This window comes from Curvibacter sp. CHRR-16, from assembly GCF_018474005.1.
Classification (GTDB): Bacteria; Pseudomonadota; Gammaproteobacteria; order Burkholderiales; family Burkholderiaceae_C; genus Allorhodoferax.
The window spans coordinates 230,686-287,101 of the sequence record NZ_JAHCSH010000005.1 but is presented as its reverse complement, the minus strand read 5'-3'; the positions used below and the strand labels follow the sequence as shown (position 1 = coordinate 287,101).

General features: G+C 56.1%; 59 protein-coding genes and 1 tRNA gene (1 of these 60 cut by a window edge). 40 read left to right on the top strand and 20 right to left on the bottom strand.

The annotated features are described in order from the left end of the window. From KIK84_RS13120 to KIK84_RS13110, 3 genes are all read left to right on the top strand, one after another. A protein-coding gene (locus KIK84_RS13120) for a L,D-transpeptidase family protein (RefSeq protein WP_349815930.1) crosses the window boundary here: on the top strand, positions 1-82 show its final stretch. The gene continues 1,139 nt to the left of window position 1, outside the view; 82 of the gene's 1,221 nt are visible here — the last part of the coding sequence; its start codon lies beyond the left edge, outside the window; its stop codon occupies positions 80-82. Between the two features lie 88 nt (positions 83-170). Next, positions 171-551, top strand: coding sequence for a DUF3703 domain-containing protein (locus KIK84_RS13115; protein WP_214123544.1), 381 nt, complete (start codon positions 171-173; stop codon positions 549-551). A 38-nt stretch (positions 552-589) separates the two neighbouring features. Next, complete coding sequence (locus tag KIK84_RS13110; protein ID WP_214123543.1) at positions 590-1,030, top strand: copper chaperone PCu(A)C; 441 nt, start codon at positions 590-592, stop codon at positions 1,028-1,030. A gap of 266 nt (positions 1,031-1,296) precedes the next feature. On the opposite strand, the gene motA is transcribed toward KIK84_RS13110, so the two are convergent. Then, positions 1,297-2,154, bottom strand: a complete 858-nt coding sequence (gene motA / locus KIK84_RS13105; protein ID WP_214123542.1) for a flagellar motor stator protein MotA — start codon at positions 2,152-2,154, stop codon at positions 1,297-1,299. A gap of 277 nt (positions 2,155-2,431) precedes the next feature. On the opposite strand from motA, the gene KIK84_RS13100 reads away from it, so the two are divergent. Further along, positions 2,432-2,686 (top strand): hypothetical protein, encoded by a 255-nt coding sequence (locus KIK84_RS13100; RefSeq protein WP_214123541.1) that lies wholly within the window; start codon positions 2,432-2,434, stop codon positions 2,684-2,686. A gap of 91 nt (positions 2,687-2,777) precedes the next feature. On the opposite strand, the gene KIK84_RS16635 is transcribed toward KIK84_RS13100, so the two are convergent. The 3 genes from KIK84_RS16635 to KIK84_RS13090 form a co-directional block, all read right to left on the bottom strand. Beyond that, complete coding sequence (locus tag KIK84_RS16635) at positions 2,778-2,909, bottom strand: double zinc ribbon domain-containing protein (protein WP_250207973.1); 132 nt, start codon at positions 2,907-2,909, stop codon at positions 2,778-2,780. Further along, complete coding sequence (locus KIK84_RS16630) at positions 2,906-3,046, bottom strand: hypothetical protein (protein WP_250207980.1); 141 nt, start codon at positions 3,044-3,046, stop codon at positions 2,906-2,908. The genes KIK84_RS16635 and KIK84_RS16630 overlap by 4 nt, the downstream gene beginning before the upstream one ends. An 85-nt stretch (positions 3,047-3,131) precedes the next feature. After that, the gene (locus KIK84_RS13090) at positions 3,132-5,444 is read right to left on the bottom strand and encodes a heavy metal translocating P-type ATPase (RefSeq protein ID WP_214123539.1); all 2,313 of its coding nucleotides are present in this window, start codon (positions 5,442-5,444) and stop codon (positions 3,132-3,134) included. A gap of 76 nt (positions 5,445-5,520) precedes the next feature. On the opposite strand from KIK84_RS13090, the gene cadR reads away from it, so the two are divergent. The 5 genes from cadR (at position 5,521) to KIK84_RS13065 (ending at position 9,611) form a co-directional block, all read left to right on the top strand. Next, positions 5,521-5,952: a Cd(II)/Pb(II)-responsive transcriptional regulator gene (gene cadR / locus KIK84_RS13085; RefSeq protein WP_214123538.1), complete on the top strand. Its 432-nt coding sequence runs from the start codon at positions 5,521-5,523 to the stop codon at positions 5,950-5,952. Between the two features lie 46 nt (positions 5,953-5,998). Beyond that, positions 5,999-7,051 carry a DMT family transporter gene (locus KIK84_RS13080; RefSeq protein WP_214123601.1) on the top strand — a complete coding sequence of 351 codons (1,053 nt, stop codon included), beginning with the start codon at positions 5,999-6,001 and terminating at the stop codon, positions 7,049-7,051. A gap of 2 nt (positions 7,052-7,053) precedes the next feature. After that, entirely contained in the window at positions 7,054-7,629 is a 576-nt protein-coding gene (locus tag KIK84_RS13075) for a hypothetical protein (RefSeq protein WP_214123537.1), read from the top strand. Positions 7,630-7,738: 109 nt separating this feature from the next. Continuing rightward, a complete protein-coding gene (locus KIK84_RS13070; protein ID WP_214123536.1) occupies positions 7,739-8,455 on the top strand; it encodes a hypothetical protein in 717 nt (238 codons plus the stop codon). Positions 8,456-8,576: 121 nt separating this feature from the next. Beyond that, a complete protein-coding gene (locus KIK84_RS13065; RefSeq protein WP_214123535.1) occupies positions 8,577-9,611 on the top strand; it encodes a DNA-binding protein in 1,035 nt (344 codons plus the stop codon). Between the two features lie 70 nt (positions 9,612-9,681). Here the strand turns inward: KIK84_RS13065 and KIK84_RS13060 are convergent, their stop codons facing one another. Next, a complete protein-coding gene (locus KIK84_RS13060; protein WP_214123534.1) occupies positions 9,682-9,858 on the bottom strand; it encodes a DUF3606 domain-containing protein in 177 nt (58 codons plus the stop codon). On the opposite strand from KIK84_RS13060, the gene KIK84_RS16930 reads away from it, so the two are divergent. The 7 genes from KIK84_RS16930 (at position 9,781) to KIK84_RS13025 (ending at position 14,120) form a co-directional block, all read left to right on the top strand. Further along, the gene (locus KIK84_RS16930) at positions 9,781-9,987 is read left to right on the top strand and encodes a YHYH domain-containing protein (RefSeq protein ID WP_349815929.1); all 207 of its coding nucleotides are present in this window, start codon (positions 9,781-9,783) and stop codon (positions 9,985-9,987) included. The genes KIK84_RS13060 and KIK84_RS16930 overlap by 78 nt on opposite strands. A gap of 187 nt (positions 9,988-10,174) precedes the next feature. Next, positions 10,175-10,423, top strand: coding sequence for a hypothetical protein (locus tag KIK84_RS13050; RefSeq protein ID WP_214123532.1), 249 nt, complete (start codon positions 10,175-10,177; stop codon positions 10,421-10,423). A gap of 18 nt (positions 10,424-10,441) precedes the next feature. After that, a complete protein-coding gene (locus tag KIK84_RS13045) occupies positions 10,442-11,335 on the top strand; it encodes a hypothetical protein (protein ID WP_214123531.1) in 894 nt (297 codons plus the stop codon). Positions 11,336-11,423: 88 nt separating this feature from the next. Continuing rightward, on the top strand, positions 11,424-12,761 hold the full coding sequence (locus KIK84_RS13040; RefSeq protein WP_214123530.1) for a hypothetical protein: 1,338 nt from the start codon (positions 11,424-11,426) through the stop codon (positions 12,759-12,761). After that, positions 12,758-13,084 (top strand): hypothetical protein, encoded by a 327-nt coding sequence (locus KIK84_RS13035; RefSeq protein ID WP_214123529.1) that lies wholly within the window; start codon positions 12,758-12,760, stop codon positions 13,082-13,084. The genes KIK84_RS13040 and KIK84_RS13035 overlap by 4 nt, the downstream gene beginning before the upstream one ends. A gap of 9 nt (positions 13,085-13,093) precedes the next feature. Further along, positions 13,094-13,801, top strand: coding sequence for a DUF3227 domain-containing protein (locus KIK84_RS13030; RefSeq protein ID WP_214123528.1), 708 nt, complete (start codon positions 13,094-13,096; stop codon positions 13,799-13,801). After that, positions 13,785-14,120 carry a KfrB domain-containing protein gene (locus tag KIK84_RS13025; protein ID WP_214123527.1) on the top strand — a complete coding sequence of 112 codons (336 nt, stop codon included), beginning with the start codon at positions 13,785-13,787 and terminating at the stop codon, positions 14,118-14,120. The genes KIK84_RS13030 and KIK84_RS13025 overlap by 17 nt, the downstream gene beginning before the upstream one ends. Positions 14,121-14,231: 111 nt before the next feature. Here the strand turns inward: KIK84_RS13025 and KIK84_RS13020 are convergent, their stop codons facing one another. Continuing rightward, positions 14,232-14,996 carry a hypothetical protein gene (locus KIK84_RS13020; RefSeq protein ID WP_214123526.1) on the bottom strand — a complete coding sequence of 255 codons (765 nt, stop codon included), beginning with the start codon at positions 14,994-14,996 and terminating at the stop codon, positions 14,232-14,234. A 207-nt stretch (positions 14,997-15,203) separates the two neighbouring features. Then, the gene (locus tag KIK84_RS13015) at positions 15,204-18,155 is read right to left on the bottom strand and encodes a Tn3 family transposase (RefSeq protein WP_214123525.1); all 2,952 of its coding nucleotides are present in this window, start codon (positions 18,153-18,155) and stop codon (positions 15,204-15,206) included. Between the two features lie 158 nt (positions 18,156-18,313). Here KIK84_RS13015 and KIK84_RS13010 point away from each other — a divergent pair, with 158 nt between their 5' ends. Next, positions 18,314-18,760 (top strand): Lrp/AsnC family transcriptional regulator, encoded by a 447-nt coding sequence (locus KIK84_RS13010; RefSeq protein WP_214123600.1) that lies wholly within the window; start codon positions 18,314-18,316, stop codon positions 18,758-18,760. Positions 18,761-18,815: 55 nt separating this feature from the next. Here KIK84_RS13010 and KIK84_RS13005 read toward each other — a convergent pair whose 3' ends face one another. From KIK84_RS13005 to ygfZ, 7 genes are all read right to left on the bottom strand, one after another. Next, the gene (locus KIK84_RS13005; RefSeq protein WP_214123524.1) at positions 18,816-19,592 is read right to left on the bottom strand and encodes an ABC transporter ATP-binding protein; all 777 of its coding nucleotides are present in this window, start codon (positions 19,590-19,592) and stop codon (positions 18,816-18,818) included. A 22-nt stretch (positions 19,593-19,614) separates the two neighbouring features. Beyond that, on the bottom strand, positions 19,615-20,739 hold the full coding sequence (locus KIK84_RS13000; protein ID WP_214123523.1) for a succinylglutamate desuccinylase/aspartoacylase family protein: 1,125 nt from the start codon (positions 20,737-20,739) through the stop codon (positions 19,615-19,617). A 46-nt stretch (positions 20,740-20,785) separates the two neighbouring features. Then, entirely contained in the window at positions 20,786-21,499 is a 714-nt protein-coding gene (locus tag KIK84_RS12995; RefSeq protein ID WP_214123522.1) for an ABC transporter permease, read from the bottom strand. Continuing rightward, positions 21,496-22,182, bottom strand: coding sequence for an ABC transporter permease (locus tag KIK84_RS12990; protein ID WP_214123521.1), 687 nt, complete (start codon positions 22,180-22,182; stop codon positions 21,496-21,498). Before KIK84_RS12990 ends, KIK84_RS12995 begins: the two co-directional genes overlap by 4 nt. 67 nt (positions 22,183-22,249) lie before the next feature. Then, positions 22,250-23,077 (bottom strand): transporter substrate-binding domain-containing protein, encoded by an 828-nt coding sequence (locus KIK84_RS12985; RefSeq protein ID WP_214123520.1) that lies wholly within the window; start codon positions 23,075-23,077, stop codon positions 22,250-22,252. Between the two features lie 148 nt (positions 23,078-23,225). After that, positions 23,226-23,876, bottom strand: a complete 651-nt coding sequence (locus KIK84_RS12980; RefSeq protein WP_214123519.1) for a protein phosphatase CheZ — start codon at positions 23,874-23,876, stop codon at positions 23,226-23,228. Positions 23,877-23,964: 88 nt separating this feature from the next. Further along, positions 23,965-24,867, bottom strand: coding sequence for a CAF17-like 4Fe-4S cluster assembly/insertion protein YgfZ (gene ygfZ / locus KIK84_RS12975; RefSeq protein ID WP_214123518.1), 903 nt, complete (start codon positions 24,865-24,867; stop codon positions 23,965-23,967). A 47-nt stretch (positions 24,868-24,914) separates the two neighbouring features. Here ygfZ and mltG point away from each other — a divergent pair, with 47 nt between their 5' ends. From mltG to KIK84_RS12945, 6 genes are read left to right on the top strand one after another with little or no spacing between them, the layout of a single operon-like run. After that, a complete protein-coding gene (mltG, locus tag KIK84_RS12970) occupies positions 24,915-25,919 on the top strand; it encodes an endolytic transglycosylase MltG (RefSeq protein ID WP_214123517.1) in 1,005 nt (334 codons plus the stop codon). Next, entirely contained in the window at positions 25,916-26,548 is a 633-nt protein-coding gene (gene tmk / locus KIK84_RS12965) for a dTMP kinase (RefSeq protein WP_214123516.1), read from the top strand. The genes mltG and tmk overlap by 4 nt, the downstream gene beginning before the upstream one ends. Beyond that, entirely contained in the window at positions 26,536-27,561 is a 1,026-nt protein-coding gene (gene holB, locus KIK84_RS12960) for a DNA polymerase III subunit delta' (protein ID WP_214123515.1), read from the top strand. Before tmk ends, holB begins: the two co-directional genes overlap by 13 nt. Continuing rightward, positions 27,558-27,920 (top strand): PilZ domain-containing protein, encoded by a 363-nt coding sequence (locus tag KIK84_RS12955; RefSeq protein WP_214123514.1) that lies wholly within the window; start codon positions 27,558-27,560, stop codon positions 27,918-27,920. Before holB ends, KIK84_RS12955 begins: the two co-directional genes overlap by 4 nt. A gap of 37 nt (positions 27,921-27,957) precedes the next feature. Continuing rightward, a complete protein-coding gene (locus KIK84_RS12950; RefSeq protein WP_214123513.1) occupies positions 27,958-28,746 on the top strand; it encodes a TatD family hydrolase in 789 nt (262 codons plus the stop codon). A gap of 11 nt (positions 28,747-28,757) precedes the next feature. Then, positions 28,758-29,411 (top strand): ankyrin repeat domain-containing protein, encoded by a 654-nt coding sequence (locus KIK84_RS12945; RefSeq protein WP_214123512.1) that lies wholly within the window; start codon positions 28,758-28,760, stop codon positions 29,409-29,411. A 1-nt stretch (position 29,412) separates the two neighbouring features. On the opposite strand, the gene KIK84_RS12940 is transcribed toward KIK84_RS12945, so the two are convergent. The 4 genes from KIK84_RS12940 to lptF are packed head-to-tail and all read right to left on the bottom strand — an operon-like array spanning position 29,413 to position 32,983. Continuing rightward, a complete protein-coding gene (locus KIK84_RS12940) occupies positions 29,413-30,378 on the bottom strand; it encodes a CysB family HTH-type transcriptional regulator (protein ID WP_214123511.1) in 966 nt (321 codons plus the stop codon). A gap of 7 nt (positions 30,379-30,385) precedes the next feature. Beyond that, positions 30,386-30,769 (bottom strand): sirohydrochlorin chelatase, encoded by a 384-nt coding sequence (locus KIK84_RS12935; protein ID WP_214123510.1) that lies wholly within the window; start codon positions 30,767-30,769, stop codon positions 30,386-30,388. A gap of 4 nt (positions 30,770-30,773) precedes the next feature. Then, positions 30,774-31,877: an LPS export ABC transporter permease LptG gene (lptG, locus tag KIK84_RS12930; protein WP_214123509.1), complete on the bottom strand. Its 1,104-nt coding sequence runs from the start codon at positions 31,875-31,877 to the stop codon at positions 30,774-30,776. After that, positions 31,874-32,983 carry an LPS export ABC transporter permease LptF gene (gene lptF / locus KIK84_RS12925; RefSeq protein WP_214123508.1) on the bottom strand — a complete coding sequence of 370 codons (1,110 nt, stop codon included), beginning with the start codon at positions 32,981-32,983 and terminating at the stop codon, positions 31,874-31,876. Before lptF ends, lptG begins: the two co-directional genes overlap by 4 nt. A 22-nt stretch (positions 32,984-33,005) precedes the next feature. Here lptF and KIK84_RS12920 point away from each other — a divergent pair, with 22 nt between their 5' ends. Together KIK84_RS12920 and KIK84_RS12915 are read left to right on the top strand one after the other, a co-directional pair. After that, entirely contained in the window at positions 33,006-34,451 is a 1,446-nt protein-coding gene (locus KIK84_RS12920) for a leucyl aminopeptidase (protein ID WP_214123507.1), read from the top strand. After that, positions 34,448-34,879, top strand: coding sequence for a DNA polymerase III subunit chi (locus KIK84_RS12915; RefSeq protein WP_214123506.1), 432 nt, complete (start codon positions 34,448-34,450; stop codon positions 34,877-34,879). The genes KIK84_RS12920 and KIK84_RS12915 overlap by 4 nt, the downstream gene beginning before the upstream one ends. A gap of 58 nt (positions 34,880-34,937) precedes the next feature. Here the strand turns inward: KIK84_RS12915 and KIK84_RS12910 are convergent. Next, positions 34,938-35,027: transfer RNA gene (locus tag KIK84_RS12910), tRNA-Ser, on the bottom strand. 125 nt (positions 35,028-35,152) lie between these two features. Here KIK84_RS12910 and KIK84_RS12905 point away from each other — a divergent pair. The 4 genes from KIK84_RS12905 (at position 35,153) to KIK84_RS12890 (ending at position 40,601) form a co-directional block, all read left to right on the top strand. Further along, complete coding sequence (locus KIK84_RS12905; protein WP_214123505.1) at positions 35,153-35,848, top strand: DUF4197 domain-containing protein; 696 nt, start codon at positions 35,153-35,155, stop codon at positions 35,846-35,848. A gap of 99 nt (positions 35,849-35,947) precedes the next feature. After that, complete coding sequence (locus KIK84_RS12900; RefSeq protein ID WP_214123504.1) at positions 35,948-38,218, top strand: arginine/lysine/ornithine decarboxylase; 2,271 nt, start codon at positions 35,948-35,950, stop codon at positions 38,216-38,218. A 37-nt stretch (positions 38,219-38,255) separates the two neighbouring features. Continuing rightward, a complete protein-coding gene (locus KIK84_RS12895; protein ID WP_214123503.1) occupies positions 38,256-38,843 on the top strand; it encodes a chalcone isomerase family protein in 588 nt (195 codons plus the stop codon). 66 nt (positions 38,844-38,909) lie between these two features. Further along, the gene (locus KIK84_RS12890) at positions 38,910-40,601 is read left to right on the top strand and encodes a cation:proton antiporter domain-containing protein (RefSeq protein ID WP_214123502.1); all 1,692 of its coding nucleotides are present in this window, start codon (positions 38,910-38,912) and stop codon (positions 40,599-40,601) included. Positions 40,602-40,612: 11 nt separating this feature from the next. On the opposite strand, the gene fabI is transcribed toward KIK84_RS12890, so the two are convergent. Continuing rightward, a complete protein-coding gene (fabI, locus tag KIK84_RS12885; RefSeq protein ID WP_214123501.1) occupies positions 40,613-41,410 on the bottom strand; it encodes an enoyl-ACP reductase FabI in 798 nt (265 codons plus the stop codon). Between the two features lie 43 nt (positions 41,411-41,453). On the opposite strand from fabI, the gene KIK84_RS12880 reads away from it, so the two are divergent. From KIK84_RS12880 to KIK84_RS12830, 11 genes are all read left to right on the top strand, one after another. After that, on the top strand, positions 41,454-43,289 hold the full coding sequence (locus KIK84_RS12880; protein WP_214123500.1) for an extracellular solute-binding protein: 1,836 nt from the start codon (positions 41,454-41,456) through the stop codon (positions 43,287-43,289). Between the two features lie 9 nt (positions 43,290-43,298). Next, positions 43,299-44,330, top strand: coding sequence for an ABC transporter permease subunit (locus tag KIK84_RS12875; RefSeq protein ID WP_214123499.1), 1,032 nt, complete (start codon positions 43,299-43,301; stop codon positions 44,328-44,330). A gap of 48 nt (positions 44,331-44,378) precedes the next feature. Beyond that, the gene (locus KIK84_RS12870; protein ID WP_250207969.1) at positions 44,379-45,440 is read left to right on the top strand and encodes an ABC transporter permease; all 1,062 of its coding nucleotides are present in this window, start codon (positions 44,379-44,381) and stop codon (positions 45,438-45,440) included. Further along, positions 45,440-47,065, top strand: coding sequence for an ATP-binding cassette domain-containing protein (locus KIK84_RS12865; RefSeq protein WP_214123497.1), 1,626 nt, complete (start codon positions 45,440-45,442; stop codon positions 47,063-47,065). The genes KIK84_RS12870 and KIK84_RS12865 overlap by 1 nt, the downstream gene beginning before the upstream one ends. A 112-nt stretch (positions 47,066-47,177) precedes the next feature. After that, a complete protein-coding gene (gene rimP / locus KIK84_RS12860) occupies positions 47,178-47,756 on the top strand; it encodes a ribosome maturation factor RimP (RefSeq protein ID WP_214123496.1) in 579 nt (192 codons plus the stop codon). Between the two features lie 36 nt (positions 47,757-47,792). Beyond that, entirely contained in the window at positions 47,793-49,289 is a 1,497-nt protein-coding gene (nusA, locus tag KIK84_RS12855; protein ID WP_214123495.1) for a transcription termination factor NusA, read from the top strand. A 24-nt stretch (positions 49,290-49,313) separates the two neighbouring features. Beyond that, entirely contained in the window at positions 49,314-52,223 is a 2,910-nt protein-coding gene (infB, locus tag KIK84_RS12850) for a translation initiation factor IF-2 (protein ID WP_214123494.1), read from the top strand. 15 nt (positions 52,224-52,238) lie between these two features. Beyond that, entirely contained in the window at positions 52,239-52,613 is a 375-nt protein-coding gene (gene rbfA / locus KIK84_RS12845) for a 30S ribosome-binding factor RbfA (protein WP_214123493.1), read from the top strand. Position 52,614: 1 nt separating this feature from the next. Continuing rightward, a complete protein-coding gene (gene truB, locus KIK84_RS12840; RefSeq protein ID WP_214123492.1) occupies positions 52,615-53,613 on the top strand; it encodes a tRNA pseudouridine(55) synthase TruB in 999 nt (332 codons plus the stop codon). Further along, on the top strand, positions 53,610-55,442 hold the full coding sequence (typA, locus tag KIK84_RS12835) for a translational GTPase TypA (RefSeq protein ID WP_214123491.1): 1,833 nt from the start codon (positions 53,610-53,612) through the stop codon (positions 55,440-55,442). The genes truB and typA overlap by 4 nt, the downstream gene beginning before the upstream one ends. Before the next feature lie 6 nt (positions 55,443-55,448). Then, complete coding sequence (locus KIK84_RS12830) at positions 55,449-56,348, top strand: DMT family transporter (protein ID WP_250207957.1); 900 nt, start codon at positions 55,449-55,451, stop codon at positions 56,346-56,348. Positions 56,349-56,416 lie beyond the last annotated feature (68 nt).

The window sequence follows — 56,416 nt, the reverse complement described above, 5'->3', positions numbered from 1 at the left end:
AAAGACCGGCCGTACCGTGCGCCAGTATTGGCAATGGCGAAGCAATGCCTGGAAGATCATCTATGAAGGCGTGATCGGATAGCCCCAGTGGAAAACCAATTGACTCTGTAGCTACTACAGGTTGAACAATCTATGCCGATGATTTCATCAAGACTCGGAACTATCCAGCCATGCCAATACCAGCCAATAGCAACTTCTACAGTACAGATACTTACCAGCGCCTGATTGAGCACTACCGAAGTGCCGCCCATGAGCCGGATGGGCAGCGTTGGTTGTTGCTGGAAGCCGCCCATATCGTGGGGCAGACACGCTTCTTTCCGCACTTGCAAGTCCATTGTTTGATGCTCTCGCTGGCCTGGGAAAGACGCATGCCGAAGGAGGTACTGGGGCAGCTTTTTAGAATCGCACTGGTTCCCTTGGGGCATCTGTTCAGGCGCCTGCCAATTGGCAACTCTGGCCGCGCGGAGATCAGTGCGTTCCGGGCGATGGCGCCTTCGATCGAAGTACTCCAAGTGATTGCTGCTGCACGGGCTGCAAATTTTTCCCGCTGATGGGCCTGCATGACCTATTTCAGGGTGGGCATTGATCGATGAAACTGCTTCGAAAAATTGCGCTATTGGTTCTTGTCGAACTGTGCTTTGTGACGGCTCGGGCCCAAGTCGTCGCCACCGAAGCCTGGGCGCGTCCCAGTGATCCCGGTGAAAGATCAGCGCCGGTCTATATGCAGCTTTTGTCACCCAAAGACACGAAGCTCATCTCAGCCCGATCGTCGTCCGCAGAAGCTGTAGAAGTGCATGGGGCGGCTCAGGACAAAGGCGGCAAGACGATGCACCCCGTGGTCGATCTTCAATTGCACGCCGACAAAACTCTGGAGTTCAAACCGGAGGGCTACCATTTGATGCTCGTGGACGTTAAAAAACCGATCCGCGCAGGGTTTGAGGTACAGATCACGCTGATCTTTCAGAGTGCGGATGGTGCGCGCGAAGTCGTTTACGTGCATGCGCCTGTGTCACTGACCAAGCCGAAGTAATCGTGCCCGTCGGAGTGGCAAACACGCGTTGTCTGCCTCACTGTCTTCCACGCAGTTTTTTGGGACTCTTGGTCTTTCGTGTCCCTAACACGATGAGTACCAGCAGAAAAACTCCGTGAAGCACCGTGTCCGCAGGCGAATCGGATTGAACAATCGCAACCAGTTGCAGTACGCCGATTAAGACCAACAGGAGACGGCCGCCCATTTGGATGGCCGCATCCCGCCTCGTGGGCTTCACCCCTGATGCCAGGTCGTCCCCACCCGTTTTACTTCTTCTTGACATGTGCCTCCAGCTCCGAAAACGTGGGGCGCTCGGTGGAGAACAGAATCTGGCGGCCGAACTCTACCGCTGTGGACGGGTTGTAGCCTTGCATGCTGGCAAGCAGAATGGTCTTGATGCATTGCAATTCTTTGCCGCCTTCCTCAACCTTCTGCTCCAACAGGCCTGCCAAAGGCTCGGCGAAGGCATAGGCCAGCAAAATCCCCAGGAATGTTCCCACCAGGGCAGAGCCGATCATCCCCCCCAGTACTGCCGGCGGCTGACCCACTGAACCCATGGTGTTCACAACCCCCAACACCGCAGCCACAATCCCGAATGCAGGCAGTCCGCCCGCAATACGCTGGATGGCAGCGACGGCTGCATGGGCCTCCACATGGTGCGCTTCAATGGCGCCATCCATGATGTTTTCGATCTCGTGGGCATTCAGGTTGCCCGACACCATCATGCGCAAGTAGTCGGTGACGAACTCCACGACGTGGTGGTCAGAGCCCACATTGGGATGTTTCTTGAAAATCTCTGACTGCTCGGGTTCTTCAACGTCTTTTTCGATGGCCATCAGGCCTTCCTTGCGAGCCTTTTGAAGGAGGTCGAACAGGAGTGCCATCAGCTCCATGTAGCGGTCCTTGGTGTACTTGCTTCCTTTGAAGCAAGACCCCAGGCCCTTGATGGTGGCCTTGATGACCTTCATCTGGTTGTTGGCGACAAAGGCTCCCACCGTGGCACCGCCAATCGTTATCAGCTCAAACGGCAATGCCTTGAGCACAACGCTGATGTTGCCACCGTGAATAATGAACACGCCAAACACGCAGGCGATGCAGATAAGCCATCCGACGATTACAAACATTTCAAATTCCTAGTCTGGAGCAAGTGGTGGCAGCGGGGCCGGAGTGCGGACTCTGTCCGTGGAGAGAGGCGCGAAACGCGCCGCATGGGCAATGCAGAAATGCACAGTGGCCCTCGTTGCAGGGCAATCCATCTGTGACATTAGGGAGACACGGAAACAGGCGATCTGCGCCGTGTCTAAGGGGATGAATCAAGGTCCAAAGCCACTCAGGTGGCGATGGAGCTTGATGTCAGGAGAGGGCTCGTGGAGGTCGGAGAAGCCCAGCCAAAACCGGCGTTTGCCTCGCGACCGCAAGCGCACCAACTGCGTACTGAGGGCGAAACACGGGCAGTTTTACGGGTTCATCGCCGATGACCGCGGCGATATCGGCAACAGCGCCGACATGGGCATGAGAAGCGGTATCCGCCTCACCTGTTTTGTGAGCCGTTTGATCAAGGTGGTGCTGATAAAACGCATGTGCCTCACCAGGTGTCTGAAGGGAGTCTTCCCGCGCGTGCTGCACCAAACTCAAGGAGCTAAGGACTGCCAGTGACTGCCAAAAAATGACAGCCAATAGGAAAAGAGCGCGGTATTTCCCAGACATCGAAGAAATTCTAGCTTCAATTCCCCAATCCCCCGAACTATCAGCCGGCTGGTTTCCCACATTGCCCGCAGAACCTGGTCCCCACCATCAGCGTGGCCGCACACTGGGTGCACCGGGCAGGCTGCGTGGACTTCCCGCAGGATTGGCAGAACTTGGCATCTGCTGCATTCAGGGTGTTGCAGGCTGCGCAAGCGACTCCACCAAGGTTCGGAGGCCGACTCCCGTAGCTGTCGCCATGGCCACCGTGACGTGGCGCGTGGTGCTCCTCTCGATGATGGCCATGGTGGTTGCCACCGTGACCGCCGCCATGGCCGCCGAATAGTCTGTCGAAAAAGCTCATTGCACTGGTTCCGTTCTCTTACCTAGGGATTGTCTGAATCAGGCCATACAAACTTCACTTGCGAAGCAAGCGCAGTCCGTTGCCAACCACCAGCAAGCTCGCACCCACGTCCGCAAAAACGGCCATCCACATCGTGCCTGCGCCCGTGAGGGTCAGAACCAGGAACACGGCCTTGATGCCGAGTGCCAGAACAATGTTCTGTACCAACAGCGCATGGGTGCTGCGGGAGAGACGTACAAAACGGGGCAATTTGCGCAGGTCGTCGTCCATCAAGGCCACGTCGGCAGTCTCAATGGCGGTGCCGGTGCCGGCAGCACCCATGGCAAAGCCAATATCTGCCCGGGCCAGCGCAGGAGCATCGTTAATGCCATCCCCCACCATACCGACGGCGCCACCTTGACCGAGCATGCCTTCGATCACCTTGAGCTTGTCTTCCGGCAGCAGATCGCCCCTGGCTTCGTCGATTCCAACTTGATCGGCAATGGCTTTGGCGGTATGGGCGTTGTCGCCGGTCAGCATGACCGTCTTGATACCCAAGTCGTGGAGTTCAGCGATGGCCTGGCGGCTGCTGTCCTTGACGGTGTCAGCCACGGCAAACATGCCATGCACCTCCTGGTCGTCGGCCAGCAGAATGACGGTCTTGCCTTGCTCTTCCAGCACAGACAGGCGAGCTTCCAATGCTTCGGAGCAACGGCCTTGTTCGTGGATGAGGCGGTGGTTGCCCAAATAGAAGAGCTTTCCATCTATGGAACCCTTGGTTCCTCGACCCGGCAATGCCTCAAACCCGTCCACATTGCGCAGCACAACGTTGTCACGCTTGGCCGCCTCGGTGATGGCTTTGGACACGGGGTGGTCTGAACGGCCGGCCAAGCTTGCAGCGAGACTGCGCAGTTCGGCCTCATTCATTGCGCTGAGCGTCACAAAGTCAGTTTGCGCAGGTTTGCCGTGGGTAATGGTGCCGGTTTTGTCGAGGGCAATGCTTTTGAGCTTGCGGCCATCTTCCAGATAGACACCGCCTTTGACCAGGATGCCCTGGCGAGCTGCAGCGGCCAGGCCGCTGACGATGGTGACAGGGGTAGAGATCACCAAAGCGCAGGGGCAAGCAATCACCAGCAACACCAGTGCCTTGTAGATCCACGCAAACCACACCCCGCCCAGCAGAAGTGGCGGCAGGATGGCCACCGCCAGGGCAATAGCGAACACCACAGGGGTGTAGACGCGGGCAAATTGGTCCACAAAGCGCTGGGTGGGTGCACGCGCGCCTTGTGCTTCTTCCACTGCGTGGATGATGCGCGCCAGGGTGCTGTCGTTGGCAGCGGCAGTCACCAGGTACTCAAACGAACCAGACTCATTGATAGTGCCGGCAAACACCTGGTCGCCCTCGGTTTTTTCCACGGGGAGGCTTTCCCCGGTGATGGGCGCCTGGTTGATGGTCGAACGGCCGGTGACGATTTTTCCGTCCAGGGCGATGCGTTCGCCCGGCTTGATACGGACACGAGCATCCACCGCAACCGATTTGGCGGCCATGTCTTTCCAAGAGCCATCGGCTTGCAACACCGTTGCAGTTTCCGGCGTCAGTTGCATCAAGCCGCGAATGGCATTGCGGGCCCGGTCGAGCGACTTGGCCTCGATCAACTCAGCAATGGTGAACAACACCATCACCATGGCGGCCTCTGGCCACTGTCCCAGGAAGAGCGCCCCCGTGACGGCAATGCTCATCAGTGCATTGATGTTGAGATTTCCATTGCTGATGGCAATCCAGCCCTTTTTGTAGGTCGTGATCCCGCATGCGAAGACTGCAACCAATGCCAGCACAGCAGCCATCCAGGTGGGTAACCCGGCCCATTCAACCGCTTCCGAGGCTATCGCGGCCACGCCGGCCAACGCCAAGGGCCACCAAGGTTTGGCAGGTTCCGGTGTCGGCTCTTCCAAAGCGGCGTTTTCAGTGGCGACTTCTGGGGTGAAGCCGAGGGAGCGCACGGCGGCCAGAATGGGTTCCAAGTCTTTCGGTGCGTGGGTGACCGTCAAGACCCGCTGCATTAGGTTGAACTCCAGTCCGCTTACGCCGGCCATGCCGCCCAGCTTCTTGCGCAGGAGCCCCTCTTCGGTGGGGCAGTCCATCTGCATGATGCGAATCGGCGTCTGAACGCCCCCATCACTGCGGGCGGGCTTTGCCAGTGGCACCAATGGCTGAGTAGCCGACGCCTCACTGCTGCAGCAGTCGGTCGCACAAGAGCTGGCCTTGCCCGGTTCTTCCAGTTTGACGGATGGGGCAGCGCAACAAGCATCATCATGGGAATGGGCGTGCCCATGGCCATGATCTTGGTGATCGTGATCGTGCGAATCGTGTTTATGGGAGGCGGACATAAGGACTTTCCATTGAATATGTCCAAATTACACAACCTGTAGTTACTATAGAGTCAAGACATTTCTGGAGGCCTTCATGAAAATCGGCGAATTGGCCCAAGTGGCGCAGTGCACCGTGGAGACGGTTCGGTATTACGAAAAGGCGGGCCTGCTCCCTGAGCCCGCGCGTACACAGGGGAACTTTCGGATTTACGGTCCTGAACACCTTGAGCGCCTGCGGTTCATACGCAATTGCCGGGCGCTCGATATGAGCCAGCAGGAAATCCACACGCTATTGGAACTGGCGGATCAGCCTGCGGACGGTTGTGGCGCCATCAACGATGTCTTTGACCAGCACATTGCTCATGTGAATGAGCGAATTCAGGAGCTCACACATCTCAAGAAGCAGCTTCGGGAGCTACGCGAACGCTGCGCGTCAGAACAGGCGGTCGATTCCTGTGGAATTTTGCAAGGCCTTGCGTCCATGGAGACGGAGGCCAAGATCGAACGCCACACTCATCTGGGTTGAACTCGCCGTTTCAGCCGCACCGAACACACCCATCGCGCATATTCAAATGATATTTTCAAATCGGGCTGCACTTTTTGCTTTGGGGGCCGCCATCTTGTTTGGTGCCAGTACACCGTTTGCCAAATTGCTGGTTGGTGACATGTCGCCCATCCTTCTTGCAGGTTTGCTGTACTTGGGCAGTGGAATCGGGTTAGGTCTAATTCGCTTGATTCGTGATCGTGGGTGGCGAGCATCTGAACTGCCGCCAGGGGAGTGGCCTTGGCTGCTCGGAGCCATCCTGTTTGGCGGTGTATTCGGGCCCTTGGCCTTGATGTTTGGTCTCACAAGCACCAGTGGATCAAGCGCATCCCTCTTGCTGAATCTCGAAGCTGTTTTGACTGCCACCATAGCCTGGCTGGTTTTCAAGGAGAGCGCTGACAAACGTTTGGTATGGGGCATGGTGGCCATCGTGGCTGGCGGTGTTGTGCTGTCGTGGCCAGGCCAGACTTCCAATTCCTTAGACTGGGCCGGGCCGGTGTTGGTTGGGGTCGCCTGCTTGTGCTGGGCTATCGACAACAACCTGACCCGGAAGGTCTCTGCGTCGGACGCGCTCTTCATTGCCAGCAGCAAAGGAGTGGTCGCAGGCTTGGTGAACACTGCGATGGCTGCGATGTTGGATGTTCCTATGCCTGGCTTTGCAACCATTGGCGGGACGATGACCGTGGGCCTACTAGGTTACGGATTCAGTTTGGCAATGTTTGTTTTAGCCCTGCGTGGACTGGGTACTGCGCGCACAGGCGCATATTTTTCGACCGCTCCATTTATTGGAGCCGCTGTGGCACTACTGATGTTGGGAGAGCCCACCGGACTTGCATTCTGGGCGGCAGCTGCGCTTATGGGGATAGGTGTATGGCTGCATTTGACGGAAATCCATGACCACATGCATGCCCATGAGCCCATGCAGCATACGCACTCGCATTCACACGATGCGCACCACCAGCACACACATGACTTTGAGTGGAGTGGCGACAAGGCCCATGTGCACCCCCACACGCATGACATCTTGCACCATCATCACAGGCATTTCCCTGATATCCACCATCGACACGGTCATTCTTGAGTATGGGACTCAAAGCAGATTTTGACGAGGTTACGCAGCACTGGGATCGTTCACCATGGAGAGTGAAGGTGTTCCTTAGTGTCGCGTTGTTTCTGGCGACCAGTTCGCTGGCGTCCTTGTCAGAGGTCGTTTTTAAGTGGAAAGGCTTCGTACTCGACGCACTGGTGTTCTACCGCAGCAATCTTTCTCAGCCGGTTGCCGAGCTGCTCACAAAGGTTTTCGCGCACACATTCCCGGAGAACTTCGTTGATTGCGCTGTGCTTTTGGGGTTATTTCACGGAGCGCTTATTCGTGCATTGCTTCTAAGACGCGGAAAACCTTTGACCCGAATCTCCGATTTGGGTTACTTGGTGTTCTCATACCTAGGAATGCTTTATCTGACGGCGAAACCAACCGTCCCTGCAACCTCATCGATTCCCACGAAGGAGTCTTCCGTATGGATTCTTTATCCCGCGTTTGTGGTCCTGCTGTATCTTTTGACGAAAGGGGCTGAGCGGATCCTGGCCATGTCGTACATGCTCATCCCTGTTGTTGGCGTCGGGATCATCGCCGCTGTTTCCGCAGGTTTGGCGCGATGAATCCGTGTATCAACTGTCGGTACTGACCAGTGATCATTGGTAGCACAGATCTATTTGAAACTCATTAAGTAGCTACTTAGCGGTTAGTAGCTACTTTGGCACCTTAAGCATGACACAGAGTCCAAACCCCAATGCAAGGCTGGTTGCCATACTGCAGGTCGAAAAAGAAGCCCGAGTTCAGTGCCAAGAACCGGGCTGTGCCCATGGGGTATACCGAGCCATACATGTTATCGATGAAAACGGCAAGTTGACGGTGCTGGGCTCGACATGCTTTGCCAAGCGATTTGGTGGGGCCAATGCACTTGGCAAGGCCAAGTTTGGCGGCGGGAGTGGACGCCTTTTGACGCCATCAGAGCGTGAACTTCTGCGGGGCAACACTGCGGCTCTTCTGGACCTGCTGGAGAAAGAGCAGCAGATGCACGCCCAGATCATGCAAGAGAAGGTGCGAGCACTGCATGCTGCTTTTCATAACCGCAAGCCTTTGGTGGAACCAAGCGCCAGGCCCTATCGAGATGATGCACAACGCTTCGGAATCCCTTGGACCTGGGCCAAACCCTTGTCTTCCATTGCCTATTTCCCAATGCGGGACGGTACCGCTTGGGTGCGGGTTCAACACCGAGGCGGTGAACACCTGCTGATGCCCTGGCCTGCGTTCGAGGGATGGGATGAGGCGCTTCCAAGCAGCGTCGGAGTGGCCGATCCAGAACTGGGAGGCTTGCGAGTGCATGATTTGGCCGAATCGATCAAATATTTGAAAGCCAAAGCCAGATTTATGAGGGTTGGGATTTGGCGCGAAGTCATTGGGCCGTCCAAAACAGAAAAATGACCCATCACATTTGATAATCCACCATTATCAAATCTCAATATTTCTGAATTTTCAATCTTGCATTCGATAGTTTTGGTATGTATTATCGTGGTATGTAATTAGTATCAAATAAAGGTGGGTCATGGCCAGGTCAGGAATTTACAAATCTGAGGTTGTACGGGCACGCAGCAAGCTGCTGGCCACTGGAATCAACCCGTCCATCGACGCCATACGTGCGGAATTGGGTACCGGATCCAAGACCACCATCCACCGGTATTTGAAGGAAATTGAAGAGGAAGAAGGTGGAACAACCGGCACCAAAGTGGCCGTCAGCGAGGCCATCCAGGACCTGGTAGGCCGCTTGGCCGCACGGCTGAATGAAGAGGCTGACGCGCGTTCCACCGAGGCTTTGGCCGTCAGCGCAGCCAGTCTCGCCTGGGCGCAAAAAGAAAGTACCGCGTTAAAGGCAGAGGGGCAGACGATCCGCACCCAACTGGAGCAGACACAGCGCAACCTCGCTACCGAAAAGGCAGATCACACCAAGACCCAGGAGGCAATGGCCAGCAAGACCCTGGAGGTCACGCAGCTCACACAGCGAGTCCTGGGCCTGCAGGAGCGGCTGGAGGCCGAAGAACGGCACCGGCAATCGCTGGAGGAAAAGCACCAGCATGCCCGCGAAGCGCTGGAGCACTTCCGCACCTCCGCCAAAGAACAGCGGGAGCAGGAGCAGCGCCAACATGACCAGCAAGTGCAGTATTTGCAGTCCGAACTGCGCAAGGTGACCGATACCCTGACCGGCAAGCAGCAGGAACTCATGCGGGCCCAGCAAGAAGGTGTCCGACTGATTGGAGATCTGACGCGGGTACAAGCCGAGTTGCATCAGGCCCAAGAAGAGCTCAGAAAGCTACGGCCGTTGAAAGATGCGCTGGCGTTCGAACAGCGGCGAACCGAAGAGTTGGGCCAAAAGCTGGTGGTGGAAGCTGCTGCCAATCAAACGCTGACGACCAACGTCGGCGAAATACAGGCCAAATTCACAGCGCTACAGGGGGTGAATCAGGGTCTGGAGTTGGATCTGGCTGTAGCAAAGGCTGCTGTATTGGCTCAAGAAGGCGTTGTGGCCAGCATGCTGCAGCGCCTCAGCGCGACAACACCTGCACCAGAAGCCGGCACTCTATAATTTGCTCAACATAGCCGCCACGCCTCTTAACAATGCGCAACCTTGGCGGCTTTTTCTTGCCTGGGTGGGGCTATTTGGAAAGATGGCGCCGGACGTCTGCGACCATGACGCCCACAGCCTTTACTGCAGCGCGCAACTGGGTTTCCGTGCATTTGAACTCTGTGCACCAATGCTTGACTTCCCAGGGTTCGTTTACGTTCACACGGGAACGGTCTTGCGGACCGCGCTTGCTCAAATCGTCAGCCATAGCATCATGAAGAAAATCGTTTTGTTCGCGCTCTTGCTGGTATCCAGCCTCGTTTTTGCGCACTCTGGCGGGACCGACAAAGACGGCTGTCACAACGATCGGAAAGCGGGAACACGACACTGTCATTGAACCATCCCGCCGTGTTGGGAGGGGCGGCTCCATAAAACCCACTGCCATCGAAGGCGGGTACATGGATGCGTCGGCGCTTCAACTACAGAAATGGTGTTTGGACACCATAGGTAGTGTCTTGCCTTGCATCAGAACACCATATACAGTGGTGTTGCGCTTTCTCTCCAAATAGAAACGGGGTCTTTATATGGCAACCAATTCAAAACAAACATCACCTTCTGTGGCTTCGCTTGCAGGAAAGACACTCCAAAGCGGCAATGCTTCACTGGTGCAGAAGCAACTTGCTGCCTCTGCCTTGGCTCAGGCACGTACCGGGAAGCAAACTGGCGCAGCGATCGAAGCTACGGCGTCAAAGGCCTTGCGCAGCAACTCCGCCAGTGCCACAACCCAGAAACTGGCCGGCTCGGTGGTTTCGCAGTCCAACCGCAAGCGCTGAAAAAGGGAACGCCATCCTGTGTCATTCAGCTACAACGGCTACTCCGTAGCAGACATTGAAGTTACGGGTGTTTTTGGCCGTGCAGGGGTTGGTGCTTCGCTGCTGTGTTTGTCCATTGCCTTTCATGTCCCCGAAACTGCATTGGCGGGGGTCAGGCTGCGCAATTTCCAGTTGCGGATCAATGTAGAAGGCGATGCCGGTAAGGCTCCGTCGTTTCTGGGCTTTGCAGAACCTGAAGTTCCCCTGGAACTGGCCACCAAGAGCGGCCAAAACCCAAGGCGCCTGATATTTGAACTCCCACTCGCGGAAGGCCAGTTGTTTGCGCTGGAAAAAATGCGCGGTGGAGATGACCTCAATCTGAAATTGCGATTCACTGCCTTGGCAGATGGTCCGACTGGAGTCTGGCCACAGCAAGATGAGATCAGTTTTAGGCTGAACCTCAGCGACTGGGCAAAGGTCTTGAAGGAGCTACAAGGACCTGAATACATGGTCATTGGCATTCCCCTGCCAAAGTGTGCACAGGACCATGTCCTAACGGAAGCCGTTGGTCGGATTCGACGGGCTCATGCCCACCTGGTAGACGGGCGGTTCGACGCCGTTGTTTCAGAATGCCGCCTAGCCGTCGAAAGCGCCGCACTGGCGGCTGGTGAAAAGCCGGCGATTGACGCCACAGCACAGAAATTGAAGTCTGCCAAACGCGACATGACGAAGCTCGAACGAGAGTTTTCTTTGATGGAAGCCGTTCGGCATTACACGCAGCTTGCCCATCACGTGGATGACCGTGGTACCGCGGAATACTACAGCCGAGACGACGCCAACATGCTTCTTGCAACTGCTGCGGCACTCGTCTCGTCTTCCCTCGCGCGCCTCCAATCATCGGAAATTCTTGGGGTACGCGCGTCGAAGACTTGAATGGACGAATTGGGATGCAGAATGCTTTCCGGGGAGGACGTCATGGCAAAGGCTTGCGCGTCCAGGCTAAAAAACATCCAAAACGCCAATGAAGCATTTAGCGAAAATCGACGTACCGCTGTACTTGCGCAACAAGAACCAGGCCAAGCTCGGTAGGCGCGCCAACCGCATTTGGCGCGACAAGCGCCGCAAGGAATCCCACCACGAAATCATCGGAAAGCACTTTGGAACGCGCTCCCGAATCATTGAGATGGTTGCAGGCAATACCGTTGCCAAAGAGATTCTCAAAGGCAAGGTGACATTCAAGGCACCCGCGGTTTTTTCCTTGATTGAGAATCCCGAAGGGACTTTGCATGCGCTGATCCCGTTGGCCCGCCAGCTCCTGGTGCGCCGTTTCAGGCGTATCGCGATCAATTTGAGCGAGGCAAAGAGCTACGACCTTGGTGCTAACGCCATTCTGGATGTACTGGTGGACGAGCTGCGGGTGCAAGCCCGTCGAACCGGGCGCCGCTTGCATTGGAGCGGAAGTTATCCATCCGACCCGGGGCTACGCCGGTTTGTGCGGGCTATGGGAGTCATCAAGAAGTTGGAGGTCAAACATGAGTACCCCCTTCCCGAAGAGGCTGCGGGCCTGGAGGTCTTCGATTGGCGATGCAAACACTACATCCGCGCCGTTCGCCCCAATGAGTCGGATCTGAAATCACGAGTCACCCAAAAATTCGCTGATCACATTAACGGTTGCCTCAAGCGTGTCTCCAAGACGTTGACTCCGCCAGCTCGACACCGACTTTGCCAGTACATCGGAGAGGTCATTGACAATGCAGAAGAACATGCGGGCATGCTGGACTGGTCCATCCAGGGGTATTTGGATACGCATTTGGCTGTTCCGCTCTGTGAAATCGTGATTTTTAGCTTTGGAAGGACAATTGCCCAGACTTTTGAGGCACTACCTGCCGGCCACTACACACGCGATCAGGTTCAGAGTTACATTGATTTACACCAACAGGGGGGCTTGTTTACCGCTGGTTGGCGCCCAGATGACCTGTACACACTGATTGCGTTGCAGGGACATGTCAGCACCAAAAACAACAGCACTACAGACACCAGAGGCAACGGCAGTGTGGACCTGATTGAGTTTTTTCAGAAGGTGCACGCGGAATGCACCAAAGAGTTCCCCGATTCCAAAGCCCGTATGGCCTTGGTCTCAGGATCCACCCATGTACAGTTCGATGGAACTTACAAAATGGAGCCGAATCAGAACGGTGTAAGGATCATCGCCTTCAATAAGGCTAATGATCTGCACCAAAGACCCGATAGTAGGTTTGTCCACGAGTTGAAGGGGGTTTACTTCCCTGGGACTATACTGAGCATCAAATTTCCACTTTCGACTGCCAAACTCAGCACTAGTGAGGGGGAAGGCAAATGAATGAAAAAGTCATCACTGTGATTGATCTCGCAAAGTACAACGGCCCCGTCTATACAGGCCGCCAACGTGGCGAACTGCTACGGGAGACTCTGCATCTGGATGCCATGGATGCCGAAGGCGCTACCGTGAGCGTCGTGGTTCCCACGGAAACCTACACTGTCAGCAGTTCCTTCTTCCTGGGACTGTTTGGCCCTAGCGTTGTCAAAGCAGGAAGCAAGGAAGCGTTTTATAAGCGCTACAACTTCCAGGCACCAGCCTTCCTCCAGGAGGTGATGGACGGCTACGTTGCACGTGCGTTGCAGACAAGAAACCTGTTTGCATAGGCTTGGTTGGTGACATCGCCCCAGGCCGGCGCTCCTAAGCAAGCCGCTTCTGCGACGGCCAAGGCGCCATCGACTGCCAGTTCCGCTCCCAAATCCGTTGAACAAACCAAGTCCACCACGTTAGTGGTGGGGATGCCTTGCGAAGTGGCTAATGGGCCAACGTCCGCTGTCGTGCTGATGTGCAAGCCAGATGAGGCTTGGTGGGAAAAAGGGTTACTGACGCTCCCGTCGCTTATCACGAGCATTGCGGCATTGATATTGAGTGGGTTGGCGTACAAGTACAACCGAGCCAAAGATCAACGCGCGCGAAAACAGTCCATTAGCGACGATTTCTGGCTTCGTAAAGTCGTCTCTCCGGTGGCCATAGAGCCCTTTGTGAAGTTCGTCATCTCTTTGTCCAGTACGCTTCCCTCAACGACTTCGTCCGCCGAAGACACCAAGAAGTTTTGGGCTGCAGGCACCACCAATTTTGGGGAGTTCAGTGCATCCTTTTTCAACCTTGAGTTGATTTCCGCAGACCTCCACAAGGAGGTTGCGACGCTACTGGAAGCCATGGAGGATGAGTTTTCGGACTACTGTGGTGCACTTCAACAGTACTTGAACGACAACACGCAACCGGTCCCGGACCACAAACAGACGCTATTGAACCTGGGCAAAACGAGTCGCGCCATGATGCAGGCTATCGCCAAATTCCAAGCCAATGTTGGTGATGATTGAGCCTTCATTGGACGAGATGGTGGCCTGGGTAACTGCCTCACAGGGCGAACTGGAGGAAGTCTTGGCTGAGCGCCAATACTGCGGCCCGGTGCTGAAAATGTCAGAGCACCATGCACTTCAGAAAATTGGCCGAAGAACCTACACCATTCACAAATTGAATGAGCTGAACAGCATTCCCGAACCGAATCGCCCAAAAACAACCATCAGGTACAGAGACGGCCGCGGTTCCATCTTGGATGATGGGCCGCTCCACGGTGGCGGGGTGGCCCATGTGCGAGACATCCTGTCCCATGCATTGAAGAAGTCTCCAGCCCGATAGCGCCGACCCTGGCCAAGATTGTTCTTGGCAAGATCCGTTGGTGACATGCAAGGCTTTATGTGCGCATTTAATTTAACGCGCGCGCTTGAATCCCGCAAAAAATGTGATGTCTCAGTTGCGCGGTGGAGCGGGCACAATGGAAATTTGGTTGCTGCTGCGCAAAGAGGTGAATTGAGGCGCGTCCCGGGTGGCAATGACAGCTTCATAGGATGAGCTGCAGCCGGTATCAATGGCGCTGACCTTGGCAAACGCCTGCTCAAACCAGGTCAATCGCTCCTCCAAGTCCAGCCCTTCGGCCAGCCGCTTCACGAAACTGTTGATTTCCTCCAGTCCAACGGCTTTTTCAAAGTTATTGCTGCCGCTACCGACGTGAAGCAACATGGGACTGGCGTTGGCCCGTCTGGCATAGAGCTGCACAGCGTGGGTGAACGGTGTGAACAGGTACAGGCTGGAGAAAAATGCGCCTTTGTCCGGGTCAAAGAATGTCACGATGGACTGGTTTTCCATCAACGCCTCGCCATTGAGCATCCGGTCTCGGGCATCAAAGTCGAATGCCAAATGGACAAAATCGCTCACGCACTCCAATGCGGTCTGGCCATCGCTCACATCGGCAAATGCCTCCAGATAGCCATGATCACCAACGGTGCCCGCAATCCCAACGGCCTGGTTTGCGTTCTTGCTCAGGTAGATTTTCTGAACACCGTCGATGATGGTGTTACCTGTCGTGGTGATGGAAATGCCCCCGGCGGACATACTGACTGGCCCATCTGACTTCCCTCTACGGTCGGCAGCAAGTAAAGAATAGTCCTTGTGCAGGATGTTGAGTACAAAGGTCATGTGTTCAATAAACAGACAAATGCTGTTGTTGTGGGTCAAAAAATAACTACCTAAACGCGGGACATAGGAGCCCGATTTCCCTCGAATTGGGGATCCCTTCGACGCACGCCCAAAAATGGCTAACCGCTACAATTTGCACGTAAATCAGTAACGCTCAAAATATGGCGAACTTGTAAGTCATTGATTTATATGAGTTTATTTTTCCAAACCGCTACAATTTGCACGCAAATCAGTAACGCCTAAAAATTAAGCGCCACCACTGGCCCTGCGTTTTTGGGGTGGCTGATCCAACAATGCGTCGGCATAGCGTTCCACGCCAAATGCCATGAGTCCACGGAAATTGATGTGCCCGAAGTGAACTGGTCCCATGCGGCGCAGCCAGAGATCTTCAATCGGGTACTTTTCCTTGCGCCAGCGATCGACGACTTGCTGCATCTTCATGGTGTTCCAGGCAATGACCAAATTGGTCAAAAGAGTGTGTGAGCCAGAAATCGCCCGGATTTCGTCCCGCCGGCGTCCGCGCTCCGCGGCCAACCGGCCGAAGTAGATAGCCCGTTGCAACTGGTGGACGGACTCCCCACGGTTCAGCAAGGTATGTATTTCACGCCGAAACTCTGGGTTGCTGAAGTAATCACACAAAAACAGCGTGCGCAACAGGCGTCCCAATTGGTCCGCCGCCTTGTGCGTGGGATCACCTTGGGCCGACGAACCCATCTTTTCGAGCAGTTCTTTGGGGGTCACCAGACCGCTGCGAATCGAGGCAACGAGGCGTAGCAACTCATCCCACCCCTTGTGAATCGCACGCTCAGACACATTCGTGAGCGCGATACGCTCCAAGTTCTCGGGTATCTTGATTGACCGGGGCAAGTAAAGCCGACGTTCCGCGAGGTCTCGCATCTGGGGGCACAAATCAAAACCCAGAAACTTGCTGAACGTCATCGCGACGAACGTGTAGCCATGGGTGTCAACCGCCAACAAAGACAACCGCATGCGTTCGTCTGTCTGCATGGCGTTGTATTCCTCAACTCCGCTGACGGCCACTGACCCTTGCCGTTCGTTGTGGACGATAGGTTCGTCATGGGCAACCCCGTAGACATCCAGGACGTGGGTATAAAGACCGATCGCCCTGGTTCGACGCCGGGGATCGGTTCTGGAGTTGTACAGGTGCCGGGAAGCGTCCAGCGCCATCATGTCCGAAGACGCCTTGGTACCCGAACCCCAATTGGCCGTGATGGCGTGCTGACGCTGGAACTCCACGACACGGTCGTTGGCCCGACGCAGGCGCCCATGCGCCTCCAGGGAGCGCATCGCCGCAGAAATATGAGCGACTTCGACGCCTGGAATCATCGCTGCCACGCCTTTGGCATCGTTCTCGGTACCGTGGGCCAACAGTGCCGCGTAGCAAGAGACCAGCTCCTGGGTGGACTTTGCGCGTCGGCCCAGCAGTACTTCGCTAAATCCTGTGGCTGCGTCCATTTCCACAATGATGTCGCCAATCTGAACCTCTCCAATGCTGGCAAACATCGCATTCCGGCTCGCGTCAATGGCCTGGTCCTGTGCCAACGCCTCCATCTGGGGCAAATGCACCAGACCACTTTCGTCAATACTGACTTCACCAGCTTCTACCGCTTCGGACAGGGCTTGCAGGCCAGCCTCCACGTGGGCGTACAACCGGGTGAGGAATTTTTCTGGATCCGCATTCAGACTCAATGCACTGATCAAGCGCAGTCGGTCTTTCTTCCATTGCGCCGGAGGGATAAGCAAATCTTCTCGGTTGCGGTAGTCCCAGCTGTGATCGACCCAAAGCCGAGAACTCCGAAAACCATGGCGAACCGCCAGCATGGTTGATGCCTTCAACGCAGCGAATGCCTTGCTCCGGTCTTTGTCGTTGAGCAGCTCGTGCCAGCTTGGGTCGACAATGCTCACGTCAAAGTCCACTGGAAGCTCCTTGATGCCTTTGGCATCAAGCTCTCGCAGGGCCATCACCTGTTTGAGCGGCCGTTGTGCCGAATCCCCCTTGATCTCCAAATCAGAGAAGACATTCAGCAGGGAGGTCACCTTGGTGGTGTCGTCAATCAGAGACTGGCGTACCAGTGCGGCGTGACCAATTGCTGCAGCGGACTCATCGGCGGGTATGAGCTTCTTGAGGGCTTCGATCTTCTCGTCGGAAGTTGTGCCTTCCGCATGAATGATCAAGCGCATTTCATCTCGCTGCTGCCGGTATTCGACCGCGGTACGCGCCTGCTTGCTGAGGACCCGCCCAGAGGCATGCCGTACCAGATCATTCACACGGCGTCCGGTCAAGTACATCAAGGTGTCGGTGAGATCCAGCAAGGTGACTCGCAAGAAGCAGGTGACCTCCAGCATCTGGGTGTCATCGCTCAGACGCCTGGTGTCAAAAGGCGGACGGTTCGCAACTGCTTGGGCATAGGCGCGCATACGCGCGGTGGAGATGTGACTGAGCGGCCACTTGTCGACTTCCAGCGTCTTGAGATAAGTGATCTTTTCTGAAACCTCAGCCAAGGTGGTGGGGCTGTGTTTACCTGGTGGCGTTTTGAGCCACTCCAGCATAGTTCCACCCGTGCGCCCGCGGCGTGGTGAGAACACTGAGGAAACCATATGCTTGCGTGCGGGAGTAGGAATTTCCTTCTTGATTCCTGCCGTGGCCATGGCCTCCGTGGAGGCAAATGCATCGCGAGCATGGTCACGCAAAACCCGGTCCGATGGAAGCAGATAACGGCGATCAAACAGCCATCGCTCTGCAGCCTGAACCAAGTCGTCCACAGAAGCTGCCGTCTTCGTCAGCTCGGCCAATGCCAATGCCAACTCGGCCAAAACAGCATCATCTATATCGCTGATTCCTGCTACTTCGCGGGCCCATCTTTGATGGTCGTAGAGGGTGGCGACTCGCTTATAGATGGTCTTCAATGAGCCTATCGCCGTTTCACTCAAACCAAGTGAGTGGCACAGAGACTTGAGTAGGGTGCGCGGAAGGTAGGTCGCACGGTCGAGGACTCGACCGGTTGCTCGGAGCACCACCAGTTGAACAGCGGCCCCAAGCCTGCGGTCCGTCCGGAAGCGTTCGCGGATTGCCGCGATGTCCCCAGAACTCAGCTTGAAAGACTGTTCGACATCAAAGTCCGACAGGGACTTTGGAAGCTCCTTGGAGCCGACGAATCGCAAATGAAATCCGGCCAAAGCATCTCCCTGTGGGGTTGCAATTGCCGAACACTATAACTGGCGAGCAGAGACTGAATCGAGGGCTTAAAAACCAAGGGTTTACCCTTGGTTGAAAGCGCTACAAAATGCACGCAAACCTAGATTACCCCGACACACCGGCCCTGGGGGCAGCCCCCATGCCAGCCGCTCCCAAAGATCAGATCGACCGCGACCTGATAGCACTGCTGCAAGCCAACGCCCGCGAGAGCACGGCCAACCTCGCACGCAAACTGGGTGTGGCACGCACCACTGTGGTGGCGCGCCTAGCGCGACTGGAGGCCGATTCAGTGATCGTGGGCTACACCGCGCGTCTGGGCAGCGAGGCGCTGGACCGCGGCGTGCAGGCCTACGTGGGCATCTCCATCAGCCCCAAGGCCCAGCGCGAGGTGATCGCCCGCCTCACCCGTCTGCCCGAGTTGCGGCGCCTCGCTTCTGTGAGCGGCGAGTTCGACTACATGGCTCTGCTGCGGGCTGACACCACGATGCGCCTGGACGCGCTGCTGGACGAGATCGGCGAAATCGACGGTGTGATCAAGACCACTACCTCGGTGGTGCTGGCCCTGCGGGTGGACCGCAATGCCTGAAAGGTTCTCACCGCCGTGAAGGCCCTGCTACGCATGGCTGGGGTGCCGGTGGAGCTTACTTGAGGCTGCCGCTCAAGAACTGCGCCAAGCGCTCGCTGCGCGGTTGGGTCAGTACGGTGGCGGGATCGCCTTCTTCCTCCACCAAGCCTTTGTGCAGAAACACTACGTGGTTGGACACCTCGCGGGCAAAGCCCATTTCGTGGGTGACGACCACCATGGTGCGGCCTTCTTGGGCCAAGGTTTTCATGACCTTGAGCACCTCAGTGACCAACTCCGGGTCGAGCGCGCTGGTGGGTTCGTCAAACAGCAGCACTTCGGGCTCCACGGCCAAGGCGCGGGCAATGGCCACGCGCTGTTGTTGGCCGCCGCTCATGTGGTTGGGGTAGCGGTCTTCCACATTGCTCAGGCCCACTTTGGCCAGGTATTGGCGGGCGCTTTCCACGGCTTGGTCTTTGGGAACGCCCAGCACGTGCACAGGCACTTCGATGATGTTTTGCAGCACCGTCATGTGCGACCACAGGTTGAAGTGCTGGAACACCATGGCCAATTTGGTGCGCAAGCGTTGCAACTGCTTGGAGTCTTGGGCCTGCAGTTGGCCTTGGGCATCGGCTTGGAGCTGCAGGGCCTCACCAGCCACTGCGATGCTGCCTTGCGATGGCTTTTCCAGCAGGTTGATGCAGCGCAAAAAGGTGCTTTTTCCGGAACCCGAGCTGCCAATGATGCTGATCACATCGCCCGCCCGGGCGGTGAGGGACACGCCTTTGAGCACCTCGTTGCTGCCAAAGCGTTTGTGGATGTCGGTGACTTGCAGTTTGATGGGGGAGGTGGTCATGGTCAGACGGAGAAAAGTGGGGTCAAACGCCTAGCAAAGGGCCTGTTTTGAAGGGCAAGGCCCCCGCAATGCGGCCGATTTCGCAGTGCGCGTGGACGTAACGGTCTTTGATGCGGGCGTAGAAAACGCCTTCCACCTCGGCGCAGACGGGGGTGGTGAGGTCGTCGATGGGGTTGACGATGTGGGCCACGGCTTCCCCCACGCGGATGAATTCGCCCGGCTGGTGCAGGAACACCACCACCCCGGCGTGGGGCGCACGCAGGCTTTGAGAACCCGCCAAGGGCGTGGCTTGGCATGCGGGAGCAGGCAGGGTTAGCGGATCGCTGGTTTGCAAAACGCCCAAATGCGCCAGGTAGGCGGCTATGGCTTGCGCATCGTGTTGGGCGTAGGGGTAGTTCACGTCGCCTTCGCCGCGCAGCTCTAAGGTGGTACTGGCGCAGGCTTGCGGGATGGGACGCTCCGGGGTGTGGAGTTGTCGGTGCAACACGGTCCAGACCCAGCTAAAACATTCTTCGAAAGAGTGCTCGCCTTCGTCGGTGACCAAGACGGTTTTGGCTTGCAGCAGTTGCGCCAAAGGGGCGATGGTGGGCCAGCAGCTATTGAGGGTGTAGAGGTGGGGAGTGGCCTCCCAGTCGCAGTGCATGTCCAGCACCACGTCGGCGTCGTAGGCCAAGCCTACCAGCGTTTTGCGCAGGCTATCGAGTTCGGTGGTGGGTTGCCACTGCTGCAGGTAGTGGCCGACGGCGGCACGGATGGTGCGCACATTGGCAGCGGCATCGCTGCCCAATTGGGGCGCTACGTGTGCGGCGATGGCTTGGGCCAAGTCGGGGTAGTGGCGGTTGAAGTTTTCGGAGCTGCCCAGCTCAAAGCGCCCCATGGCTTTGTAGTCCAAGCGCTGAGCCAGTCCTATGGGGTTGGCCGCGGGCACCAGCACCACGCTGCCAGGTAGCCGACCGGCTTGTTCTGCTTCGAGCAGGGTTTGCTTGAGCAAGTGGGCGACCAACATGCCGGGGATTTCTTCGGCGTGCAAGCTGGCTTGGATGTAGACCTTGGGGTAGCCAGCCAGTGCTTGGCCATAGTGGAAGCTGCTGACCACGCGCTGGGTGCCCAGGCTGGTGCTCAGAAGTGCGTGATCATGTCGTTGCATACAAAAAAACAGGGGTAAGCGGTGATGGGGTGGCTGCGAAGTGGCTTCAGTGGTTGCGCGGGCCTTGGAAAGCCAGCCAGCGTTTTTCGGCCCAACGGAACATCAGCATCAGGACAAAGGTGACCAGCAGGTAGATCAGTGCTGCGGCCATGTAGGCCTCAAAGGGCAGGAAGTAGTCGGAGTACACGCGGCTGGCGGCGGCAGTGATATCCAGCATGCTGGGCACCGCACTGGCCAAGCTGGTGCTTTGCAGCATCATGATGACCTCATTGCTGTAAGCGGGCAGGCAACGGCGCATGGCGCTGGGCAGCACGATGCGCAGCATGACCTTCCAGCGTGGCATGCCGTAGGCATGGGCGGCTTCTATCTCGCCTGCTGGAGTCTCACGGATTGCCCCGGCCAGCATTTCGGCCGTGTAGGCTGCGGTGTTGAGGGTGAAGGAGAGCAGGGCGCAGAAAAAGGGCTCTTTGAAATAGGTCCACGGCCAGACTTCATCCCAGCGCGCTTGGATCCACTCCACTTGTCCCAGCCCGTAGTAGATGAGGTACACCTGCAACAGCAGGGGCGTGCCACGCATCGTGTAGGTATAGCCCGAGACCAGCCAGCGCGCCCAGCGCCAAGGCCCGGTGAGCAGCAAGGCCAACATCAAGGCCAAGATGGCGCCACCAGCCAGAGAGGCCAGCAGCAGCTCCATGGTGGTCACCAACCCCTGCCAGTACATGAGCAGGTTCTGCGGCTCCACAATGACATGCCACTTCATACGCTGGCCTTTCTAACGCCCAGGCTATAGCGCTGGTTGAGTTTGCGCAGCGCCCACAGCGAGACACTGGTGTAGAGCAAAAACAGCACAGCGGTGAACACAAAAAAAGCAAACGGTGAGCGGGTGGCCGCACTGGCTTGCTTGGCCAGATAGGTCATTTCTTTGAGCCCGATGAGGCTCACCAGCGCACACGATTTGATGAGTACCAACCAGTTGTTGGTAAATCCCGGCAGGGCGTAGCGCACCATTTGTGGCAGGGTGATGCGGTAAAAGGTTTGCCAGCGCCCCATGCCAAATGCCCAGGCCGCTTCCATTTGCCCTGGCGGTATGGATTGGATGGCTCCGCGGAAGGTTTCGGTCATGTAGGCACCGTAGATGAAGCCGATCGTCAGCACCCCTGCCACAAAGGGGTTGATGTCCACGGTGCGCGAACTGCCCAAAGCTTCCATCAGCTTGTTCAAGCCCATGGTGCCACCGTAAAAGAGCAGCAGCATGACCACCAAGTCCGGCACGCCCCGGATGACGGTGGTGTACAGGGTGGCAATGGCTTGGGGAATGCGCCGTCCTGAGAGCTTGGCGCTGGCGCCCAGCAAACCCAGCACGATGGCCACCAACAATGCCAGCAAGGACACCCCGATGGTGAGCAAGGAGCCTTGGAGGATGGCGAGGTAGTAGGCGTTCATGGAGAAGGTGTGAAAAAGGGCACATTGCTGCGCCCCTTGGTAGTGCCGTGTGTGCGGTTATGGCGATTTATTCGCCGTACACATCGATGTTGTACTTGGCAAAGTACTTGTCGTTGATGGTCTTGTAAACGCCATTGGCTCGGAGGGCCTTGATGGCTTCGCTCATCTCGGCCTTGAGCTTGTCTTCGCCCTTGCGCATGGCCACAGCAACGCCAGCAAAGTATTTCTGGTCGCTCAGCACAGGGCCGATGAATTCGTAGTTAGCGCCTTCAGGCTTGGACAGGAACCCGCCTGTGACTTCCAAATAGTCCGCCACGGTGCCGTCGATACGGCCCGATTTGATGTCCAAATAGACTTGGTCTTGGGCTTCGTAGGAGTTGATCACCACGCCCACGGGCTTGAGGTTGTCCACAGCGTATTTCTCTTGGGTAGAGCCTTTGAGAACGCCAATTTTCTTGCCCTTCAACGACGCCAAGTCGGTGAACTTGGTGCCCTTTTTCAGCACGATGCGGCTGGGGGTGCTGTAGTACTTGTCCGAGAAGTCGATCTCTTTCTTGCGCTCTTCTGTGGCTGACATGGAGGAGATGATGACGTCGTACTTTTTGGCGATCAGGCCGGGGATCATGCCGTCCCACACTTGTTCGACAAACTCGCACTTGCGCTTGATTTGGTCGCACAAGGCCTTGGCGATATCCACGTCAAAGCCAGTGGGCTGGCCATCGGGGGTCTTGTAGGTGAACGGCTCGTAGGTGGGATCAATCGCAACTTTTAGCACAGCAGGCTCTGCAGTAGCTGGGGCGGCTGCTGGAGCAGGGGCTGCCGCTGCGGGCTCTTCTTTTTTGCCGCAGGCGACCAGAACAAAGGGAATTGCCAGCGCTAACAGTGCTTTTTTCATTGGATCTCCAAAAAACCGAGTGAAAGATGTGGGGATGTGTCATGGCAACCTTGCCATGACACAGTGAACGGGATACTAGCAATTTGGGTGCCCGACTGGAGACAGCAAGCCATATAGAGGCTATAGGGCTGGGCAGAGTGACAAGGGGTCAGAAGCCCAGCGAAGCCAGTAGATCGTCGACGTCTTCTTGCTTGAGTGCCTGGTCGGCCGTTTGTGGGCCTTCGAGCACGTGGGTATCGACAGACAATGCAGCTGGGGCCGCATCGTCTGTTCCTGTGGCTGCCATATGGGGTGTTGCTTGCTCTGGTGCGCTGTCGATGAGCAATTGCACTAGCTGCAATTCGGTGCGCGTGATGATGTCGATCACCTTCTTGATGACCTGTCCCGACAAGTCTTGGAAGTCTTGCGCCATCATGATGTCACTGAGCGCATTGGCTTGCCCATCGGCAAAACCAGCAGTCCGCTCGGCAAACTTGCTGCACACGGTCATTAAGCCACGTGCTTTGTCTAAGCTCATATGGGGATCGTTGGCCATGCGGGCCAAGGAGTCGCGCAACTCCAGGCCACGGGATGCCAGGTCATCGCATTCGGGCTTGTGCTGCTCAACCAAACTCAACACCTTGTTGGCAGCATCCTCGGTCATCTTGCCCACATAACTCAGCCGATCACGGGCGTTGGGGATTTCCTGCACGATGCTGTGCAGTTGGTTTGACCCCAAAGCCGTCAGGGCTTCGTGCATTTCACGCGTGATGGATCCCAGACGTGAAAAAGCTTCTTCTTTGCTGAGCGGCGTTGACATATTTTTCCGTAACCCTTGTTGGTGTCGTAACAGCTTGGTGAATTATGGAGGCTGCAGTAAAGCCATCAGGGTATTTATCGGGAAATCGTCAAATGTCTTCGAGTAATTTGTAAGGAAGTGGGAGCCGTTCTAGTCCTTGATTTTGTGCCTGCAAATCGGCGTTTTCGGTCGATGTCTGTAGCACTGCTATAGAGGTGTAGCCATTAGTGGGATGTGCAGCACAGACAGCGATGTGTCCTACTTCTTCACCGGCTGCCAAAACAGGGCTAGCCAATGGTAAAAAAATTTCACTCTGTAACAAATAAGCCCTGCGTTTCAAGGTGCCTCTGAACTGGCTACGGGCCACCACTTCTTGTCCGGGATAGCAGCCTTTTTTGAAGTTCACGCCGCCGACAGATTCGTAGTTCAGCATCTGGGGAACCCACATATTGGCGGTTTCGGGGTAAATGGCTGCAATGCCGCTCATGACATCCAGCCAATCCCACCATGCGGTGTCCATGGCTTGGCTGGGCCAATCGTTTGTTTCTCCGCTGTTGCTTGGCAGCACATGCAGTTGGCGTTGCAAGCCTTGTGCTGGGGGTAAGTGCAGCACAAAGCCTGCGCCGCGCTTTTCTAGTGGCGTGCTACTGGTTTCTTGCGTGGTGGTTGCACCCCAGAGCGACCAGTCACTACTGGCATCGCGCAGTTGAACCGCGGCACGCAGGACGAACATGCGCAAGCGTTGCAACAAGGGGGCGATTTGCGCACGCGGCGCAATGAGTAGGACGCAGTTGGTTTCAGGCTTGATACCCCAAAAGCTGCCCAGCATGCGACCTTGTGGCGAGCACAAAGCGGCCAAACGGTATTGGTCTTGGCGCAGCAGCACGAAGTCTTGCGTCAGCTGGTTGTGGATGAACTTGGCGGCGTCAGCGCCTCGCAGTTCCAGTACCCCCCAGTGGGGCAGGGCGGCGTGGCCATTTTTCAGTGTGTCAGGAAGGGCTGGTGTATGCATGGGCTGAATTATGATTCCCCTTTTATGGACTCACGGGAGCAAGGGCTGTGCGCGTCTGGTTGACGGGACTTTTGTTGGCAGTGCTGGCGTTCGTTGGTGCTGCAGCCTGGTGGTTGGGTAGCCCCATGCCCCAAGCCCAAGCGGTGGTGGATTTGTCCATCGAAGCGGGCAGTACCCCTAAAGAGGTGGCGCAGTTGGTGCGTCAGTCGGGTATTGATGTCGAGCCTGTGCTGCTCTATAGCTGGTTTCGGATCTCGGGCAAAGCGCGGGCGATTCGGGCTGGCAGCTACGAAATCAGTGCAGGAACGACGCCGTACGAACTGCTGCAAAAGCTGGTGCAAGGCGATGAGGCTTTGCGCAGCGTGACTTTGGTAGAAGGGTGGAATTTTCGCCAAGTGCGCCAAGCGCTGGCCAAGGCCCAAGCACTCAAGCCGGACACACAGGCCATGGCGGATGCTGACATCATGCAGGCGCTACAGCGCCCGGGTGTGGCCGCTGAGGGGCGTTTCTTTCCGGATACCTATACCTATGCCAAAGGATCGAGTGATTTGGCTGTACTCAAACGGGCCATGTTGGCCATGGACAAACAACTGGAGCGCGCATGGAGTGCGCGTAACAAGGACATTCCCCTGCAAAACCCGGAGCAGGCTCTGATACTGGCCAGCATCGTAGAAAAAGAGACCGGGAAAGCGTCGGATCGCGCCATGATTTCGGCGGTATTCAATAACCGTTTGGCCATTGGTATGCGTTTGCAAACCGATCCGACCGTGATTTACGGTTTGGGTGAGCGCTTTGATGGCAATTTGCGCAAAGCCGATTTGCAGCAAGACACTCCCTACAACACCTACACCCGCGATGGCTTGCCGCCAACCCCCATTGCGATGCCCGGTAAAGGGGCATTGTGGGCTGCTGTGCAGCCCGCTGGAAGTCGGGTGCTGTATTTTGTGGCCCGTGGAGATGGCAGTAGCCAGTTCAGCACCAATTTGCCAGACCATAACCGCGCCGTGAACCAATACCAGCGCTCCAAATTAGCCGGAAGTGACGCGCCATGAGCCAAGGCATTTTCATCAGCTTTGAGGGCATCGATGGTGCTGGCAAATCGAGCCATATCGATGCGCTGGCTTCGCTGTTGCAGCAGCAAGGCTACAGCGTTACGCGCAGTCGCGAACCCGGTGGCACCGAACTGGCCGAGCAGTTGCGTCAGCTCGTGCTCAACCACCCCATGGATGCACTGACCGAGGCCTTGCTGGTGTTTGCAGCCCGCCGCGATCATGTGCAGCAGGTGATTCGCCCTGCTTTACAGCGCGGGGATGTGGTGCTGTGTGACCGTTTTGCCGATGCGTCGTTTGCTTACCAAGGGGGTGGGCGTGGTGTGGATTGGGCTACTTTGCTGCAGTTGGAGCAGTGGGTGCAAAGCCAACAAGGTGCTGTACTACAGCCTGATTTGACGATTTGGTTTGACTTGCCGCCGGCAGTGGCAGCTGCCCGTTTGGTGCAGGCGCGCACGGCTGACCGGTTTGAATCACAGCCAGAGGATTTCTTTCACCAAGTGGTGCAAGGCTATGCACGCCGCCAGCAGGCTGATCCACAACGCTTTGCGCGCATTGCCGCTGATCAACCACGCGAGCAAGTGTGGGCCGATGTGTGCCAAGCCCTTGTTCAGCGAGGATGGTTGCGGTGAATAAGACGGTGATGCCCTGGCTGCAAGAGCAGCTGCAAGCCTTGCAGCGCCAGCGTGGTCATGCTTGGCTACTGCAGGGGCCATCGGGTTTGGGGCAATACGACTTGGCTATGCAACTGGCCAGTACTTGGTTGTGCGACAACCCCACAGAGCAGGGGGCTTGCCACGAGTGCGGCAGTTGTCACGCCATTGGCGTACACGCCCACGCGGATTTGGCGGTCCTCATGCCCGAGGTACAAATGCTAGAGCAGGGGTGGCCTTTGTCTGAAAAGGCCCAAAGCGAGATCGATGACAAGAAGCGCAAGGCCAGCAAAGAAATCCGGGTTGATGCGCTGCGCGATACCGTTGAGTTTGCGCAACGCACCAGTGCACGCGGGCGTGGCAAAGTGGTGCTGGTATACCCCGCTGAGCAGATGAACGCCATCGCGGCCAACGCCTTGCTCAAAACACTGGAAGAGCCTGCAGGTGATACACGCTTTGTGCTGGCTACCGAGTCTGCCCATGCGCTGTTGCCGACTATTCGCAGCCGCTGCCAAGTCCACACCATGCGTTGGCCTGAAACGGATGAAGCCTTGCACTGGTTGCAAAATCAGGGGGTGCAAGCCAGTGAAGCAGCCGTTCTGCTGCGCGCTGCAGGTGGTTTACCACACGAAGCTTGGCGGTATAAGCAGCTAGGACGCACTGCACAAAACTGGTCTGCATTTCCACAGCAGGTTCTTAAAGGGCAACTGGACGATGTGCGCAACTGGATGGCCAGTGATGTGCTTGATGCTCTTTACAAACTGGCGCACGATTTGTTGGCACTGCATGGCCGAGCATCTCCGCGTTATTTCTCTGCAGCGGATTTGCAAGGCATTCCGGTGCATGGTGCACGCCTTCGCCAATGGGCGAGCGAATTACAACAGATATGGCGTCACGTAGAGCATCCCTTTCATGCTGGCCTTATGCTTGAGGCTTGGATGGAGCAGGCGCGATCTGCTTTAGTGCTGCCTTTACTGGGGAAAAAACCATGAGTACTGCCGCATCAAATAACCGCCCCAGTGTGATTCAACTGGCGATCAAAGAAAAATCCGCTTTGCATGCCGCCTACATTTCTGTCTTCACCGATGGCGGTATCTTTATTCCCAGTAACCGCGATTACGACTTGGGTGATGACATTTACGTGTTGCTGACCCTGCCTGACGACATCCAGCGTTATCCCGTGGCTGGCAAGGTAGGCTGGATTACCCCCGCTCGCGCATCCAGTGGCCGTGCTCAAGGTGTGGGGGTTATCTTCCCCGCCCAAGATGAAAAAGTGCGCGCACTCAAGCTCAAAATTGAAGAAATTTTGGGTGTGCATCTGAACTCAGAAAAAACGACCCAAACCATTTAAGAAGCCATCGCCTGTTTGTGGCGATGCATTTGCATGCATGTTTACCGACTCCCATTGCCACCTGACTTTCCCTGAGCTCCAAGCTGACTGGCCCCAGATTGCGCAGCGCATGCAAGAGGCGCAAGTAACACGCGCCTTGTGCATCTGCACCACTTTGGAGGAGTTCGACACGGTGCATGGTTTTTCAGTGCAAAACGCCCACATTTGGTCTACCGTGGGGGTTCACCCCGACTACGAGGACATCACAGAGCCGACGGTGGATGGCTTGGTGGCTTTGTCTGCGCGCCCCAAGGTGTTGGGTATTGGTGAGACGGGCCTGGATTACTACCGACTCAATGGCCGCAGCGTGGCCGAGATGGAGTGGCAACGTGAGCGCTTTCGGGTGCATATTCGGGCGGCGCGGCAGGTGGGTAAGCCACTCATAATCCATACCCGCCAAGCCTCTGAAGACACCTTGGCTATTTTGCGTGAAGAGGGCGAGGATGGATCTTCTGGCTGTGCAGGTGGCGTGTTCCACTGTTTTACCGAAGACACCCAAGTAGCCCAAGCAGCTTTGGATTTGGGGTTTTACATCTCCATGTCGGGCATTGTGACCTTTAAAAATGCCCAAGTTTTGCGTGATGTGGTGTGCATGGTGCCCATGGATCGCTTGTTGATTGAAACCGATAGCCCTTATCTCGCACCTGTTCCGTACCGGGGCAAGGTCAATACACCCGCGTTGGTGCCGTATGTGGCCGAGCAAATTGCCTCACTCAAAGGACTGACGGTGGAGCAGGTGGCACACCAGACCAGCCACAATTTTGACCAACTGTTCAAACCTGCCTGAGGCATACGCGTATGCTGAAACGCTGGTGTATTGCCCTTGCTTGTTGTTTGCTCAGCAGCGTGGTGCAGGCGGGTGCGTATGAAGACTTTTTTTCCGCTATTGAACGCGATAGCGCGCCTGCCATGCGCAATTTACTGGCCCGTGGCATGGATCCCAATACTGTGAATCCAGAGGGTATACCAGCCATTTTTGTGGCTATTGCCAGTCCAGCGCTGGATGTGTTGGCGGTGCTGGTGCAAGCACCTGATATCCAACTCGATGTGCGCAATCGCAACGACGAAACCCCTCTAATGCTCGCTTGCTTGAAAGGGATGACGCCGCTGGTGCAGCAGCTTTTGGCGCGGGAGGTGGATGTCAACAAACCCGGGTGGACGCCTTTGCATTACGCTGCGACCAAAGGAGATGAGGGCATCATCCAACTGCTGTTGGATCACTATGCCTACATCGATGCGGAGTCCCCCAATGGGACAACCCCGCTGATGATGGCGGCCATGTATGCTCCCAAAGCTGCCGTGGAGTTATTGCTCAAAGCAGGGGCTGATCCGACCTTGAAAAATCAGCTAGGCATGACGGCGGTGGATTTTGCCAACCGTTTACAGCGTAGTGAGATAGCCCAAGTGATTCAAGCAGAAATTCGCCGCAGAAATGGGCCTGCAACTTGGTAATTCAGATGCCGTAGTCGCTGGAGTGGCCATCCATGGCCCGGGCAATCAAGCTGCGGCTGAGGCGGTTGCTGAGGTATTCCGCAAAGGTGTACACAAAGTCGCGCAAATAGGCCCCACGTTTGAAAGCAACGCGCGTGACGTTTTGACCAAATAGATAGCCCGCTGGGCGGACAACCAAATCGCTACGTTGTTGGGTGCTTTGCATGTCTTGCAGCACGTCGTGTACCGACATTTCTGCTGCAATGCCAATCCCCAATCCTAAGCGCACATAGGTTTTGATCACATCGGAATCAATCGCTTCCAACACGATATGGGGTTCGAGTTTGCGAGCGTGAAATGCATTGTCGATGCGGGTACGCCCGGTAAATGATGGGTGGTAGGTGATTAATGGCTCTTGCGCTACATCTTCTAAGCTGATGCGCTCTAGCTTGGCCAGCTTGTGGTCTGCTGGCAGTATCAGCATGTGCTGCCACTCATAGCATGGCAAGGTCACAAGTTCTTCGTAATTGGCCAAGGACTCTGTTGCGATGCCAATTTCGGCCACATCCTCGATGAGCATGCGAGCCACTTGGTCGGGCGAGCCTTGGTGCAGGCTGACGCTGACTTTAGGGTAAGAGGTGCGCAAGCGTGCTACGTGCTCGGGCAGCACATAGCGCGCTTGGGTGTGGGTGGTTGCTATCGACAAGGTGCCGCTGTCTTGGGTGCTGAACTGCTCGCCAATGCGTTTGAGGTTGTTCACTTCCCGCAGGATGACTTCAATGCTGCGCAAGACATGCTGCCCTGGCTCGGTAATGCGCTTGAGTCGTTTGCCATGGCGCGCAAAGATGTCGATGCCCAATTCCTCTTCCAGCTCAATGATGGCTTTGGACACACCGGGCTGCGATGTATGCAAAGCCTTGGCCGCTTCGGTCAGGTTGAGGTTGCGGCGCGCAGCTTCTTGCACGAAGCGAAATTGGTGCAAATTCATAGCAGTCTCAAGGCTGAAAAGGGGTCAAGGCCAATTGGGCCAACAAAGCGATTAGCTGCGGGCTTTCACCCACCGATGCTTGCAATGTGAAACGCACTTGGGGGTATTGAGTGCGCAAGGACTCCACCAAAGGAGGAATGTCTTCCCGCGCATGTTTACCCATGCCCAAAAACAAAGGCAATATGGCAATGTGGCGCGCGTTGCATTGCACCAAATCCGCTACGGCTTGGGCTAGTTCAGGACTGCTCAGTTCCAAATACGCGCATGCCACTTGCAAGTTGGGAGCTTGCGCTTCTATGCACGCTTGTACGGCCAAGATGGACTGGTGCCACGCGGGATCTCGCGACCCGTGGGCCAGCAATACGATTGCTTGTTCATGCTCAAAAGCCATAAATCTACCGTCTTAAAACCAACCAAGTGAAAACCGATAAGGACAAACCACCGTACAGCAGACTGGGTAAGGCGGCAGAGAGCAGGGGATCCCACCCTCGCAAGTTGCCCATGTCGTTCATGACGTTGTTGAGCAAAACAAAGCTAATGCCCGCCATCACGCCTACAAAGGTGTAGCCAGAAATACTGCCTGAGCGGAAATGCAGGTATGCAAAAGGCAAGGCCAGTACCACCATCACCAAACAACTCATGGGGTAAAACAGCTTTTTCCAAAACTGAATTTCATACTTTTGCGCAGTTTGTCCATTGGCTGTCAGGTGGCGGATGTACTGAAACAAATCCCATGTGCCCATGCGTTCTGGCTTGAGCACGGCTGCAGCCACCATTTCCGCACTGATCTGGCTTGGCCAGCGCAAGCTATCCACCCGGTTGATACTGACCTGCGATGCATCGGTATCGGGGGACAAAAATTCGGTGCGTTCCACATCATTGAGCAACCAAGCTTCGCCTTGCACGCTGGCAGATGCCGCTTGGGTGAGTGAGACGATAAAACCGCGGCGGTCAAACTCAAAAATGCGGATGTCTTGCATGGTCGAATCGGGGGTCAAGGCCCCCACATTGACCGCAAATTGGTTGAATGCTTGGCGCTCTTTAAGCCATGCACCTGTTTTACCGATGCTGATACGTCCTTGTGCTTGGGATTTGAGCATCTGCGCTGTTTTGTCAGCCAGTGGGGCCACGTAGTCGCCAATGACGAAAGTGAACAGCACAAAACTCAAACCCAGCAGGGTGAGCGAACGCAAAGCACGGCCGGGCCCTAATCCACTGGTACGCAAAATCGTGAACTCAGAACTGCGGGCCAAACGGGCCATCACGAAAATGGTTCCAATGAGCACCGTGATAGGAAATAGTTCGTAGATATGGCTAGGAATCATCATGACCACGTAGAGCAAGGCTTGGGTGGCTTGGTAGCCGGGGGCTTGCAAACGATTGACTGTTTGCAACTCATCCACGGCATCAAAAAAGAAAAACAAGGCCATGAAGCCAGCTGTGACCAAAGCAACCGCTTGAATGACCTCTAGGTACAGCAATTTGCGCAGCGTTTTCATCTTTTGCCTCCTCGGCGATGCGTACTGCGCGCAATCCAATCGCTCCAGCTAACGTTGTGATGGCGCAAAAACAGCCAAATGCCAGCAATACAGGCTATACCGCCATGCACCAGTAACAGGTAGGACAACAAGCTGATATGAGCAGACGCAATCCAGCTTTTGCCCAATACCAAGAGGTTGAAATAGACCACGAAAGCAAGAAATGCCATCCCCAAATTACTGGCTTTTCCTGCTCTGGGGTTGGCCGATGCCAAGGAAAGGGCAATGATTACCAAATTGAATGCTGCCAGTGGTAAGCCAAAACGCCAGCTCAATTCAGCCTGATAGCTCTTATCTGAGGAGCCGAGCATTTGCAATGTCGAAATCGATTGGGTTGGGGCGTAATCCCGGCTGGCGTGCTCGCTGCGTCCTACGCGGGCACCGTATTGGGTAAATTGTGTGAGTGTGACATCGGCCTGTCCGGGTGACCGTTCTAGCCGCTGGCCGTTATCGAGCAGCAAAAACTTGTCCGTGCCACGCACTTCAATGCTGCCTTTTTGTCCTGTTGTGACCGTTTCTTTGCCCGCTTCGGTGGTGGATATGAATACGTTGTGTCCTACTTGCTGATTTTTGCTGTTTTTTTCTATGAAAAACACTCGGGACCCGTCGGTTGACTCTTGAAATTGCCCAGGTTCGATACGGGCAATATCACCACGCTTTTCATAGTCAAAGCGCAAATCTTCGATGCGCGAAAATGCCCACGGCAAGATCACGATGGCCAAACCGGCCACCATCAAGATCACCGGCCAAGCGAAACGCAACAAAGCGGGCAGTACACGCGCAAGACCAGCACCGCTGCCAAACCAAATCACCATTTCGCTGTCGCGGTACATGCGGGTGAGCATGGACAAAATGCCAATGAATAGACTCAAGGTCAGTATGGTGGGCATGTCCGATAACACGGTATAGCCCATGATCAGCAACACATCGGCCGGGTTGAATGTGCCACGTGATGCATCCCCCACCGTACGCAAAAGCGTCATGGTCATCACCACAGTGGACAACACCACCAAGGTGCCTCCAAAACTGCGTGCTAGCTCTTTGCGTACGGATGAATGGAATAACATTGTCGAAAAGGAAAACCGCATTATGAACTTTGATTTGCAAGCTTTGAACCTCAAAACCCTGGCAAAGGAAAAGGCCGAAGCCTTGGTTTTGCTTGTGCCCACAACTTTCGCGGCAAGTAGTACGGACGCGATCAGCCAACTGTTGGCGGATGTTCAAGTCCAAGGTGATTTGGATCCGAAGAAAAATCCGCTTATATCGGTCTATCGGCCTGTGGGTATTGCTGCTGGCAAGGTGTATGTATTGCCGGTCAATGATGCCAGTTTGAAAGCTGCACGGGCCGGCTTGCAAACTGTGTTGTCCACACTGAAAACCACTTGCAGCCACACCGTTGTGGCTTGTTTGGAAGCAGTGGATGAAGACTTCGTGCGCCAAACAGTGGCGCTGTTTGCCGATGCCCTCTACCAATACACCGCATCGCGCAGCAAGACAGAGCCTGTGCGTTTGCAAAAAATAGGTTTGCGTGCACCCAATGCCAAAGCGCTGCAAAATGCACTGGCATTGGCGCAAGCTACCGTCACGGGTCAGGCATTGGCCAAAGAGTGGGGCAACCGTCCGGGCAACTACGCTACGCCAACCCTGCTGGCAAAAGCTGCGCAAGATTTGGCCAAGCGAGCCAACCTGACTTGTGAGGTCCTAGGGCCGAAAGAAGTAGCCAAACTGGGCATGGGGTCTTTTATGGGGGTTGCCCAAGGTTCCGATGAGCCCCTGCGCTTTATCGTGTTGCGTTACGACGGTGCAGCCAAGTCCAAAGCGCCGGTAGTGCTGGTGGGTAAAGGCATCACGTTTGATAGTGGTGGCATTTCCATCAAACCTGCTGCTGAGATGGATGAGATGAAGTTCGACATGTGCGGTGCCGCCAGTGTGCTGGGTACTTTCGAGGCTTTGGGGCAATTGCGCCCCAAAATCAATGTAGTGGGGCTTATTCCTGCGTGTGAAAATTTGCCCAGCAGCAAATCCATCAAACCCGGTGATGTGCTCACTAGCATGGACGGGCAAACGATCGAGGTGCTCAACACCGATGCAGAAGGGCGTTTGATCTTGTGTGATGCACTCACCTATGCCAAACGCTTTAAGCCCCAAGCGATTGTCGATATCGCCACCCTGACAGGCGCATGTGTAATTGCCTTGGGCAGCGTGCGCAGTGGATTGTTTTCGAATAACGATGGCTTGGCCTTGGCGCTGCAAAATGCTGGTGAAAAAAGCGCCGATCTTTGCTGGCGCATGCCTTTGGATGACGAGTACAGCGAAGGCTTAAAAAGCAACTTTGCCGATGTCGCCAACGTGGCTGGCCGAGCCGCAGGCTCGGTGACCGCCGCCAAATTTTTGCAACGCTTTGTCGGTGACACACCTTGGGCGCATCTGGATATTGCTGGAACAGCATGGAAAGGTGGTGCAGCCAAAGGCGCTACTGGCCGCCCTGTCCCCTTGCTGCTGCAATACTTGCTGAGCCAAGCGGAGGTGCGGTGACCGAAGTCGCTTTCCATTTCGGCGCGTCTGACAAATGGAACTACCTTTGTCGTTTGACGCGCAAAGCGATCGCAAAGGGCGTGCGCATTCAGATCCATGGCCCCCAAAGTCTGCTGGACAGGGTGGATGCCAAGCTGTGGAACTTTGAGTCCACCGCCTTCATAGCCCATTGCCGCCACGGGGATGCCTTTCAAGAGCGCTGCGCCGTGGTGCTTGCCGATAGTGTGTTTACCCCAAGGAATGGAGCCTCATGGGTGTTGCTTAACTTGGCAGAAGAGGTGCCTGCAGGCGTGGAAGCCTTCGCTCGCGTGATTGAGGTCGTCGGTCTGGATGAGCATGACCGTCAGCAAGCACGCAACCGCTGGCGTGAATACACCCGCCGTGGTTTGCCCATCGTACGCCATGACTTGACTGGACGCGCCGACTGAGACGAATAGACGATCAGGCATAAAAAAACCTGCTGAATTATCAGCAGGTTTTTGTATCTGGCGGAGCAGGCGGGATTCGAACCCGCGGTGGGTTTTACCCCACGCACGCTTTCCAGGCGTGTGACTTAAACCGCTCATCCACCGCTCCAGAGCCTGCAATTCTAGCTTGAAAATAAGGCGCAAAACTGGAAAATCCCAATTTTCTGTATTGTTGCGTCACAAAGTCATCGCATACTCCCTTTGTGAGGCATGGGGGCAAAACTACAATGGGGCATGACTAATCAACGCATAGGCATTCGTTTGGCAGGCAGTCTGCTCTTGGTCTTGGCCGGTCTGGCACAGGCGCTAGGCTTGGATTCATTGAAAGACCAAGAGGTTGCTAATGGTTTAAAAGACGCACTGAGCAAAGCTTCTACTGTGGCCGTGGGGCAATTGGGTGCCAGCAATGGTTTTTGGGGCAATGACCGGGTGCGCATTCCCTTGCCAGACAGTTTGCAAAAAGCTGAGCAACTGCTGCGCACCTTTGGCATGGGCCAGCAGGCCGATGATCTGCGGCAAACCTTGAACCATGCAGCAGAAGCGGCGGTTCAAGAAGCTAAACCCATTTTGCTCAATGCAGTCAAACAAATGACTGTGCAAGATGCCAAGGGCATCTTGACTGGTGGTGATACCGCGGCGACGGCGTACTTTCGCAAGACCAGCAGCGAGGCATTGCGCAGTAAATTTCGCCCCATAGTGAGCAAAGCCACAAAGCGTGTGCAATTGGCCGACAAATACAACACCTATGCTGGACAGGCAGCGAAATTGGGACTCATCAGTGAAGCAAATGCTAACTTAGACAACTATGTGACGGAAAAAGCACTCGACGGCTTGTTCCTCATCATCAGCGACGAAGAAAAAGCCATACGCCAAGACCCTGTAGGCCAAGCCAGCCAATTGCTGAAGCGGGTTTTTGGCGCTAACTGGTAAAAATTCTCCGCATCGTCATCAGAAATCCTTACACTTCGCGCCTTCGGTTTTTGGCGAACCAGTCGCCATTCATTTTTACCCCTGGTTGGAGGGAGATTCATGAAATTTCGTTTCCCCATCATCATCATTGATGAGGACTTTCGTTCCGAAAACACCTCCGGCCTGGGCATCCGTGCTCTGGCACAGGCGATCGAATCCGAAGGTTTCGAGGTGCTGGGCGTCACCAGTTATGGCGACCTGAGCCAATTCGCCCAGCAACAAAGCCGTGCCAGCGCCTTCATCCTGTCCATAGACGACGAGGAATTCACTCCCGGCCCGGACCTAGACCCCGCGGTGCTAAACCTGCGCCACTTCATCGAAGAAGTGCGCCGCAAGAATGCCGACGTGCCCATCTATGTGTATGGCGAGACCAAGACCAGCCGCCATATTCCCAATGACATCCTGCGTGAGCTGCACGGCTTCATCCACATGTTTGAAGACACGCCCGAGTTCGTGGCGCGCCACATCATCCGTGAGGCCAAGAGTTACCTGGAAAGCGTGCAGCCGCCCTTCTTTAAGGCTCTGCTGGACTACGCCGAGGATGGCTCTTACAGCTGGCACTGCCCCGGCCACTCGGGTGGCGTGGCCTTCCTGAAAAGCCCGGTCGGTCAGATGTTCCACCAGTTCTTTGGCGAGAACATGCTGCGCGCCGACGTCTGCAATGCGGTGGAAGAGTTGGGTCAGCTGCTGGATCACAACGGCGCCATTGGTGCTTCCGAGCGCAATGCTGCACGTATTTTCAATGCGGATCACTGTTTTTTCGTTACCAACGGCACGTCTACATCGAACAAGATGGTGTGGCACCACACTGTGGCCCCTGGCGATGTGGTGATCGTCGATCGCAACTGTCATAAGAGCAATCTGCACGCCATCATCATGACGGGCGCTATTCCCGTCTTCTTGAAGCCCACGCGCAACCACTTTGGCATCATTGGCCCCATTCCGCAAAGTGAGTTCGAGCCCAAAGCGATTGAGGCCAAGATCAAGGCCCATCCCTTGCTGCAAGGCGTGAATGCCAAAAAGGTTAAACCACGCATACTGACCCTGACCCAAAGCACCTACGACGGCGTGCTTTACAACACCGAAACCATCAAGCAAATGCTCGATGGCTATGTGGAGAACATCCACTTTGACGAAGCGTGGTTGCCCCATGCGGCGTTCCACCCCTTCTATGGCATGTACCACGCCATGGGTAAGAACCGCCCACGTCCCAAAGAGGCCGTTGTCTACAGCACGCAATCCATTCACAAGCTGTTGGCCGGTATCAGCCAAGCCAGCCACGTGTTGGTGCAAGACTCGCAAAAGGTCAAGCTCGACAAGCACCTCTTCAACGAGGCCTACCTGATGCACACCTCTACCAGCCCGCAGTACAGCATCATCGCTAGCTGCGATGTGGCTGCTGCCATGATGGAGCCCCCCGGAGGCACCGCTTTGGTGGAGGAAAGCATTGCCGAAGCCTTGGACTTCCGCCGTGCCATGCGCAAAGTGGATGAGGAATATGGCGATGACTGGTGGTTCAAGGTCTGGGGCCCAGACCATTTGGCCGAAGAAGGTATTGGCCAAGCAGCTGACTGGATCATCAAGGGCGAAACCAAAGCCACCAAGGGCAATTGGCATGGTTTTGGCAAGCTGGCCAACGGCTTTAACATGCTCGACCCAATCAAGGCCACCATCGTAACGCCCGGCTTGGATCTGACAGGAAAATTCTCGCAAGAGGGAATTCCGGCCAGCATCGTGACCAAATTTTTAGCTGAGCATGGTGTGGTGGTGGAAAAGACGGGCCTGTACAGCTTTTTCATCATGTTCACCATCGGCATTACCAAAGGCCGCTGGAACAGCATGCTGACGGCGTTGCAGCAGTTCAAGGACGACTACGACCGCAACCAACCCATGTGGCGCATCATGCCGGAGTTTTGCCAAAAACATCCACGCTACGAGCGCATGGGTTTGCGCGATTTGTGCCAGTTTGTCCATGCCATGTACGCCAAGCACGACATCGCTCGCTTGACGACCGAGGTGTACTTAAGCGACTTGGTGCCCGCCATGACGCCCAGCGATGCCTATTCCCATATAGCGTTGCGCAAAACAGATCGTGTAGAGATAGACAAACTCGAAGGCCGAGTGTCGGTCGGTTTGGTCACGCCATACCCGCCCGGTATTCCGCTGTTGGTTCCTGGTGAAGTGTTCAACCGCAAGATCGTCGATTATTTGAAGTTCTCGCGGGCGTTTAACAGCCAGTGCCCAGGCTTTGAGACCGATATCCATGGTTTGGTCAGCGAAGTCGGTGAAGATGGCGTGGTGCGCTATTACGCCGACTGCGTGAAGGCATAGCACAATAAATCAACAACCTCCGAGGAGGAGACACCATATGGGAATTCGTACACCACTGCGCGCATTGGGCATATGGGCGTTGGCAGCATGTTTAGCATGGGGAACGGCCCATGCAGCCACGCCTTTTGAGCCAACCCACGGCGTGCAGGGTCAGATTTTGGTACTCAATGGTTCAGGCACGCGCTACAAAGCCATTTTCAAGGTGTACGACATGGCCCTTTACTTGGGGGCTAGAACCAACAAAGTGGATGATGTGCTCAATATGCAAGGCAACAAACGCTTGAGTTTTGTTGCCTTGCGCGAAATGCCGGGGACTGATTTGGGAGTGGCTTTCCTCAAAGGGCTGAGCAACAACAACAGCCCTGAAATTGTGCGCAAATACACCATAGAAACCAATCGTTTGATTGAAGTCTTCTCTGGCAAACCCAAACTGACGCCAGGCGATTCTTTTGCCATGGAGTACGTGCCAGGCAAGGGAACCACCTTTTTCATCGCTGGCGTGGCGCAAGGGGCTCCAGTGGGGGATGAGGGTTTCTTCCAAGCAGTGCTGCGCATTTGGTTGGGGCATATTCCTGCGGACTTCAAGCTCAAAGATGCTTTGCTGGGGCAGAGTGCACAGCAATAGCCCTAGCAGATCTAGGCCATAGGAGTGCGGTGATGCGGGCATGCGCATGCACAATCGCCGCACGCTATGGAACACGATGTCTCACTCATTTCCACCGTCGCGGTGGGCTTTGTTTTCGCCTTGGTGCTCGGCTTTGCGGCTGAACGCATCAAGCTGCCTGCTTTGGTGGGCTATCTGCTGGCAGGCATTCTGATCGGCCCAGCCACCCCGGGCTTTGTGGGGGATGTAGGCATTGCATCCCAGCTCTCAGAAATCGGCGTCATGCTGCTGATGTTTGGCGTGGGCTTGCATTTTTCACCGGCCGATCTGCTGGCAGTCAAACGCTTGGCGGTACCCGGCGCCATTGTGCAAATGGGTCTGGCCACCGTGCTGGGGGTCGGCTTGGCTACTTGGTGGGGTTGGAATGTTGGCAATGCGCTGATTTTTGGTCTCTGCCTCTCATGCGCTAGCACAGTGGTATTGCTCAAAGCCCTAGAGGTGCGTGGTTTGGTGGATTCGATGAATGGACGCATCGCCATTGGCTGGTTGGTGGTGGAAGACTTGGCTACCGTGTTGGTGCTGATTTTGCTGCCGCCCTTGGCTGGCATGCTGGGGGGCCAATCTGCAGCGCTAGCCAATCATGAGTCATTGTGGATCACTATTGGGCAAACTTTGCTGCAGGTAGGCGCCTTCATTGCCCTCATGCTGGTGGTGGGGCGCAAAGCCTTGCCCAAGCTGTTGTGGCACGTGTCCAAGACCGGTTCACGCGAATTGTTCACACTGGCGGTGGTGGCTGTTGCACTGGGCATTGCTTACGGGGCGGCCAAACTGTTCCACGTCTCGTTTGCTCTTGGGGCATTTTTCGCTGGCATGGTGATGCGCGAATCTGAATTCAGCCACCGTGCTGCAGAGGAGTCCTTACCGCTGCGCGATGCATTTTCTGTGCTCTTTTTTGTGGCGGTCGGCATGCTGTTTGATCCCAGCATATTGGTACAAAAACCATGGTATGTGCTGGGAGCCGTTGCGATTGTGATTGTGGGCAAATCGTTGGCGGCTGCCACTTTAGTGCTGGTGTTTCGTTACCCGCTCAACACGGCTTTTACCGTCGCGGTCAGCTTGGCGCAGATAGGAGAGTTTTCCTTCATCTTGGCAGGCTTGGGGCAGGCCTTGGGCTTGTTCAGCACCGAAGGTATGAGTTTGGTGCTCGCTGCTGCGCTCATTTCCATCGCCATCAATCCCTTTTTGTTCACCGCTATTGAACCACTGCGACGCTGGGTGCTAGAGCGATCCAGTTATGCGCGTACTTTGGAGATCCGGCAAGACCCGTTTGCCGAGTTGCCAATGAGCACCGAACGCAAATATTTGTCCCAACAAGTGGTGTTGGTGGGCTATGGTCGTGTGGGTAAACGCATTGCCCAAGCGCTGCACGAACGCGCTATTCCCTGTGTGGTGGCTGAGCAAAATCGCGAGTTGGTGGAGGATTTACGCAAGCAAGGGATGGCTGCAGTGTCGGGCAATGCAGCAGAGCCCGAAGTGCTGGTGCAAGCCCACATAGCACATGCAGCCATGTTGGTTATCGCCAGTCCGGATTCACTGGATGCACGGCAAATGATTGCGACCGCCCGCACACTCAATCCAAGCATCGAGATTGTGTTGCGCACCCAGAGTGAAGATGAAACCACCTTGCTTCGCCAAGAGGCGCAGACCACGGTTTTCTATGGGGAAGAAGAGCTGGCCAAGGGCATGACCAGCCATGTGTTAAGCCGCTTTGCGGCTTAACACGGTGGGGTTTAGGCGTTTTCAGCCACGCCCATGGTTTTGTTGTGACCGCAGTCCACGAAGGTGACTTCAGCAGTCACGCCTGAGGCCAAATCACTCATGAAGAAGGCGGCTACATTGCCTACCTCGTCAATGGTGACGTTGCGGCGTGTTGGTGCCGCTGCAGCCACCATGGACAAGAGCTTGCCAAAGTCTTTGATGCCGCTGGCAGCCAAAGTCTTGATGGGGCCCGCGCTGATGCCGTTGACGCGGATGCTGCGGCCATCGGGCAGGCTACCCACGGCTTCGGCCAAGTAACGCACCGAGGCTTCCAACGAGGCTTTGGCCAAACCCATGGTGTTGTAGTTGGGGATGATGCGGTCTGCGCCCAAATAGCTCAGCGTCAAGAGGGCAGACTTGTCGTTCAGGTAGGGCAGGGCCGCTTTGGCCATGGCGGGGAAGCTGTATGCGCTGATATCGTGCGCAATGCGGAAATTCTCACGGCTCAAACCGTCCAAGAAATTGCCTGCAATGGCTTCGCGGGGGGCAAAACCAATGCTGTGCACAAAGCCGTCGAACTGGCCCCAGTGTTGGCCTAGATCAGCAAACATGCGCTCGATTTGGGCATCGTCTGCCACATCGCAATCGAATATCAGCTTGGAATCGAACTCGGCCGCAAACTCGGTGATGCGGTCTTTGAAGCGCTCACCCACGTAGCTAAAGGCCAGTTCAGCGCCTTGTTGGTGGCAGGCTTTGGCAATGCCATACGCAATAGAACGGTTGGACAGTACGCCTGTGATGAGCAGCTTTTTGCCGGCAAGAAAACCCATATCTTCCTCATGCGAAATACTTGATGTAAGGCAGAATTGTCGCATGCGTCGCTGTGTATTTTGGGTTGGCTCTCTAATCTTTGCTTGGGTTGTGCTGCAAACATCGGCATGGGCAGCCCATGGCTACGCCCTATGGGGGCAGTTGAAATACCCGAATGGCTTTGCACACTTTGACTACGTGAACCCCCAAGCGCCCAAAGGAGGCACCTTGCGGCTGGTGAGCAATTTGCGCACCTCGACGTTCGATAAATACAACCCTTTCAGCATCAAAGGCAGCGCCCCAGCCTACTTGGGCGCGCTGTTGTTTGAGAGCCTGCTCACACCAGCCTTGGACGAAACAGCATCTGCCTATGGCCTCTTGGCAGACGATGTGAGTGTGGCAGCCGATGGCTTGAGCGCCACGTTTCGCCTGCGCCCTGTGGCGCGCTTTCACAACGGCGACCCAGTGCTGGCCCGCGATGTGAAGCACAGCCTGGATATGCTGATGAGCCCGCAAGCCTCGCCCGGCTGGCGCACCACGCTGCAAGACGTGGCCGGTGCCGATGTGTTGGCCGAGCGGTTAGTGCGATTTCGCTTTCACAAGCCGCTGCGTGAACTGCCCTTGACGGTGGGCAGCATGCCCATCTTTAGCCACCGCTGGGGCGAGGAGGGTGGCAAACCCAAGCCGCTAGACCAGATCGTGACGGACATCCCAATTGCCAGCGGCCCTTACCGCATAGGCCCGGTGGTATTTGGCAAAGACATCACCTATGTACGCGACCCGCAGTACTGGGGGCGCCATCTGAATGTGCGCATCGGCACTGGCAATTTCGATGCCATCACGGTCAAAATTTACCAAGACAGCACAGCCCGGCTGGAGGCGCTCAAGGCCGGTGAATTTGACCTGATGCGCTTTTTCTCGGCGACCGATTGGGCGCGCCGGGTCACTGGGCGGCGCTTTGATACGGGCGAGTTGGTCAAGGGCGAATTCACCCACCAGCAACCCACGGGCTTTCAGAGCTACGTGCTCAACACCCGCCGCCCCTTGTTGCAAGACGTGCGGGTGCGCCAAGCCTTGGCGCTGGCGATGGACTTTGAGTGGATGAATCGCCAGCTCTTTTACAGCGCCTACAGCCGTGTGCAAGGCTTGTTTGGCAATACCGTCTGCCAGGCGCAAGGCCTCGCCAGCGCGGCCGAGTTGGCCCTGCTGGAGCCCTGGCGCAAGCAGCTAGGCAGCCACTACGACGCGGTGGTCGGCCCCATGCTGACGCCCCCAGTCAACCGCAGCCCAGACGATTTGCGCCAACACCTGCGCCAAGCCCAAACCCTGCTGGCCCAAGCCGGGTGGGCGTGGCGCGATGGTGCTCTGCGCAACGCACAAGGCCAGCCTTTGGAGCTGGAGTACCTCGACAGTGCCGAGACCGGTGCACGCATGGTCACCCCGTGGATGCGCAACCTAGAGAAGATAGGGGTGCGGTTGGTTTTTCGTCCGGTGGATTTTTCGCTCTACCAGCAGCGGCTGCAAAAGTTTGATTTCGACATCACCTCCATCGCCTTTGGCGGCACGCACAACCCCGGGCAAGAGTACGCCGATCTGTTTGGCAGCGCCGCAGCGCGCCAAGAAGACTCGGGCAACCTCAGTGGCGTGCAAAGCCCGGTGGTCGATGCGCTGATTGCCCGCATGACGCAGGCCACATCGCAGGCCGAGCTGCAAAGCGCGTGCCGTGCCTTGGATCGCGTTATCGCCCATGGCTACTATCTGGTGCCCCAGTGGTACGCCAGCACCCACCGCTTGGTGTACAACGCGTGGCACCTAGACCATCCCCCTGCTATGCCGCCCTATGCCAATGTGGAGACTTGGGCCATGGACATGTGGTGGGCCAAACCAACCCAACCATAAAGACCTTGCATGCTGGCCTACACCCTCAAGCGCATTTTGCTCATGCTGCCCACGCTGCTGGGTGTGCTGCTGCTCACATTCGTGGTGATCCAGTTCGTACCCGGTGGGCCGGTGGAGCAGTACTTGGCCGAAGCCAAAGTCGGTACGGGCGCTGGTGCGGCGGCCGAAGGTGGCTTGCAGTACCGCGGTGCACAAGGCGTGGACGACAAGCGTTTGGAACAGATCAAAGCGCTGTACGGATTTGACAAGCCCGCACCACAACGCTTTGTGGACATGCTCTGGCAATTTGCCCGCTTCGATTTGGGGCAGAGCTTTTACCAAAACCGCTCGGTTGCCAGCTTGGTGTGGGACAAATTGCCCGTGTCCATGAGCTTGGGCCTGTGGACGTTTTTCATCAGCTACTTGGTGGCGGTGCCGCTGGGCGTGGCCAAGGCGGTGCGGGCTGGTTCGCGTTTTGATACTTGGAGCACCGTGGTGGTGCTCTTGGGCTATGCGATACCGGGTTTTGTGCTGGGGGTGGCGCTCTTGGTGGTGTTTGGTGGTCAGTTGCAGTGGTTTCCGCTGCGGGGGCTGACATCGCCCCATTGGGCCGAACTGAGTTGGGGGGCCAAGGTGGTGGACTACCTCTGGCATATTGCCCTGCCGGTGCTGGCCATGGTGGTGGGCAGTTTTGCCGTGACCACCATGCTCACGCGCAATGCCATGTTGGAAGAGATTCGCAAGCAATACGTGCTGACCGCGCAGGCCAAAGGGCTGAGTGAGCGGCGCGTGCTCTACGCCCACGTGCTGCGCAATGCCTTGCTGCCCATCGTCACGGGCTTTCCGGCTGCTTTTGTGGGTGCGTTTTTCACCGGATCGCTGCTCGTGGAGACGCTGTTCTCGCTCGACGGGCTGGGCCTGCTGAGCTACGAGAGTGTGATACGGCGCGACTACCCGGTGGTCATGGGCACGCTCTATCTGTTCACGCTGGTGGGTTTGGTTACCAAACTCATCTCCGACCTTTGCTACGCCTGGGTGGATCCCCGTGTCACGTTTGATTAAGCCTGTGTGCCCATGAGCTTCACCTCCCAGCCTTCTGCACTGACCACCATGCCTACCGAGGCGTCTGTACCCGCGGTTGTTGTGCCAGCCGCCTCGCCATGGCGGCGCGCTTGGCAGCGTTTTGCCCGCCAGCGCCGTGGCTTGTGGAGTTTGTGGCTGCTCACAGCCATGGTGCTGCTCAGTCTGGGGGCTGAACTGGTGTCCAACGACAAACCGCTGCTTGTGCACTACCAAGACCAGTGGTACTGGCCGCTGTGGAATGACTACCCCGAGACAAGCTTTGGTGGCAACTTTGTTACCCCCACGGACTACGCCGACCCGTTTGTGCAGCAGCGCTTTAGCCAACCGGGCAACTGGGCGCTGTACACCCCCAATCGCTACGGCCCCAAAACCTTGAACTACTTCGCCACCATGCCCAATCCGGCGGCTCCCAGCGGCGACAACTGGCTGGGTACCGATGACCGGGGGCGTGATGTGCTGGCCCAGTTGCTGTACGGCTTTCGCGTCAGCATCTTGTTCGCGCTGGGGCTTACGTGCACCGGCGTGTTGCTGGGCGTGGCCATGGGGGCATTGCAAGGCTATTGGGGTGGGCGCACTGACTTGGCACTGCAGCGACTGATCGAAATTTGGGGTTCCATGCCCGAGTTGTACCTGCTCATCATCGTGAGCGCAGTACTCTCGCCCAGTGTAGGTTTGCTACTGGTGTTGCTCAGTTTGTTCGGCTGGATGGGCCTGTCGGACTATGTGCGCGCCGAGTTTTTGCGCAATCGCCAGCTCGACTATGTGCGCGCCGCTAGGGCTCTGGGCGTGTCACATGCGGGCATCGTGTGGCGGCATATCCTGCCCAATAGCCTCACGCCGGTGGTCACGTTCTTGCCATTTCGCATGAGTGGGGCCATTTTGGCGCTCACTTCGCTGGACTTTTTGGGCTTGGGCGTTCCACCGGGCACGCCATCACTGGGCGAGCTGCTGGCCCAAGGCAAGGCCAATATCGATGCGTGGTGGATTTCGCTCTCCACCTTTGGTTTGCTTGTGCTCACGCTGCTGCTGCTCACCTTGATTGGAGATGCTTTGCGTGACGCACTGGATCCTCGGCAGGAGGGCGTGTGATGCTGCTGCACGTGGACAACTTGAGTGTGCGCTTACCGGCAGGGCCAGAGCAGACAGCCCGCACGCTGATCGACAGTGTGAACTGGTCGGTGGATGCGGGCGAGCGATTGGCGCTGGTAGGGGAGTCCGGCTCAGGCAAAACGCTGACTGCCCTGGCCATCATGGGCTTGTTACCTAGGCACGCGCAGGTCAGCGGCGCTATCTGGCTGGAGCATGCCGGCCAACGCATCAATTTGCTGCAGCAAAACCGTGAGCAGCTGCGTGCTTTGCGCGGCGCTGTCATCGGCATGGCGTTTCAGGAGCCCATGACGGCGCTCAATCCACTCATGCCCATAGGTCAACAAATTGCCGAAGTTTTAGAGGAAAAACAGGCTCTAAAGCCCGTGGATGCTGCTGCAGCAGCTATTGAATTGATAGCAGACGTGGGCTTGGACAACCCAACCCAGCGGGCCAGGACTTACCCGCATCAACTCTCGGGCGGGCAACGCCAGCGCGTGCTATTGGCCATGGCACTGGCGTGCAAACCCAAGGTCTTGCTGGCCGATGAGCCCACAACGGCGCTGGATGCCGACTTGCGCCAAAGCATGCTGGCGTTGATGCAGCGCTTACAGCGGCAGTACGGCACGGCCATCGTGCTCATCACCCACGACTTGCCTCTGATGGCGCACTTTGCCCAACAGGTGGTGGTGATGGAAAAAGGCCGTGCGGTAGAGCAAGGCCCCACAGCGCAGGTGCTACACACGCCGCAGCACCCCTATACCCAAATGCTGCTGGCTCCCATCAGCGCTGTACCAGTCCAACCCATGCTGCCCAGCACGGATATGTTGCTGGAGGTGCGCGACTTGCATGTGGCATATGCCCAAACAACCCTACGATGGGGCTTGCCCAACGCCAAAAACGGTTGGCGCAACGCTCTAGGGCAGATGCAAACGCGTTGGCGTGCATGGTGGGAGCCCCCGTTTGTGCCGGTGTTGCAAGGGGTATCGCTGCAATTGCGAGCAGGGCGTACCTTGGCCGTGACTGGGCCATCAGGCTGTGGCAAGTCCACTTTGGCGCTGGCTGTACTGCATTTGCTAGAAGATTCGCGCGCAGTGCGCATGCATGGCGAGGTACGCATTGGTGGACTTGCTTGGTCAACTGATGGCACTGGCAATGCCCAGCAACAGCTCGCGCTGCGCCGTTGTGTGCAGGTGGTATTCCAAGATCCTTTTGCCTCCCTGTCACCGCGCATGACGGTGCAGGCGCTGGTGGAAGAGGGTTTGCGCGTGCATTTCCCTGCGATGCCTCCCGCACAACGCCAGCAAAACGTGCTGCAAGCATTGGCGGATGTGGGACTAACGATAGAGGCTATGCCAGACTTGCTACAACGCTATCCACACCAGTTTTCTGGTGGGCAGCGCCAGCGCTTGGCTTTGGCGCGTGCTTTGGTAGTGCAGCCTCGGCTGTTGGTGTTAGATGAGCCGACCAGTGCGCTCGATCGCAGTACCGCCCAGCAAGTGCTACTACTGCTTCATGGCTTGCAACGCGACAAAGGCCTGAGCTACCTGCTCATCACCCATGACGCTGCTGTGGTGAAAGCCTTGGCGCACGAAGAATTGGCGTTGACAACGCTAAAACCCCTATGAGACTAGTGAATATGCAGGATATTTAAGTTACAATTCGAGCTTCACGACCAAACGGGCGGGTACTAACCGCCCGTTTTTTTTGGGCAAACCATTTTGAAAGGGCGCTGTATCCGTGGCATTGCAGACAATCGTTGAGCAAACCGTATCTGGTCTGGGTTATGACTTGGTGGAAATCGAGCGTTCCGCTGGGGGCCTGTTGCGCATCACGATTGATATGCCTTGGCAAAGCGGCACCCCCGAGACTTTCGTTACCGTCGAAGACTGCGAAAAAGTCACACGCCAGCTGCAATTTACGCTGGAAGTGGAGGCTGTGGATTACCAGCGCCTGGAAGTCTCATCCCCCGGAATTGATCGCCCCTTGCGCCATGAGCAAGATTTTGAACGCTTTGTCGGCGAGGTGATTGACATCACCCTCAAGGAGCCTATTGGCACGCAAGCAAGTGGTCAAGTGGCCGCCAATCGCAAAAAATTTCGCGGCACGCTGGAAAAAGTTCTGGCCGCAGATGGTTCAACAGGCTGGCAAATCGTCTGGAGTGATGAGCCACCTGTAAAGCCCGGGCAAAAAGTGAGCAAAAAGCGCGAACCGCTGCCGCTCAACGCCTTGGGATTTGCGCTTGACGAGCTGCGTGAAGCCCGTTTGGCCCCGATTGTGAATTTCAAAGGCCGCGCCACCCGCGCTGGCCAAGAGTGAGCATTTGATAACTGGAAGATTCAGGAGAGTAGTGACATGAATCGCGAAATGTTGATGCTGGTGGAAGCTATTTCCCGTGAAAAAAACGTGGAACGTGAAGTGGTAATGGGCGCGGTGGAAGCTGCGTTGGCCCAAGCCACCAAAAAGCTTTTTGACGGCGAAGTGGATATCCGCGTGGCCCTCAATCGCGACACAGGGGACTATGAAACCTTCCGTCGCTGGCATGTGGTGCCCGACGAGGCAGGTTTGCAATTGCCCGACCAAGAAATTTTGTTGTTCGAAGCACGTGAGCAAATTGCCGACATCCAAGTGGACGAGTACATCGAGGAACCCATCGAGTCCGTCACCATTGGTCGTATTGGTGCGATGGCAGCCAAGCAGGTGATCTTGCAAAAAATCCGTGACGCAGAGCGCGAGATGCTGCTCAACGATTTCATGTCGCGCGGCGAAAAAATCTTTGTTGGCACCGTCAAACGCATGGACAAAGGCGACATGATTGTCGAATCAGGTCGCGTGGAAGGCCGCCTGCGCCGTGCTGAGATGATCCCCAAGGAAAACCTGCGCAATGGCGACCGCGTACGCGCCATGATCATGGAAGTGGATTTGACTTTGCGTGGTGCGCCCATCTTGTTGTCGCGTTCGGCTCCTGAATTCATGATCGAACTGTTCCGCCAAGAAGTGCCCGAAATCGAGCAAGGTCTCTTGGAGATCAAAAACTGCGCCCGTGATCCCGGTTCACGCGCCAAGATCGCCGTACACGCTTACGACAAGCGCATCGACCCCATTGGTACTTGTGTGGGCGTGCGTGGCAGTCGTGTTAACGCCGTCACCAACGAGTTGGCTGGCGAGCGCGTGGACATTGTCCTGTGGAGCGAAGATCCTGCTCAATTTGTGATTGGTGCTCTGGCTCCTGCCAACGTGCAATCCATCGTGGTAGATGAAGAGCGCCACGCTATGGATGTGGTGGTAGATGAAGAGAACTTGGCCATTGCCATTGGCCGCGGCGGACAGAACGTGCGCTTGGCGTCCGAACTGACAGGCTGGAAAATCAACATCATGGACGCTGCTGAATCGGCTCAAAAGCAAGCCGATGAAACCAGCAGCCTGCGCAAGCTGTTCATGGAAAAGCTTGATGTGGACGAGGAAATCGCCGACATCCTGATTGCCGAAGGTTTTAGCAGCTTGGAAGAAGTGGCTTATGTGCCGCTGCAAGAGATGCTGGAAATCGACAGCTTCGATGAAGACACCGTGCATGAACTGCGCAGCCGTGCCAAAGACGCACTGCTGACAATGGAAATTGCCCAAGAAGAGGATGTGGAAGAAACATCACGCAATTTGCGTGATTTGGAAGGCTTGACGCCCGAGTTGATCAGCAAGTTGGCAGAAGCCGGCATTGCTACCCGTGATGACTTGGCCGATCTGGCTGTGGATGAGCTCACTGATATCACTGGCCAAAGTGCCGATGAAGCCAAGGCTCTGATTTTGAAAGCCCGTGCGCACTGGTTCGCTGATGACGCGAACACCAAAGAGTAACGGCCATGAAAGGAATAGCACACTATGTCCAGTACGACCGTTGCTGAATTCGCCAACGAACTGAAAAAATCGACCGACACTTTGCTCGAGCAACTGCAGGCAGCCGGATTGAACAAACAATCCGCCGCCGACACTTTGACCGACGGTGATAAACAAAAATTGTTGAGCTACCTGCAAAGCAGCCATGGCACAGCCTCGGGCGAACGCAAAAAGATCACCTTGGTGAAAAAACAAACCACAGAGATCAAACAAGCTGACGCTACCGGCAAAGCCCGTACCATCCAAGTGGAGGTGCGCAAGAAACGCACGTTTGTGCGCCGTGATGAGCCAGAAAGTGCTGTTGCTGATGAAAGCAACAGCAACGCGGAGGACGCACAAGCTGCGGCGGATGCCGCTGCAGCACAGCAAGCCGAACTGGCCAAGCGTGAGGAAGAGGCTCGCCGTCAGGCTGAGCTGATTCGTCGCCAAGAAGAAGAACTGGCACAACGTCGCAAAGAGCGCGAAGAGGCGCAAGAGCGTGAGCGTTTGGAAGCCGAGCGAAAAGCAGCAGAAGAAGCACAACGCAAAGCACAAGAGCAAGCCCGCTTGCAAGCCCAAGCCACCCAACAGCAAGTGGTGGCATCGGCACCTGAGCCGGTGACCAAACCCGCAGAAACGAACAACGTTGCAGCGGCTGCGCAAGCGGCCAAAGACGCAGCCAAAGAAGCCCAAGCGCGTGAAAACGCGGCCAAAGCGGCCGAAGATGCTGCCCGTGCCCAAGAGTTGAGCGAACGTCGGCGTAAAGCGGAAGCGGAAGCTGCGGCAATCCGTTCCATGATGGCGGCCCCCAAGAAGGTGTTGGTCGCCAAAAAGCCCGAAGAACCCAAGCCCGCTGAAAAAGCAGCGAACAAGGGGACTTTGCACAAGCCTGCTACGCCGGCCAAACCTGCCAAGCCCGCTGAAGGCGCAGCCACTGGTGCAGCGGCTGCTGACCGTCCGGGTGCCAGCAAAGAAGTGCGTTCGGCCAAGCTCTCTAGCAGTTGGTCTACCGACGAGCAGAAAAAGAAAGAAATCAAAACCCGTGGTGGTGACGCCAGTGACGGTGCGCGTGCCGGTTCTTGGCGCAGTGGCCCCAAGAATAGGCGCAATGACCGCAATGACCGCCGTGAGGTGGCTGTAGCAGCGCCTGTAGAAGCCCGTGTCATTGAAGTGCACGTTCCAGAAACCATCACTGTGGCCGAACTGGCGCACAAGATGTCGATCAAAGCCTCTGAAGTCATCAAGCAATTGATGAAGCTGGGGCAGATGGTGACCATCAACCAACCGCTGGATCAAGACACCGCCATGATCGTGGTGGAGGAACTGGGTCACAAAGCGGTGGTGGCTGCACTGGATGATCCAGAAGCCTTTACCGATGAAGAATCCCAAGCCCACCAAGCCGAAGCCATGCCGCGCGCTCCGGTGGTCACAGTCATGGGTCACGTTGACCACGGTAAAACGTCTTTGCTCGATTACATTCGTCGTGCCAAAGTAGCTGCAGGCGAAGCTGGTGGCATTACCCAGCACATTGGTGCCTATCACGTGGAAACTCCTCGCGGTATGGTGACCTTCTTGGATACCCCCGGTCACGAGGCCTTCACAGCCATGCGTGCCCGCGGAGCACAAGCGACTGACGTGGTTATCTTGGTCTGCGCGGCCGATGACGGTGTCATGCCTCAGACCAAAGAAGCGGTCAAGCACGCCAAAGCGGCCAAGGTGCCTATCGTGGTAGCCATTACCAAGGCCGACAAGCCCGATGCCAACCCCGATCGCGTCAAGCAAGAGTTGGTCAACGAAGAGGTGGTGCCCGAAGAATACGGTGGTGATTCTCCGTTTGTGGCTGTATCGTCCAAGACAGGCATGGGCATTGATGAGTTGCTCGAACAAGTGCTGTTGCAAGCCGAGGTCTTGGAGCTCAAGGCTCCCGTCGAAGCCGCAGCTAAGGGTTTGGTGATTGAAGCCAAGCTGGACAAGGGTCGTGGCCCTGTCGCCACTATGCTGGTGCAATCGGGTACCCTCAATGTGGGCGACGTAGTACTGGCTGGCCAAACCTATGGCCGTGTGCGCGCCATGCTGGATGAAAACGGTCAAAAGATTGACGCTGCTGGCCCATCGATTCCAGTTGAAATCCAAGGCTTGACCGAAGTGCCCCAAGCCGGTGATGACTTCATGGTGATGGCCGACGAACGCCGTGCACGTGAAATCGCCACTTACCGCGCTGGCAAATTCCGCAACACCAAGCTGGCTAAGCAGCAAGCGGCCAAGTTGGAGAACATGTTCTCCGAAATGGGTGCTGGCGACGTCAAGACCTTGCCTATCATCATCAAGGCCGACGTACAAGGTTCGCAAGAAGCGTTGGCCGCATCGCTGCTCAAGCTCTCGACCGAAGAAGTCAAGGTGCAATTGGTGTATGCCGGTGTGGGCGGCATCAGTGAATCAGACGTCAACTTGGCCCTGGCTTCCAAGGCCATCGTGATTGGCTTTAACACCCGTGCGGACGCGGGCGCTCGCAAACTGGCAGAAACCAACGATGTGGATATCCACTACTACAACATCATTTACGATGCCGTGGATGAGTTGAAGGCTGCCATGTCCGGCATGTTGGCACCGGAGAAACGCGAAGAGGTCATCGGCATGGCCGAAATCCGTACCGTATTCGTGGCGTCCAAGATCGGTACAGTGGCAGGTTGTATGGTCACTTCGGGCTTTGTCACCCGCAGCGCGCACTTCCGTCTGTTGCGCGACAACGTGGTGATCTACACTGGCGAATTGGAATCCTTGAAGCGCATGAAGGACGATGTCCGCGAAGTCAAGGAAGGCTTCGAGTGCGGTATCAAGCTCAAGAACTACAACGACATCTCCGAAGGAGATCAGTTGGAATTCTTCGAGATCAAGGAAATCGCTCGTACTTTGTAAAGCAAACCTCCGTACATGCGCAAGAAGTCTTCTGTACCCAATCGCGGCTTTCGAGTGGCCGATCAGATCCAGCGTGATCTGAGCGAGCTCATCAGCCGCGAGTTGAAAGATCCCCGCGTGGGTATGGTCACTATCCAGTCCGTGGAGGTGACCCCTGATTACGCCCATGCCAAGGTATTTTTCAGCGTGTTGGTGGGCAATCCGCAGGAATGCGCCGAAGGCCTGAACCAAGCAGCAGGCTTTTTGCGCAGTGGCTTGTTCAAGCGATTGCAAATCCACACCGTGCCTACGCTGCACTTTGTGTTTGACCATACCCCTGAACGCGCTGCCGGTATGAACGCCTTGATTGCCAAGGCGGTGGCATCTCGCACCAAAGACGCAGAGGGCTGACATGGCGCAGGCACCACGCGTACGGGTAGCCAGGCGCCCCGTACACGGGGTGCTTTTGCTGGACAAACCCATTGGTCTATCGAGTAACCAAGCCTTGCAAAAGGTCAAGTGGTTGCTGCGCGCCGAAAAAGCAGGGCATACCGGCACGCTAGACCCCTTGGCGACAGGCGTGTTGCCATTGTGTTTCGGTGCAGCTACCAAGTTCAGCCAAGCCCATTTGGATGCCGACAAAGCCTACGAAACGATTGTTCGTCTAGGGCAAAAAACGACGACTGCTGACGCGGAAGGTGCGGTTCTGCTGGAGCGCCCTGTGCATGTCGATGCAGACTTGATAGAGCATGTACTGGCGCGTTTTCGCGGCGATATTGCGCAAGTGCCACCGATGTACAGCGCACTGAAAAAAGACGGTAAGGCGCTGTATGAGTACGCCCGTGCTGGAGAGGAAGTCGAAAGAGCGTCACGCAACGTTCGTATTCACCAGTTAAAATGGGCTGCAGAGCCTATGGATATTGCTGAGCCTGCTATCAAATTGATAGTGGATTGCAGCAAAGGAACATACATCCGCACGCTCGGGGAAGACATCGGCGAAGCCTTGGGTTGCGGCGGTCATTTGAAAATGCTGCGCCGCACACGCACCGGTGCTTTTGGCTTAGAGCGTTGTATCACGCTAGAGCAACTGGAAAGCATGAGCGAGGAGCAGCGATTGCAACAGTTGTTGCCAGTCGATGTGCTACTACCTGGTTACACCGAAGTCACATTGGATGCCAGCAACGCAGGCCGTTTTTTGAGTGGCATGCGCAGGCGAGGGCAGTGGCCAGATGCCGAGCAGGTAGCGGTGTTTGCCAAAGCTAGTGCCGAGCACCCCCGCGCTTTATTGGGTAGCGCCCACATCAAGGCTGGGGAGTTGATTCCGCAGCGCTTGTTGACCCCATTGGAAATTGAACAAACCCTGGCGCAAGCCAGTCCCGTATTTTTGAAAGAACAGGAACCCACACCATGAGCGACCGCCAAATACGCAATATCGCCATCATCGCCCACGTTGACCACGGAAAAACCACCATGGTGGACCAGCTGCTGCGCCAGTCTGGCACCTTTGCCGAGCATGAAAAGGTGGTTGACACGGTGATGGACAACAACGCGATTGAAAAAGAGCGTGGCATCACGATTTTGGCCAAAAACTGCGCCGTGAGCTGGAAAGGCACCCACATCAATATCGTGGATACCCCCGGACACGCGGACTTTGGCGGAGAAGTAGAGCGTGCGTTGTCCATGGTAGACAGCGTGCTACTGCTGATCGATGCGCAAGAAGGGCCCATGCCGCAAACCCGCTTTGTGACCAAAAAGGCCTTGGCTTTGGGTCTCAAGCCCATCTTGGTGGTGAATAAGGTTGACAAACCCGGTGCCAACCCTGACAAGGTAGTGAATGCCGCTTTTGACTTGTTTGACAAGCTGGGCGCAACCGATGAACAGCTCGACTTCCCTGTGGTGTATGCCTCCGGCATCAACGGCTGGTCGTCGTTGGAAGAGGGCGCTCCTGGTGAGCAATGGGGCCCTGACATGTCAGCCCTGTTCGACACCATTTTGAAGCACGTTCCTGCGAATGCTGGCGATCCGACTGCACCGCTGCAATTGCAAATTTCTGCGCTCGATTACTCGTCTTTTGTCGGCCGTATCGGCGTCGGCCGTGTGAGCCAAGGCACCATCAAACCTGGGCAAGACGTTCTGGTAATGGAAGGGCCTGAGGGCAAGCAAGCGAAAGGGCGCATCAACCAAGTGCTGACATTCCAGGGCTTGGATCGCATGCAAACCCCGGAAGCAGGTCCCGGCGACATCGTGCTGATTAACGGTATTGAAGACATCGGAATCGGCGTGACTGTGACAGACCCCGCCAATCCACAACCATTGCCTATGCTCAAGGTGGATGAACCGACGCTGACCATGAACTTCTGCGTCAATACATCGCCACTGGCTGGACGTGAAGGCAAGTTTGTGACCAGCCGCCAAATTTGGGATCGTTTGCAAAAAGAGTTGCAACACAACGTGGCGCTGCGCGTCAAAGAAACCGATGAAGATGGTATTTTTGAAGTCTCTGGCCGCGGTGAATTGCACTTGACCATTTTGTTGGAAAACATGCGCCGTGAAGGCTATGAGCTGGCCGTGTCCAAACCCCGCGTGCTGTTCAAAGAAATCAATGGCGAACGCTGCGAGCCTATCGAGATGGTGACTGCAGACATCGAAGAAGGCCACCAAGGTGGCGTGATGCAGGCACTGGGTGAGCGCAAGGGCGAATTGGTCAACATGGAACCCGATGGCCGTGGTCGTGTGCGTTTGGAATACCGCATTCCTGCCCGTGGCCTGATTGGTTTCTCCAACGAGTTTTTGAACTTGACCCGTGGTTCCGGCCTGATCAGCAACATTTTTGACAGCTATGAGCCACACAAGGGTGAGATCGCTAGTCGCAAAAACGGTGTGCTGATCTCCATGGATGACGGGGAGATTTTCACCTACGCGCTGGGCAAGCTTGATGACCGCGGCCGCATGTTTGTGAAAGCCAACGACCCGGTATACGAAGGCATGATCGTCGGTATACATAGCCGCGACAACGACTTGGTGGTGAACGCAACCCGCACCAAGCAGTTGACCAACTTCCGTGTCAGCGGCAAGGAAGACGCGATCAAGATCACGCCTCCGATCGAATTGACATTGGAATACGGCGTGGAGTTCATTGAGGACGATGAATTAGTGGAAATCACCCCCAAGAGCATCCGTTTGCGCAAGCGCTTCCTGAAAGAGCACGAGCGCAAGCGCGCTAGCCGCGAAGGCGCATAAGCCACTATGTCCACGTCCACCAGTACCTCTGTGGCATGGAGCCGTTCGCGCGCCATTGCCACCATGGTGCTGGTGACGCTTTTGTGGGCAACAGCGGGTGTAGTGAGTCGACAACTGCATTCCGCCCATGGTTTTGAAGTCACTTTTTGGCGTTCTGCCTTTACGGTCTTGGCCTTGACTGTGGCTTTGCCATGGCTCAAAGGGCGCCAAGTGTTTGCCAACGTGCGCCATGCTGGTTGGCATTTCTGGCTCTCCGGTGTGTGCTGGAGCGTCATGTTCACGGCGTTTATGCTGGCATTGACCATGGCCAGTGTGGGCAATGTGCTGGTCACCATGTCGATTGGGCCTTTGTTGACCGCAGTATTAGCACGCATTTTCATTGGACATCGATTGCCTGTTCGCACTGTGGTGGCTATTGCCGCCGCTGGAGCAGGTATTGCCTATATGTATGCCAGCCAGATTCAGCGCATCAGTCTCGCTGGAACCGTTATCGCTTTGTGTGTGCCTTTGGCTGGTGCCATCAATTGGACGGTGACGCAGCATGCGCATAGCCATAGCCATGGCGATGATGTTGATTTGATGACAGCCGTTTGGGTTGGAGCTGTTATTTCCTCGTTGCTTACGATCACGTTTGCGCTGCCTTTCCAAGCCACGGGATTTGATTGGCTTTGGCTGTCCTTCTTAGGTTTGTTCCAACTGGCAATCCCATGCGTGTTGAGTGTGCGTTGCGCTCAAGTGTTGGCTGCACCAGAAATGTCGCTGCTACAACTGATGGAAATCATTTTCGGAATCTTGTTGGCTTGGCTCGGCGCCAGCGAGGTGCCTGACCACGCCGTATTGGTGGGCGGCTGCGTCGTACTTGGTGCATTGATCTGCAACGAAACTTTGGCCCAAAGGCTACGCTAGATCTTGAAGTTCAAAGCAATTGATTTCTTGCCAAGAAGCTACTTCATACGATGTATATTATGTTAATA

Bases quoted from the DNA above. Each gene is read 5' to 3' on its own strand.
- infB (WP_214123494.1), top strand. From the start codon at position 49,314: ATGTCCAGTACGACCGTTGCTGAATTCGCCAACGAACTGAAAAAATCG.
- KIK84_RS12935 (WP_214123510.1), bottom strand. From the start codon at position 30,769: ATGGCTTTTGAGCATGAACAAGCAATCGTATTGCTGGCCCACGGGTCG.
- KIK84_RS12830 (WP_250207957.1), top strand. From the start codon at position 55,449: ATGTCCACGTCCACCAGTACCTCTGTGGCATGGAGCCGTTCGCGCGCC.
- KIK84_RS12945 (WP_214123512.1), top strand. From the start codon at position 28,758: ATGCTGAAACGCTGGTGTATTGCCCTTGCTTGTTGTTTGCTCAGCAGC.
- KIK84_RS12875 (WP_214123499.1), top strand. From the start codon at position 43,299: ATGCTGGCCTACACCCTCAAGCGCATTTTGCTCATGCTGCCCACGCTG.
- KIK84_RS12955 (WP_214123514.1), top strand. From the start codon at position 27,558: ATGAGTACTGCCGCATCAAATAACCGCCCCAGTGTGATTCAACTGGCG.
- KIK84_RS13010 (WP_214123600.1), top strand. From the start codon at position 18,314: ATGCCAGCCGCTCCCAAAGATCAGATCGACCGCGACCTGATAGCACTG.
- KIK84_RS13090 (WP_214123539.1), bottom strand. From the start codon at position 5,444: ATGTCCGCCTCCCATAAACACGATTCGCACGATCACGATCACCAAGAT.
- lptG (WP_214123509.1), bottom strand. From the start codon at position 31,877: ATGAAAACGCTGCGCAAATTGCTGTACCTAGAGGTCATTCAAGCGGTT.
- KIK84_RS12920 (WP_214123507.1), top strand. From the start codon at position 33,006: ATGAACTTTGATTTGCAAGCTTTGAACCTCAAAACCCTGGCAAAGGAA.
- KIK84_RS12870 (WP_250207969.1), top strand. From the start codon at position 44,379: ATGCCTACCGAGGCGTCTGTACCCGCGGTTGTTGTGCCAGCCGCCTCG.
- KIK84_RS13075 (WP_214123537.1), top strand. From the start codon at position 7,054: ATGGGACTCAAAGCAGATTTTGACGAGGTTACGCAGCACTGGGATCGT.
- KIK84_RS13110 (WP_214123543.1), top strand. From the start codon at position 590: ATGAAACTGCTTCGAAAAATTGCGCTATTGGTTCTTGTCGAACTGTGC.
- typA (WP_214123491.1), top strand. From the start codon at position 53,610: ATGAGCGACCGCCAAATACGCAATATCGCCATCATCGCCCACGTTGAC.
- rbfA (WP_214123493.1), top strand. From the start codon at position 52,239: ATGCGCAAGAAGTCTTCTGTACCCAATCGCGGCTTTCGAGTGGCCGAT.
- nusA (WP_214123495.1), top strand. From the start codon at position 47,793: ATGAATCGCGAAATGTTGATGCTGGTGGAAGCTATTTCCCGTGAAAAA.
- KIK84_RS13060 (WP_214123534.1), bottom strand. From the start codon at position 9,858: ATGGCTGACGATTTGAGCAAGCGCGGTCCGCAAGACCGTTCCCGTGTG.
- KIK84_RS12995 (WP_214123522.1), bottom strand. From the start codon at position 21,499: ATGAAGTGGCATGTCATTGTGGAGCCGCAGAACCTGCTCATGTACTGG.
- KIK84_RS12905 (WP_214123505.1), top strand. From the start codon at position 35,153: ATGACTAATCAACGCATAGGCATTCGTTTGGCAGGCAGTCTGCTCTTG.
- KIK84_RS12895 (WP_214123503.1), top strand. From the start codon at position 38,256: ATGGGAATTCGTACACCACTGCGCGCATTGGGCATATGGGCGTTGGCA.
- KIK84_RS16930 (WP_349815929.1), top strand. From the start codon at position 9,781: ATGCTTGACTTCCCAGGGTTCGTTTACGTTCACACGGGAACGGTCTTG.
- KIK84_RS13025 (WP_214123527.1), top strand. From the start codon at position 13,785: ATGTTGGTGATGATTGAGCCTTCATTGGACGAGATGGTGGCCTGGGTA.
- tmk (WP_214123516.1), top strand. From the start codon at position 25,916: ATGAGCCAAGGCATTTTCATCAGCTTTGAGGGCATCGATGGTGCTGGC.
- KIK84_RS16630 (WP_250207980.1), bottom strand. From the start codon at position 3,046: ATGGCGGCGGTCACGGTGGCAACCACCATGGCCATCATCGAGAGGAGC.
- KIK84_RS13005 (WP_214123524.1), bottom strand. From the start codon at position 19,592: ATGACCACCTCCCCCATCAAACTGCAAGTCACCGACATCCACAAACGC.
- KIK84_RS13035 (WP_214123529.1), top strand. From the start codon at position 12,758: ATGAATGAAAAAGTCATCACTGTGATTGATCTCGCAAAGTACAACGGC.
- KIK84_RS12900 (WP_214123504.1), top strand. From the start codon at position 35,948: ATGAAATTTCGTTTCCCCATCATCATCATTGATGAGGACTTTCGTTCC.
- KIK84_RS13115 (WP_214123544.1), top strand. From the start codon at position 171: ATGCCAATACCAGCCAATAGCAACTTCTACAGTACAGATACTTACCAG.
- KIK84_RS13065 (WP_214123535.1), top strand. From the start codon at position 8,577: ATGGCCAGGTCAGGAATTTACAAATCTGAGGTTGTACGGGCACGCAGC.
- KIK84_RS13070 (WP_214123536.1), top strand. From the start codon at position 7,739: ATGACACAGAGTCCAAACCCCAATGCAAGGCTGGTTGCCATACTGCAG.
- KIK84_RS12990 (WP_214123521.1), bottom strand. From the start codon at position 22,182: ATGAACGCCTACTACCTCGCCATCCTCCAAGGCTCCTTGCTCACCATC.
- ygfZ (WP_214123518.1), bottom strand. From the start codon at position 24,867: ATGCATACACCAGCCCTTCCTGACACACTGAAAAATGGCCACGCCGCC.
- KIK84_RS12980 (WP_214123519.1), bottom strand. From the start codon at position 23,876: ATGTCAACGCCGCTCAGCAAAGAAGAAGCTTTTTCACGTCTGGGATCC.
- KIK84_RS12985 (WP_214123520.1), bottom strand. From the start codon at position 23,077: ATGAAAAAAGCACTGTTAGCGCTGGCAATTCCCTTTGTTCTGGTCGCC.
- KIK84_RS12880 (WP_214123500.1), top strand. From the start codon at position 41,454: ATGCGTCGCTGTGTATTTTGGGTTGGCTCTCTAATCTTTGCTTGGGTT.
- KIK84_RS13000 (WP_214123523.1), bottom strand. From the start codon at position 20,739: ATGCAACGACATGATCACGCACTTCTGAGCACCAGCCTGGGCACCCAG.
- truB (WP_214123492.1), top strand. From the start codon at position 52,615: ATGGCGCAGGCACCACGCGTACGGGTAGCCAGGCGCCCCGTACACGGG.
- KIK84_RS12865 (WP_214123497.1), top strand. From the start codon at position 45,440: ATGCTGCTGCACGTGGACAACTTGAGTGTGCGCTTACCGGCAGGGCCA.
- cadR (WP_214123538.1), top strand. From the start codon at position 5,521: ATGAAAATCGGCGAATTGGCCCAAGTGGCGCAGTGCACCGTGGAGACG.
- lptF (WP_214123508.1), bottom strand. From the start codon at position 32,983: ATGTTATTCCATTCATCCGTACGCAAAGAGCTAGCACGCAGTTTTGGA.
- KIK84_RS13080 (WP_214123601.1), top strand. From the start codon at position 5,999: ATGATATTTTCAAATCGGGCTGCACTTTTTGCTTTGGGGGCCGCCATC.
- motA (WP_214123542.1), bottom strand. From the start codon at position 2,154: ATGTTTGTAATCGTCGGATGGCTTATCTGCATCGCCTGCGTGTTTGGC.
- KIK84_RS12890 (WP_214123502.1), top strand. From the start codon at position 38,910: ATGGAACACGATGTCTCACTCATTTCCACCGTCGCGGTGGGCTTTGTT.
- KIK84_RS13040 (WP_214123530.1), top strand. From the start codon at position 11,424: ATGAAGCATTTAGCGAAAATCGACGTACCGCTGTACTTGCGCAACAAG.
- holB (WP_214123515.1), top strand. From the start codon at position 26,536: ATGGTTGCGGTGAATAAGACGGTGATGCCCTGGCTGCAAGAGCAGCTG.
- KIK84_RS12940 (WP_214123511.1), bottom strand. From the start codon at position 30,378: ATGAATTTGCACCAATTTCGCTTCGTGCAAGAAGCTGCGCGCCGCAAC.
- KIK84_RS12950 (WP_214123513.1), top strand. From the start codon at position 27,958: ATGTTTACCGACTCCCATTGCCACCTGACTTTCCCTGAGCTCCAAGCT.
- fabI (WP_214123501.1), bottom strand. From the start codon at position 41,410: ATGGGTTTTCTTGCCGGCAAAAAGCTGCTCATCACAGGCGTACTGTCC.
- KIK84_RS13050 (WP_214123532.1), top strand. From the start codon at position 10,175: ATGGCAACCAATTCAAAACAAACATCACCTTCTGTGGCTTCGCTTGCA.